Consider the following 57,671-nt stretch of genomic DNA (forward strand, 5'->3'; position numbering starts at 1 on the left):
CCGGCATCCGCCGTTCCGGTTTTTCATTCCCTTCGTTTCCGTTGGGAGTGCAAAGGTAGGAATCTTTTTTTAACTTCCAAATAAAATTTAATTTATTTTTTCGTCCGTTTCTTATTCCCAATCCCACTCTTCAATACCGCTGTTTGACCAGCATCGCTTCCTTCCGAAGCGGGTTGCAAAAGTAGAAAACTTTTTTCAATCACCAAATTTTATTTTAAATAATTTCCGGCGTTTTCAGCTTCTCATTTCTTAACCCCCTCTTCCTCCGAAGCGGGTTGCAAAAGTAGAAAAATTATCCGTGTGCACAAAGTAGGCAAAGCTTTTATTTGGTCATGCGTACATAAGTAGGTGTGCATCAGCAAGAAAAATTTTAGGCCCGGCAAAACATTTAGCCGCTTTGGTTTGTTTCGGGTGGTTTTTCTGACGTTTACAGGGGTTGTTTATTGTGCTGCACAAGCGTTTTTAAGGGTTTCCCGCAGATGCCCGCAGATAAAAAACGCAGATTGAAAAGGAAAGAGAATAACAAAAGAGCAAGGAACAAGGAGTAAAGAATAAAGATTAATGCACATAACCTAAAACGAACAACGGAAAATGAACAAGTAGTAAAGAATAAAGATTAATGCGCAATGCGAACAAAGAACAGCTAACCCGAATAAAATAAACCCCACCCTAATGGAAAACCCGCAAGTGCAGCAAAGCGAAACGAGGATTTGGAATGAAGGGCGGGACGAACGCTTAATAGTTAACAGGAACCTGCTTTTCAATAATCATTTTTAAGCATATAAGATATAGAAGGACATTTAAACTTGCGTATACGTATTTGGAAATTGATAATTGGGTATTGAATACTGCGATTTATCCTTCCACTAAATTATCTTCAAGCGTTCTTCTTCTAAATCGATTTGATATAATTGCTGCCGAATGATTTCTTCATCTATCTTCGGATCTTTATTCAGTTCGGTTAGGTAATTTCGCTGGCTTTCGAGCAACTCGACAAAGATAATTTTCGTTTTTTCGTTCATCCAGCTATCATCGCTGGCTTTAGCACGTTCTTCCCATTGCTTTAATATTCTTTCGATTCCGGCATGGCCTTGCAATTCATTTTCGTACTTATTCCTTAGCACTTCATACACATGCTGCTTTAATCCGTGCTTCATTTTTTGTCTGGTTAAAGCCTCGTTTTCTTCTATAATAATATTGTTGAAGAAAGAAATCCTTTTAATAATATAGGGTAGGGTAAGGCCTTGCACTAAAAGTGTAAGTAATATAACCACGAATGTGATGAATAATATGAGGTTACGGTAGGGGAATGGCTGGTTATTTTCCATTGTAACGGGAATAGCCAAAGCCGCAGCCAGTGAAACCACACCTCGCATACCTGTCCACCCGAGCAATAGCGGCATAGTAAAGCGTACCCGGTTTGATGATGCGCCTGGCGCAACTCCTGGCCTAAAAATTAAGGTGGCAATCATTGCCGCGTAAGAACTTATGATTCGGGCGGCAATCAAAATACCTGTAACCAGTAGGCCATAACCTATTGCTGTTTTTAGTGGAATCCCATTGCTACGCAAACCATCAACAATTTCGGGCAGCTCCAATCCAATAATCAGGAATACAATGCCGTTTAAAATGAATACAAAACTTTGCCAAACACTGTAACCCATAATGCGGCTGGCACTGTTGAGAAAAATTAAACGCCTGGCCGACAAAAATAATCCGCCACTTACAACCGCCATTACACCCGAGCTATGCAGTTGTTCGGCAATCCAATACATAATGTAAGGTTCTATTAATGTAAGGGCAATATCTGAAGGTGCATCTGTTGGTAAACGTTTGTGCGCTTCTACAAAAATCCAACCGAGCAGCAGGCCAATGCCTGCCCCACCAATAACCATCCATAAAAAACTGGTCGCCGCTTCCTGCCAGATAAACTGACCAGTACCCACGGCCACCAGGCCGAAACGAAAAATGATTAGGGAAGAGGCATCATTTAATAAACTTTCTCCTTCTAATATAGCTGATGTAGATTTTGGGATTTTTACAAACTTCATGATGGCTCCCGTACTTACGGCATCGGGAGGCGATACGATTCCGCCTAATAAAAATCCAAGCGCTATGGTAAAGCCCGGAATATAATAGTTGGTAACCAGGGCTACTGAAAGTGCGGTAAAGAATACCACCAGAAAGGCGAAACTACCAATAATGCGCCACCATTTTTTCATCTCTTTAAATGAAATGGCCCAGGCTGCTTCAAACAGGAGTGGTGGTAGAAATATAAAAAATATTAGGTTCGGGTCAATCTTAACCCTTGGCAAACCCGGGATAAAGCTGATAACCAAACCACCCACCACCAGTAAAATAGGGTAGGCAATTTTTAGTTTAGCGGCCCACATATTTAATAGCACAATAATGGCCACCATTGCGAGCAAAAAAGGTAAAATAGAATGCATTAAAAAAAATTATATCATGATTTGATTACATCAGTACATCGTTAACCGGTTGAATGGGCTTTGGGATTTCCGTTTCGCCCAGAATTTGCAGCATATCAATCTCAATGGTACGGCAAATGGAAAGCATCGGAACATCTGTTCCTAATCCTTCGAAGGGGTTTTCTGAATAATCGCCAATTAACTCCATCACTACATATATCCACCCAACGATGGTTGCGAAAGGAATCATTAACCACACTCCAGCCTCGCCTAGTTTGGCAAATTCGGCCACAATACCTAGTGGTAAAAGAAAAATAAATATGCAGTTGAAGATAAAACTCAGGTTTGCGTATTGACGTGGTAATGGAAATTTCTTGATGCGCTCCGCTCTTCCCTGGTGATCGTAAAAATCATTCAGGATGGTTTGCATATCCAGTTGCCTGCGCATGTGTAAAAATTCTTTTTCTTCCAGTTCTGCCAGATGTTGAGCTTGTAAGTTGATAATCTGCGTGGCATTGTTCGCCGCAAAATCCCAGTTATGCTTATCCCCAAAATAATGCTGCTTTTGCTGCTCATTTAAAAAATCTTTAAACTGGCCAATACCAAAACGTTCTCTACGTTGTGCAGCGAGCCGTCCGAAAAGATGCTTTAAACTAACATGTTCCCATTGGGTGGGTACAAGCAATTGCTCACGTAAAGTATAAAGCCATGCAATATGACGAAACACCAGCGTTTTTTTTATGCTTTTAATTTCTTCATTGGAAGCGTCTGGCATGCGGATATAGGCATTTAGCATCACTGCCCAGCTTCTGCTGCTGTTTACAATAGCACCCCAGATTTTTCTTGCTTCCCAAACCCTGTCGTAAGATTGGTTATTTTTGAATCCGACATAAAAAGCAACTGCAGTTCCGATTAATGAAACCGGAAGCCAGGGAATGGATATCCATTGCCAGCCCAATTTGTAAAGCAAAGCGATAATAAACATGTAAGTGATTAGCCACCAGAAATGGTGACCTGCAAATTCCAGTATCCCTTTTAGGGTAATGTTTTTTCTGACCAGCATCCTTTAGAGATAAAATTTTTTATAGCTTTTTCGCAATATTGACTTGCCTTTTGCCAAATCGGTACTTATGAAATACAATATATTAAACGTCATCGAGATAATAAATATAATGGTTGCTATCGGGATGACGAAAGGATAGCTGATTTTTTAATTAGGAATGCAAATATAATACAGGTTTTTGAATTTCTGTTTATGGGATTAGGGAGAAAATCGATAAGAGGTGCTGAAATGAATTTAGCACAACGAAAACTAAATCCTCCCCCTGCCCCCTCCAAAGGGGGATAGCGAGGCGTAAAGTATCATGAAAGGCCAAAAAAGGGGGGAGTTTTACCCTCAAAATATTGTATCCTACTTAGACGACAAGCCGAGTCAAATTATTAAAAAGAAGAAATCGATAAGAGATGCTGAAATAAATTCAGCATGACGGAAACTAAATCCTCCCCCTGCCCCCTTCAAAGGGGGATAGCGTGGCGTAAAGTATTATGAAAGGCCCAATAAGGAGGGGAGTTTTCCTCAAAAAATATACCCTACTTAAGCGGCAAGCCGAATCAAATTACTAAAAAGAAGAAATCGATAAAAGATGCTGAAATAAATTCAGCATGACGTAAACTAAATCCTCCCCCTGCCCCCTTCGAAGGGGGATAGATAGGCGTGAAAGTATCATGAAAGGCCCAATAAGGAGGGGTATTTTTCCCCTCGAAATAGTATAACCCCACTTAGATGGCGAGCGGAATCAAACTATTAAAAAGAAGAAATTGATAAGAGGTGCTGAAATAAATTCAGCATGACGGAAACTAAATCCTCCCCTGCCCCCTCCGAAGGGGGATAGCGTGGCGTAAAGTATCATGAAAGGCCCAATAAGGAGGGGCGTTTTCCCCCTCGAAATAGTATAACCCACTTAGACGGCGAGCCGAATCAAATTACTAAAAAGAAGAAATCGATAAAAGATGCTGAAATAAATTCAGCATGACGGAAACTAAATCCTCCCCCTGCCCCCTCCGAAGGGGGATAGCGAGGCGTGAAACCAAATAAATTCAGCATAACGAGGATGAATATGATGATTTAAAACCACAATAAACTAACACGGCCCATTCCTCTCATCAATCCGCTTTAATAAAAAGGAAAGAAGCTTTGCAAAAGCCACATAAGCAACAAACACAAAAAAGCCGGGTTGCAATGCAGAATTATTTTCGGTAACGGTTTTTAAAGTATCATTCTCAATATTTAAACCAGAAAGCTGACTTTTCAATATCCCATTCAAGCCAATATAGGTCATGGCAATACCCACAACCATTACGTCTGCCATATCCCATTTACCCAAATCGAATGCCATGAACCTAAGTACCTTCGGGTTTCTGAACAAATGACTGCAAGAAATGTGTATGCCCCTCGCTATTAAACGAAGTAACGGTAATATCACTACAAATAACATAAGCAGCACACCAACCAATACCGCATCGGGTTTAGGCTGCTCAATTAGTGTGCTTATGATTCCAATTATACTTTTGCTCTGGAAAAACAACACCTGATTGTTAAAGACCAGCTTATCGCCCAATAATGCAAACTCCAGCGACTGAAGACGGGCATCAACCTCTATTATAGGTGAAATTACGCCAACGGCCAACAAAACCACCGCAAACAGGAGCGACATAATAAATAAGGGCACGTGCAAATGTGTTTTTTTCCTTAAAATCAGCCAAAGCATTAGTGCAATGGCAACCGAAATAATCATTACAAAAGCAAACTGATGACTTAGAGCCTTAATCTGGCTAAGCTTTGCCTTCACAACCTTATCAAAATCAGCCGAATTGTTGACCTTATATTTATGGTAAATGTTTTGCTCAACGGTGGTAATGGTCGTATCTGTTCTATCGTAAGTTTGAGCTTCCAGTTCATCAACCTTGCTTTCGGCAATACCTTTTATCTTTTTTAAACTCGACGGACTTGTAATTTTCTGCACAATGGTTCGGGCAAAAGATGGCACCTGCGCATGCAGCTCGTCTACATCTACAAAAGCATCAAAAGCAAGTTTCTTAAGTTTAGACCCAAGTCCCTTTTTTGGTTTGGTGAAATCAGCCACTGCTTTATTCACCATGCCATGCAGTTCCTTCTCTACCTCCTCCTGCATTTCCGACTTTTGCTTTGTCGTAAGTTTGAAGCCTTTAACCCGCCTATCTACCACGGCAGAGATTTTTTCGCCCCACCTGTCGACCGAAAAAACGCCAAAAGTAATGTTGTTCGAAAGGCTATAATCTTCCTTAATTCGTTTTTGTTCAAAAGCAAGCTGATAAAAGCGATAGCCGGAAAAGGCTGTTGCAATTAAGAGTATAGATAAGCCAACGATGAGCATGGTAGCTGCCCATCTGCTTTTTTTTACCTGTATATCTGGAGATGAATTTGTATTTGTCGCCATAAAATTAATCAAAAAGCGTTAAGCAGCTGGTTAGTGCGCATCATGTGGTGTAATAAACTTTAAAATTGTAGAGAGAATTAAGCCATACAACACAAAGCTGATGAAAATGATGTAACCTGGTTGCAGTGCCGTATTATTGGTGGTTAGTATGGTTAGCGAATCATTTTTAATGTTCAGCGCCTGCAACTGACCTTCCAGCAAACCATTTAAACCAATGTATGCCATCAAAATCGCAATTACAATTACATCGGCCATGCTCCATTTGCCAGATTGAAAGGCAAAATATTTTACAACCCCATGCTCCGCCAGTTTTTTTCTGCCCAACAAGTGTATGCCTGTAGAACTCAGCTTCACCACCGGAAACAAAATACTAAAAGCAAGTATCAATACCCCAACCAGAATCGAATCTATACCCGGCTGCCCAATTAACACCTTTACCACATCCATAATGCTCTTGCTCTGGAAAAACAGCACCTGGTCTTTAAAAGTTACGTGTTCGCCCAGTAAAACAAAATCAAGCGAACGTATGCGGGCATCTACCTCAATCATCGAAGCCGTAAGCCCTACCGCCAGTAGAATAAAGGCAAACAGTAAGGACATTACAAAAAGCGTGATATGCAAATCGCGGCGACGGCGCAAAACCCACCACAAAATAAGCACCACGCTAATGCAAGCCAGCATAACAAAAGAATAAGTATAGGTTTTACTGCGAATATCGCCCAGAGTTGCGGTTAATTTTTCATTCAGCTCATCGGTAGATTTTACCTTGTAGCGGCCATACATGGCCTTTACCGCAGCAGTTTTGGCTACGAAGGCACTGTCTAAACTTTCCTCTTCTGCCAATTCATTAAATTCGCCAATGGCCATTTTACTTAACTGGCGTTTGTTTTTCGGGTTATCTACTTCTGCAATAATGGTTCTGGCGAAACCCGGAACCTGTGCCTTTATGCTATCCGAATTTACAAAGTTCTTAATGGCAAACTTCTGTATTTTACCACTGATGGTTTTCTTTGGTTTATTCACCAGCGCTTCGGCCTTGTCAATCAAGGCTAGCAGCACCTGCTCTACTTCACCCTGCAAAACCTTCTTCTGCCGCTTCGTCATTTTTAGGTTTCGCACCTGCTTATGCACAATGCCTGCCACATTATCTTTCCATTGCTGTACCGAAAACAGCCCATAAGTAATGTTGTTGATGTTGGAATAATCTTCCTTTATCTGCTCCTGCTGTTCAGAAAGCTCGTGCAGCTTAAACCCGAAATAACCTTCTACACCGAGCAAAAATGCCAGTGCCAAAATGAGCAGCAACTTAGGCAAATAGGATTTGCGTGCTGCCGAATCTTTAATCTGTGTTTCCAAGCGGTTCTTTTTTGGTTTTTATCCAACAACAGAAATCGTGCATAAAAGCGCACAGGTGGATGGCAATATCTGGTTGGTATTGGCAATTAAACCAATAAAAGAAAAAAAGGTTTGAATCGAAAAAAATATTATTGGTTTTTTAGATATACTCTAGGTTCATTCTAACGTATTATCACCTTATTTAAATACTAAATTCTTAGTATTGCGCTTACCATAATGGATAGTTAGCTTTAACCTTATCAAAAATTAATTTTAGTTAACAATACAAAACTTATCTACAAATGAAATTACTGCTCTCTATTTTTTTTATCACTATTTTCATTAATGTCCAAGAAACAAAATGCCAAAATATTCTGAAGGGCTATAAGATTTTAAACATTGCAAGAAAAGATTTGCCTCTTGGGGCACAATGGATAAATGGTGTGGGACCAGATGGCAATGGTGTTGGAAAAGACAACATTAGATTTACTGAATCCATAGACTATTTAAGTATTGATGATGAAATTAAAATGAGTATTATCTCCTCCATTACATCATACTTAGGCATTAGTGGTGACTATGCCAAAAAAATCAATATTCATTGTAAAAATTTATACGGTTAACGACCTCTCAAAGACAAACATTAGATCAGTACAAAATATACTATACGAATATATTTCTGCTGATAGCATTATGATAATTTATGACAAGTCAGTTAAAGCATCATTAGATTTTGAATTAAAAAAAAGGTTAATTGATTATAAAACAAATACTCAAACTGCCCAATCACAAAAGATTACTGTTTCAGGAAATAATTTGGCTTTTGGCTACCGAGTATTCGAATTGGGTAAAACCAAAATAATCGAAAAAAGAGGGAAGATAAAAGATACCAAGGGTGGAGGTGGATTGAAAGAATTAAAAGTCTTAAAGTACAATTTTGCGTTCAACGATTACGAATTGGCTCAATGTATCGGAAAAACTGTCCCAATAAATGACGAGAAATTGAAAGCATGTGGGTTATCAGCTCCAGTTGATTTAAGCATAAGGAACTTTAGCAACACAGATGCTACAGGCAAACCTTTGAGCAAAGAACTTAAAATAAGGCCGGATACCTTTCAAGAACTTCGATTTAGTTATAAGTCTGAAAATAAACTAATAAGTGACAATATTAAGATTTCATACAGTTACAACCCTAAATCTTTTTTCCTATATATGTCTGACAACAGCAAAGTAGAAATCAGAAGTACGCTAACACCCTTGAAAATATTAAATAGCCCTACAGCAGCAGGCTGGTAATGTCATAAATTTGATCGTATATAAACCTAAAAATTTAGATAGCGGAATGGCGGTATATTTCGAGCGCACAAAAATATTCAATCACCGTTAGCAAGCATGGCCTTGTTCCCTTTACATTGTTCGGAGCAGTATTTAACCTCCGCCCAGTTTTTCGCCCATTTCTTGCGCCAGCTAAAACTGCGTTTGCAAACCGGGCAGATTTTCTCGGGCAGGTGTTGCTTTTTAACCCCGTTCATGTTTCCATTGCTTTTTTAGCTTAGCATAATTTTCATTTGCCTCTGCCAGCTTCCATTTTTCGTAAAAGATGGAAGCGGAGATGGCTTTTTGAGCATCCCCCGTTCCGCGTTCCAGTTGTTGGTAACCTTCATCTGCATTGTACTTTTTTCCGCCCTTGTAATTGGCATAACGCCTTGCCCGGGTAAAACCCATTTGCAGGTACTTTCTCGACATATCTGCACCCACAAAATCTTTAGCTTTTAAATACTTCAGAAATAGCCGGTAGATTTTTTCACTACTCTTTTCTGCAATTTCAGGTGTTTTAAAACGCCAATGCTGTCCGATTTCACTTTTATAAGGTTCACAAATTAATACACCCTGCTCTCCCTTGCCAACCCGGTAAGCTTCAGGCTGTGCCCGATAATCGATGTCGGCTTTCCATGCATATTTAGAAATTTCAAAGTTGAGGTAGGAGGGCTTATCCATAATGATACGCTATCCCTGATGAATATGGCTGTTAATGTAGGTTTCTGCACCCAGCAAATCATTATCTACCTGTTCCTTTGCCGTAGCAGATTCGTAAAGCAGAGAATCTTCCGGGAACGCACTCAGCAGGGTAATGTTTATAGCACCTTCATTTTCTTCGGCTGCCTTACCGATTACCGTAAAAATCCCCTCAATGCCATCATGTACGAAGCTGTATTTTACCTCAAAATCCTGGTCATCTTCCGTTGGTATTTCGGCAATCTCTGTATAGGCTCTTTCCTCAACGGTTTCTAAGCCCTGTTTCAATAATTTTATAGCCTGTTGCTTTTTTTCTGCTGTCATCTCTTATTTATTTTGCTCTCTTTTTAACAGTTTGGCGACATTAAAGTTTTATTAAACCTGGCAACCATCATTACAGTCGATTTAAATTTCATGTTCAGAAACTTAAATCAGCAGCTTAAATACAAACATTTCATTAAATCCAATGTTGCAGATAATATCAATAGATAAATAGCTGCTATGGAAAAAAATACAGTATTAAACCTGAATGGTAAAACGGTCGTCATCACAGGTGCTTCCAGTGGGGTAGGTTTGGCTACCGCCGAAGCCTTCGCTAAAGCCGGTTGTACGGTTGTGCTGGCGTCCAGAGGTATTGATGCGCTGAACCAGGCTGTAGATTATTGCCAAAACCTTGGTGCCGAGGCCATTGGTTTGCAAACCGATGTTTCAGATATCACACAGGTAAGGGCATTGGCCGATGCAGCCATTCAGCTAAGCGGTAAAATCGACTACTGGATAAATAATGCAGGCGTAATGGCGAGCGGCAGGTTTGAAGAAATTCCTATTGAGGTAAGCCATCAGGTGGTCAAAACCAATTTGTTTGGCTATCTGAACAGTGCGCATACCATCATCCCAATATTTAAGCAGCAGGGTTATGGCGTTTTGGTTAATAATGTATCTATTGGTGGTTTTATGCCCGCCCCATATAGCGCCGTTTACTCGGCCACTAAATTTGGCATTAAGGGTATGATGGAATGTTTACAAGGCGAACTTTCGGGCGAAGCAAACATCCACATCTGTAATTTATACCCACAAATTCAGCGCTCTACCGGCAATATGCATTCTGCCAAGTACTCAGGCTTAGACTTTAAGGTGCCACCCTTTGCGGCCGACCCACGCGATACCGCAGCAGCATTGCTTAAACTTGCCCTTCATCCAAAAAAAGATAAATTCCCCGATTTTTCATCATGGGCATTGAAAACCATGCATGGCATTTTGCCAAAGGTATTGGTGAATACGGCATCATCAGGCATGCGCCTTTTAATGGAAATTAAGGATGGCGCACCAACAAGCGGAAATGTACTGAGCCCATCAGCACCGCCACATCAAATTTATGGGGAAACCATCGTTCCGGTGCCTTCCAAAAAAACCAAGCTTGCACTAGGTCTTGGACTTGCCTTAGGACTGGGATTGGTGTTGCTTTCTGGGAGAAAAAATTAAAGTTTGCGTAGCCAATACCCATAACAAAATTTTTTTCGCTTCTGTAATATTTAAATAAAACCTATATTTATACAGGTTATTCTACCATTCTCGGAGAAAAAAGATTTGAAGCCCGATACATCACGAAATGTACCGGGCTTTGCGGTTTTAAGAGAAAATCTTAGCGCATATATTCAAAACCATTATTACTGGCGATGGTAATTAATGGTGCTATGGTATTTTTGAATTTAGCCTTATAGGTTTCGGGTAATTCTGTTACTTGCTCTAAATCCGGAAAGATGCTTAAATAATCTTCCAGTATCTTTTCCTTTGGCGATTTGTATTTGATAATCTCTATGGCAGATTTCTGTAAAGTGTAGAACCTATCGAAATACTTATCTAATTGTGGCAGCCTATCTGATTTTGAACTGTTGAAGGAGGCATTGGCCGGAATTAAATTCCAAAATAAATCGTGCGATACAAATGCGTAGGGGATAAAATGCTCTACCGCAAATTGCTTTTTCTCTAATTTACTATCGGTATAAATGCAATCTAAACTGCCCAATTCATCTATTACCACATCCCAAACTTTTCGTTGCTTAATTAAGGAGTTCCTTTGTGCTGGCTTAATTAATTTATTTGGAATATCCGGAACATTTGGATTGTGCTTTTGTAGATACAGGCTCAGTTTCCAATAACAAAAGCTTTTTAAAATACCTGCATTATTTTTCAGGTAATCTATCCAGATTGGATTAATGGTAACATGCGTTTGGTCTAATGCATAGAGGCAATCATTCTCAAATTGTTGCGAAGCCTGATAAACTGCACTTTTATTTTCTGATATGGATGGAAGCTACGGACTTAAAAAGCGATGCGGAACCTGCTGATTAAAATGCTGCAATAATTTATTAGTAGCCAACGAATCACTTTCATTCAATCGCTTCTTTATTTGCTTGCGGTCTTCATCTATACTGATGCCTTCTAATAATGCAATTTCCGCTACCTTATCATGTAACTGATCTTGTTTGCCAAAACTAATTTTAAAATAGTTAACCGTGTACCAGCTTGCGGCAACCATACCCACAAATAGCTTTTGCTTAGGGATGTGGTATTGCTCTTGCTCAACTTCTTCTAAAATCGATAGAAACCAATAAAATTTATAAGCCACAGCTGTATTATTAAAGCAGGCGGCTAAGAGGTGAACAGGTAAATTTTGCTGAATAGGGATCATTCAGTCGCAAGATATTCAATAACAAATTAAGTTCAAATTTAATACTGAAGAACAACCTCATATCATAAAATTGAGATAAATCAATGGTGATTGAAGTTAGAAAGGTCAAGCACTTAAATTCTTAGCATTTACACCAGTGGTGAACTCGATCTATTAAATATTAAAGAAAATTAGTTTTATAAAAAAGCCTCAATCACTCTTGAGGCAAATATCTAATCTAATAATTTGGAGAATAGCATTAGGTTATGCGGTTAGTATAACATGCGATGCAGAATTCTGAGAATTTCTATCCTTTACATGATATTCTCTGCGCACACTTTCCATTTCATCGTTCATTTCTATAATTGCGCTGAAATGTTCTGGTTTATCCAGATAAGAAACCTTGCCATCTGTTTTAAGTTTTTCTTTAATTTGAGTGGTTTTACTCACTGTTTTAATCATACTAATAAGACGTTAGGTTGTTTTCAAAAATTTTAAAATCGTTCAAAGGTAAATCATTCTTTTCTAATTTTTTACTATCTGCCTCAAAATTAATCACTTTACTTTGGTAGGCTGCTATAATTAACGGCTTATTAAAGATAATGTTTGCTTCTGTTGCATCCAAAATTATTATACCATTTGCATTCTTATTCTTAATCAGTTCTTTATTACTAATCTCTGTTACCCATATAAACTTTGGCATGGCTAATTCCAAAATGAGATCTTTTAAATCAGAAGAGAAACTCGCATTTGTCGCCAAGACATCTTTAAATGACCTGCTAGATGCTAAATAGGTTCTCAATAAAACCTCAGTATCATTATTTAATGGCTCAGGTCCACCAATCAAAAACCTTGCAATAAAGTTCTTAGCCTCGTATGCTTCAAGATATATCTTTGTATACAAAGGCACTATAAAGTGTGTGATTTTACAATTATCCCACGATGCATGATAATGAGCTGCCAGCTTGGATAAAAGTGCTTTTTGATATACTGGTTGATTATCGTCTATATATATAAATTCTTTTTCAATACTATCATAATCATATAAGGTTATGTTTTTTGAATTGGCTCTATCCTTCAAAACTCCATCTTGAAATTGATGTGCTCCTAATGCATCTATATGAGTAGATTTAACGGTTTCATGTCCAATACATAATAATGCATGCCCTATGCCAGCAAAATCTTCCATTGCAATGATAACAGGAATTCCACTTTCAGCATAACAACTAATCAATCTATCAAATTCATGCGGATATTGAGAGCGACTATATATCCTTGTTCCAAATCCGTATTCCTTTAACGCAAAAGACATTTGTTGAATATTCAAACCTTTTGACGGCACTTGTCGCTCAGAAGTAACCTTATTCAAGGTTTGTATAATTTTAGAAGGAAGCAGCGGCTTATATTCTGCGTAGCGATTACTGAAATATTCCATCATAGCCCAAAGGGTCGTTTCGGCACAGCTAATCGTTTCTGTGTCTTGTGATGAATGTGGAAAGGCATCTACACTTAATTTAACTGTATTAACGGTGTTGTGATAGCTAGCCGTACAAACTTGAAAATCTGTAGTTTTTAACGCTTTCGGAGAAATAATACTCCTACCAACAATATGAGGTTCTATTGGCCTAAGCACGAAGAAACCTAAATAAGCATCTTGAAGCTTATGACGCTTTTCTTCTAACCGAAAATCACCAGCTTCTATCTCCACATCAAACAGGGATATTCTAATGCAATTTCGCTTGTATGCCGCTAATTTTGACGAGTAATAATGATAATAGCTGTCTCTATATACACGATCGATATAATTAGTTTCAGCAACTAAATAAATATCATCCTTTAATTTTTCAATATGATGCTGAATTTTCTTTTGAAAAAGTATTTTAGCAAATTTATCAGTTACCTCAAACTCCTGTATTAATAATGTCTCAATTAATTCGGCAGAATTTTTTATGGGTTCTATATACAAAGAAATATTCATGAGTGCTATCCGGCATAGCAGATTTTGGAAGCAATAAGCAGTAAAATCTGTGTATGTATTTAGTTTTTGCACAACCAAGGAAATTTGCAGCTACGTTGGCCAATAGTGGAGGATAGCCTCAAATTACCGCCATGTAGATTTTGCCAGCTTAATGCGACAAAATCTGCACCTGTCCCGAGTATCGGGAAGCCTTGGTGTTATGTCTGATTGGTTTAATTTTTAAAGGTAGCCATGCTTTCGCTACGCTCAAGTTGTTTCTTTTGGGCCCAGCCAAAAGAAAGAGCCTCTCGGCGGCGGCGAGTCGAGAAATAGATTTGGCGGGAATGGTTTAAAGATCGCTTCGGTCGAGATGACGACGGTGCAATTAAGGTATAAAAGAGATTGCTTAGGCTCGCTCAAGCCTAGGCCTCGCTACCTGTCCCGACCATTCGGGAATGACGGTCCTTCGACTACGCTCAGGAGGACAATCAACTTGATAACAGCTTGGCGCTTCGCTATCCGGCATAGCAGATTTTGGAAGCAAGAAGCAGTAAAATCTGTGTACGTATTTAGTTTTTTGCACAACCAAGGAAATTTGCAGCTGCGTTGGCCAATAGTGGAGGATAGCCTCAAATTACCGCTATGTAGATTTTGCCAGCTTAATGCGACAAAAGATGCACCTGTCCCGAGTATCGGGAAGCCTTGGTGTTATGTCTGATTGGTTTATTTTTAAAGGTAGCCATGCTTTCGCTACGCTCAGGTTGTTTCTTTTGGGCCCAGCCAAAAGAAAGAGCCTCTCGGCGGCGGCGAGTCGAGAAATAGATTTGGCGGGAATGGTTCAAAGATCGCTCCGCTTCGGTCGAGATGACGACGGTGCAATTAAGGTATAAAAGAGATTGCTTCGGCTCACTCAAACCTAGGCCTCGCTACCTGTCCCGACCATTCGGGAATGACGTCATTAGGAAAGCCAGTGAAATATGCAGGCGGTGGCTATCCGGCATAGGAAATGATGGAAGGAGAAAACGTTAAAGCTTTTGCAAAAACTTTCACCTTGCAACGAACCAAGGCAACGCATCCTGCCCGATTTTTCATCGGGTACTTGTGTTGCCGAAAGTGAAGCTTTAACGAATTTATCCGACATCAGATCCAAGCCTTGAACTTTTGTTTCTTTTCTTTCAAGAGAAAAGAAAGAGCCACCTCGGCGGCGGCAAGCCGAGGCAAGACTTGAGGGGGGACAAATAAATAAGAGATCTTGAAATGAACCTCATGACGGAGAAGTGAGCAGGAATGGTTCAAAGATCGCTCCGCTTCGGTCGATATGACGAGAATGTAATTAAGTAATAAATGAAAGAGATTGATTTGCCAATATGAAATCGGCATAAACTGGCACACTCAAAACCGGGGGCAAACTTATATTCAAAGCCTGTTAACAGAAGAGCCATAATCGCTATCTATCAGGAACTTAAAAGATTATTTTTATGCTAAAGTTTTAAATAGAATTAGAATAAATTCCTTAAATTCAATTTAAAATTCATCCCATGAAATCATTATTAACTTTCATTATTTTATGTGCCGCATGCTTGTATAGCCATGCGCAAATGGACACAACAAGCTACGCAAAAGAACGTGCTGAAATCCGCACCTTACTAAGGAGTCAAAAACCCGGAACACAGATTGATTGCAATGATTTTATTGCCGTAGGTCCGAAAGGCGATATTTCATTTACGCGTGAGCAATGGGTGGAAGCACAGAAAAAAGAAAAACTGACATTTAAATCCGTTCGTCCAATCCCCGGAAATGAATTCATCAGAATTTATGATGGAACAATGGCAATAGTAAATGTTCTGATTGAGGTAAAACTTGTTATCGATAGCAAAGATGTAGATATTAAGGTTCGGCGCCTGGAAGTTTATCATAAGAATGCAGGAAAGTGGTGCCGGGTAGCCGGACAAGGAACACAGGTTGATGAAATGCTATTTCCTGTAAAATAAATTGCCTTTTGAAATAATTTATTATGTTCCTGAACGAGAAAGCAAACACCGCAGCAATTGTTTTCTGAGATAAACTAATTCAGAAGGAACTGTAAATTTGCACTGAATACTAAAACAATTATAACCTTTATTTAACGTTTTCAGCCGCATTAGCCACCATAAAGAAGAACACACCATCAAAACACTCTGTGAACGGCACTTTAAAAAAATCTCCTTTCGGATCTTTACGATAAGTGCTGCCAATGATTCTTGAATATTTATAATCCTTTACTAAGGAAGTGAGCTTATCATTCTTAACGACATCACGAGTTGAAATAAAAAAATTTGGTGTTCTGCTTTTCTTGAAGATATATTCGATAGCGTTTTGATTTTGTGAAGTAGCATAGTGAAAGCTTTTATATTTATAAGTGTTTGCAAAGTCAAAAATCCTTACCGAGCCTTCATCAAATATTCCGCCAAGAGCAAAGTATTTATCACCAAGCTGATCTTTCAAGTATGCACCCATTTTTTTTACACCATTTAACAATGCATGAGCGATATGACCGTTGTGCCCCCATATAACCATTTGCTCATTTTTTATTTTTACTTCACCATTATAAATTATCATGGCATTTTCTGCCATAAATTTATCTCTTCTTTCCTCAAATCCATTGAAATAGTTAGTAAAAGTACCAAAGGTGCCTCGTAATTCAATTGTCTGGCTGAGCATCCTGGTTAAGGTAATTAATTCTTTATAATTTTCTATTTTATCATTGGTTACAAGAGCTTTGATTTTGATTGCCATATCCCGATACTTGGCTTTTTCGGCATTATCCATTTTGAAAGAATTAGTGTTGCCGAAGGATTCCTTGAATGCCATTAACTGATTATAGAGCGAAATGTCCATTGCCTTCAATTCATGAAATTGCTCCAAAATTTGTTGGGAAATTATAATGGGGTCTTGCATATCGACTCCAATTACCTGAACCCTTTCCATTTTAGGCTTTGACATATTGTAATTCTTAATCCAAGCCAACATCTGAAATACTTCTTCAGTTTGATAAATACCATATAATCCAGTATTGGACCTAATTTTACTAAGGCTATCGTTTGTATTACTCAATAGAAAAGTATTTAGAGGCTTTGCATAGCAGTAGTCGGTTTCCATCGCAATAATCTTAAGTTTTCCATTTGAAATTAATTCTTTTATTATGGATGCCTTAAACTGATAAAATTCTTTAGTACCATGCGTTGATTCGCCAAGACCAATGATAGACTTATCTCGTAGAATTGAAGAAGGAACTCCTGTTTTAATAATTTGCCCTTTTGCATCGATTTCAATTGGCTTTATAATTGAGTTAAGCTCGCTGACATAAGAATCTACCTTGACCTGCCCTCTCGTTGTCAAACTAGAACTGAATAATGTAAAACTTAAAATAAAAATTTGAAATGTTCTGCTCATTAATTTCATATTAATCTCTTTTGTAGCGCAATAAATATATTGAAATAATATGATCGAGTCGATTCTACAATCCCTTTTAACAAACCTTTAACGATTGTAATAAAAAGCTTTAAATACAGCGTGGTGTGTTTGTATATTTTGATAAGGAAATATTTTAAGATAAATGTAAGCCTCTTAAAAGGAAAAAAGCCCATCTTTCGATGAGCTTTAAAAGTAGCCCCGAGCAGAATCGAACTGCTATCTAAAGTTTAGGAAACTTCTATTCTATCCGTTGAACTACGGGGCCAACTATATTTACGATTGCAAAATAGTAGTTCTATCTTCGCTTCTATCGTATTACAATCTTCGATTTTAGCATTACGATTTTAGATTTAATTAGCTAAAATCATAATTCTTAAATACTTTTAGCGTACCACGCTACCTTCTTCAAATTGTTCTGAAGGCGCCACAAAAGTAAGTTTTCCTGCTGAATTTTCAGCCATCAAAATCATGCCTTGCGATAAAATTCCTTTAATTTCTCTTGGTGCTAAGTTTACAATCATGCTTACCTGTTTACCCACAATATCTTCTGGTTTATAATATTCGGCAATGCCTGATACTACAGTACGCTCATCTATACCCGTATTAACGGTAAGCTTTAATAGCTTTTTGGTTTTCTCTACCTTTTCAGCAGCAACAATTGTGGCCACACGAATGTCCATTTTAGAAAAATCATCAAACTGGATGTTTTCTTTCGCAGGTATGGCTTGTGCAGGTGCAGCATTTGCTGTTTTACTCTGGTTTAGCTTTTCTATCTGAAAGTCGATGGCCGCATCTTCAATCTTTTCGAACAAGAGCACTGCCTCGTTAATGGCATGCCCACGTTTAATTAGGTGTGTAGAGCCAGCCTCAGTCCATTCCTGTCTGCCATTATTAAGCATTTTCATTAACTTTTCGGCAGTAAATGGCATAAATGGCTCAATTAGGATTTGCAGGTTTGCACAAATTTGTAAGGATATGTTTAATATGGTGCGTACCCTGTCTTCATCCGTTTTAATCAGTTTCCATGGCTCTGTTTCGGCTAAATATTTATTACCTAAACGGGCAACATTCATCACCTCTGATAAAGCCTCTCTAAAACGATAGTTTTCTATAGATGAAGAAATCTTTGCCGGGAAGGTAGCCAGCTCGTCGATAACAGCCTGATCTTGTGCTGTAACCTGCATTAAGGTTGGCACAAGACCATTAAAATATTTATGCGTAAGTACCGTAACGCGATTTACAAAATTGCCTAATACTGCAACCAATTCGTTATTATTTCTGGCTTGAAAATCCTTCCAGGTAAAATCGTTATCCTTTGTTTCTGGTGCGGTGGCTGTTAATACGTAACGCAGTACATCTTGCTTACCTTCAAATTCTCTCAAATATTCGTTTAACCAAACTGCCCAGTTTTTTGAAGTTGAGATTTTCTGCCCTTCGAGGTTTAAAAACTCATTTGCCGGTACGTTATCAGCCAGGGTATAATCGCCATGTGCCATTAACATTGCAGGGAAAATGATGCAGTGGAAAACAATATTATCCTTACCGATAAAATGAACCAATTTAGTTTCATCACTTTTCCAGTATTCTTCCCATCCACATTTATCGCTTTCGTAATTGTTGATGTAGTACTCCTCTGCTTTCGGGTTCCAAACATCAAGCTTGGCATAATTGCAAAGTTCCTTTGTGGCAGATATGTAGCCGATTGGGGCATCAAACCAAACATATAAAACCTTACCTTCTGCACCACGAACCGGAACACGGATGCCCCAGTCTAAATCGCGGGTCATTGCACGAGGATGTAAACCGGCGTTTAACCAGCTTTGACATTGTCCGTAAACATTTGGTCGCCATTCTTTATGGCTTTCGATATATTCCCTTAATCTGCCTTCATATTTATCGAGCGGTAAAAACCAGTTTTTAGTTTCCTTCAATACAGGTTTATCACCCGAAAGGGTTGATTTTGGATTTATTAAATCGGTAGCATTAAGGGTAGTTCCGCAGTTTTCGCATTGGTCGCCATAAGCATTTTCGTTACCGCAATTAGGGCAAGTACCGGTAATGTATCTATCAGCTAAAAATTGCTTAGCTGTTTCATCATAATATTGCTCGGTAACTTCTTCTGTAAAAACACCTTTATTGTAAAGGTTTTCGAAAAAATCCGAAGCGGTTTGGTGGTGCGTTAAAGAAGAGGTACGGTGGTAAATGTCAAATGAAACGCCAAACTCTTTAAAAGAATCGCCAATGATTTTATGGTACTTATCAACAACCTCTTGCGGCGTAATACCCTCTCTTTTAGCCTTCAACGTTATCGGAACACCATTTTCATCAGAACCACAAACAAACTTTACATCTTTTTTATTAGAGCGAAGATATCTTGCGTATATATCAGCGGGAATGTAAACACCTGCCAGGTGACCAATATGAACGGGCCCATTGGTGTAAGGCAGTGCTGCGGTAACCGTATATCTTTTTATTTTATTATTATCCAAAACAATTCATTTAATTTGACAAAGATATTGTTTAACCATGATTATACAGCCTACATATTTAAAAAAAGGTGATAAGATTGCCATTGTTTGTCCGGCAAAGAAATTACCCAAATCTATAGATTACGCCATCTCTGTTTTAAAAAGCTGGGGATTGGATGTAATTATTGGCAAAAGTGTTTATGCCGAAGAAAATCAATTTGCTGGTTCTGATGATTTGAGGGCATCGGACATTCAAACCTATCTGGATGATCCTTTGGTAAAAGCCATTATAGCGGGCAGAGGTGGCTATGGCGTTATCCGGATTATTGATAAGCTTGATTTCAGTAACTTTATCAAGAACCCCAAATGGTTTGTAGGTTTTAGTGATATTACGGTATTATTAGCGCACATTTTTGCTGTTACGAATACACAAAGTATGCATGCGCAAATGCCTTATACTTTTGACGACTCTACGCCTGAAGCGTTATTATCTTTAAGAAAAGCTTTGTTTGGCGAAAGTCAGATTTATGAATATAAAAGTGAATTTGATAATCGTGCGGGAAATTGTACTGGTGTATTGGTTGGCGGAAACCTGACTTTATTGTGCATGCTCCAAGGGTCGGTTTCGGAGATGGATTTTGATGGAAAGATTTTATTTATAGAGGATGTAGGCGAACACGAATACTCGATAGACAGAATGCTAAGGATGCTTAAAAGAGCCGGAAAGCTGGCAAAATTAAAGGGGTTGATTATTGGTGCATTTAACGAAATATCAGAAGAAAAAATACCTTTTGGGCAAACTGCTGATGAAGTGATTTGGGAGATTGTGAAGGATTACGACTATCCGGTTTGCTTTAATTTCCCGAGTGGCCACATTGATGATAACCTGACGATGATAGTAGGCGCAACAGTAGAATTAAAAGTTGAAACAAATAACGTAAAATTTAGATATATATAACATGGCGATTTTAGATAATTTAGGAAAGTACCGCAATACCGGTTTATTAATACTTAGGATAGGTATTGGTATAATGTTTATTATTCATGGCTTTCCAAAGCTGGCCGGCGGACCGCAAGGCTGGGAAGGATTAGGCGGAAGTATGAAAGTTATTGGTGTTGATTTCTTACCCGTGTTTTGGGGTTTTATGGCGGCAGTAACAGAAACCTTTGGCGGTTTTCTGTTGTTGGTTGGTTTATTTTACCGTCCGGCTTGTATCCTTTTAGTTTTTACGATGATTATTGCAGCATTGGTTCATTTTGGTAAAGGGGAAGGTTTACAAGGCGCAAGCCATGCAATAGAAATGGGCATTGTATTTTTCAGCTTGATTTTTATTGGGCCTGGTAAGTACAGTGTGGATAAGAAATAGTTAAGTTTAAACTAAAAAAGGGTCGGCAGTGTAAAATACTGCCGACCCTTCTTTGTTAATTGATTATTCTAAATTAATTTTGAACAATCAGTTTATTGTTTTGAACTTCCAATGAAGCTATTGGCCAAATATAACCAGCCGTGTTAAATGGTATTGCAGGAGCAGTACCTTGCGAACCGCTTTTGGCAACAAAACCCAAACCTAAACGCATTACATCAGGAGAACGTAAGCCTTCACCTAATAATTCTATTCTTCTTTCGGTAAGAATGGTATTTTTAAGGTTCGCAGGCAACAAGTCAGTAGCAGAGAATACAAATGTTGGATTAGATCTTTGCCTAACCGCGGTTAATAATGCAATTGCTCTGGCTGGATCAGTTACAACACTTGCTTCTGCTAAATTCAATAAAACTTCCGCATAACGAATAACAGGAACGTAATCCGTGTAAGGTGATGGTCTTTTAAATTTGGTTAAGTAGGTATTAGTGCCAGAGATTAGCGTTAAGCCCTTTCTTGCATCTGTAGAACCTGTTGCAAAAGCAGCATTTCCGAATATCCCGGTAGGGTTTAAGAAATATTCCTGATTACCACCCGCACTATTAATTTCTACATTGTAGTAGTAAGCCAGCTGGTTTTGTGTTCCAGGAGCATCTAAATCGGCCATTGGTAAGGTTAATAAAACCTCATCGCCAGTATAATTGCCGCCAAAAACTGTAGCAATATTAGCTTCCAACTTGTTCGCTCTGCCTGTAGTAGCCGTAAATGGTAGCGTTGTGCTTACAATTTTATTTGCTTCAGTAACCACAGAAGTTAAATTACCCATTGATAAATATACACGGGTTTTTAGAGCAATTGCTGTGTTTCTGGTCGCCTTTGTGGCAACTCCGTTAAGTGCCAAATCTGGCTCAGCTTCATTCAAATCCTTTAGAATCTGAGTATAAACTTCAGCAACCGTACTACGTTTTAAATCATTGCCTGTTAAATCTTTCTCAGCCTTTAATCTCAGCGGCACGCCTAAGCTTGCACCGTTATCTGTTATATATGGCTTGGCGTAAAGCTGTAACAAACTGTAATAGGATAATGCTCTTAAAAACTTTGCTTCTGCAATATACTGCCTTGATAAGGCAGGCGTTAACAATGAAGCATTACTAGTTACGCCCTCAATAACAAGATTCGCACGGTTAACGGCAGCGTAAACAGCTCCCCAAAGATTATTAACTTCGTTTGTTTGCGAGGTCAAGTTAAATCTCCAGGTATCTAAACCCGTTACACCGTTTGGTTTATTTACAATGAAGTCTTCCCCTCTTATATCATTATAAATAAGGTATCGGCCACCGTAAAAATTACCAGCCTTTACGCCTGCATAAATACCATTAACTTGCGATAATATACGTGCGGGATTAGAAAATGCATCTTCAATTGGCAATGCTGTATCTGGCGCAGTATTTAAAAAATCCTTTTTGCAAGATGTGGCAAATAAGATAGGTGCCGCAATAAAAAGGTATTTTATATTATTATTTAATTTAATTTTCATAGTCTCTAATTTTAAAATCCAACATTAAGTCCGAAAGTGAATGTTCTACCTGATGGCACTGAGTTTCTATCAACACCAGGAGCAAGGTTACCACTATTACCTGTTGCGGTTGAGTTACCGTTAACAGAAACTTCCGGATCAGGACCTGGATAGTTTGAAATTATCCAAAGGTTGCTCGATTGTGCATATACTCTAACGCTTGAAATACCATATTTAGATAAGAAGTTTTGAGGTAATGTGTAGCCTAAAGCAAGGTTACGTACTTTTAAGAAATTACCAGAAAACACATTCTGAGACTGAGCAAAAGCCGAACCATTTGAAGTATTATCACCATAAACTAAACGTGGGATATCTGTAACCTGGCCAGGAGTAGTCCATCTGTTTAATACATCTTTTTCATTGTTCCAGAAACGTTGATCGCGAAGACCAGCTAATGAACCGTAATAGATTTTATTACCTCCAGAAAAAGTTAATCCTAATGTCAAATCAAAATCTTTATATCTAAAATTGTTATCCAAACCACCAAACCATTTTGGAATAGATGGGCCGATAATTTGAGCATCCAATGCAGCATCAATTGCTGGAGCATTTTGTCCGGCATTTGGCCCGTCCATGTACTGGTAACGTGCAGCCGTTGCTCTTTGGAAACTAAATCTTAACCTCTCACCATTTCTATTGATGAAAATACGTTCACCCGTTGCTGGGTCAACTCCGCCTGTTTTCACTGTGTAAATAGAGCCAATAGGATAGCCCACTCTTGTGATGTTAGCGGTTTCCAATTGTGTTGCACCAAACAAATCGGCATTGTTATTACCCAAAGCAGTAACTTCGTTTTTCAATGTACTGAATGTAAGTGTTGTATTCCAGCTAAAATTATCAGTATTGATATTTTTAGAGTTGAAAGTAAATTCAAAACCTTTATTATACATCGCACCAACATTCGTTGTAATTGCATTACCCGGTACACCTTTTGAAGGAGCTTGTGGTGCAAATTGAACTAAGTTATTGATATCATTATGATAGTAATCAACGTCTAGTGAGAAACGACCACTTAAAAATTCCAAGCTCAAACCCACATCAGTTTTCTTACTGGTTTCCCATTGTAAATTTGGATTTCCAGCCTGAGAGAATGATAATGCTGGGTCAGCACCATACAAACCAGGACTATATAAAAATAATGCAGGGTAATTACCGATGTTTATGTTACCAACCTCACCATAGCTACCACGTAATTTAATGCGGCTTACTACTTTACTAAATCCTGAATCTTTATAGAAGTTTTCTTCAGAAATTGCCCATCCAGCTGATGCACCGCCAAAGTTACCGTATTTATTACCAGCAGATAAGCCAGAATAACCATCACGACGGAATGAACCGGTTAAGAAATATCTCTTTTTATAATCGTAGTTAACATTTGCAAAATACGAACGGAAAGTGTTATCTCCCTGCACTAAACCTGCAGGTGTAATGATACCGAATGCACCTTGATAAACTTTGATGAATGGATCGATAACATTTTGTCTTGTAGCACCATAACCATCTGAAGAAGTAGATTGATCTTCAGCACCCAATAATAAACCTAAGCTGTGATCTCCAAATGTATTGTTATAGTTTAAAGTATTTGCCCAATTCCATCTGTTATTTTTGACAAAGTTACTGGTTGCACCACCATTATAAGCAACACCATCTCCTTGTAAACGGTTAACAAATGAGTTATTATCTATTTTAAGGTTATCCAAACCATAACTAGTTTTGAAAGTTAATCCTTTCAATAGTTGAATAGATGCATAAACATTTCCTATGATACGATCACTTTCAGAAGTATTTCTATCTTCATTAATTAATACAGCTGAATTTGGAAAGTTTGAGGCAATTGTATTGGCACCAAGGCCTACTGCAGAACCATTCATATTATAGGACCCATCTTCATTATAAGGGGAAACGTTAGGTGGCAATACAATTGCCAAACGTCCTAAACCTACAGTAGAGAAGGTTTGACCTGGTAACGAACCTGTATTGGGTGCTCTGTTCATTGTGTTACTATAAGAGAAATTTGTTCCAATAGTTACACCCTTGAACAATTTATGATCTAGATTAACACGACCACTTTTCCTTTCGAACGAGTTTGCCTGAATAAAACCTTCTTGGTTGCTGTAACCCAGAGATACATAGTAAGATGTTTTCTCAGTAGCACCAGAAAAATTCAAAGCGTGGTTTTGCGAAGTAGCTGTTCTATATGCATAATCGTACCAATCCGTATCTACCTGAGTACCATCTGATTTTGTTTGAAGGAAAAATGCAGGAGCTAAGCCAATATTTGTTCTTGCTTCATTTTTAATTTGTACATATTCAGCTGCATTTAACAAAGGTGTTAAATTTTGTGCTTTGGTAGAACCTACCCATGCTTCATAATTAACACGTGTGCTACCTTGCTTACCTTTTTTAGTAGTAATTACTACAACGCCATTCGCTGCTCTTGATCCATAGATTGCAGAAGAGGCCGCATCTTTTAAAATGTCGATGCTTTCGATATCTGCCGGGTTAATATCGCCTAAAGCGTTACCTGAAGCACTATTACTAGATTGGTCTCCAGTAAATACAGGAATACCATCAACAATAACTAATGGATAAGAACTTAATGAAATTGAGTTAAAACCGCGAACCCTGAAAACAGGTGGGTTATTTAGTACACCATTTGGTTGAATAATATTAACACCTGCGGCCTTTCCCGCCAAAGCTTGTTCAAAACTCTGTATTGGCTGGTTCTTTAACTTTTCTGCACCCACACTCGCAATTGAACCTGTTACATCTCTTTTAGATTGAGTAGTGTAACCGGTTACTACAACGTCGGTTAAGGTTTTAGAATCAGTTGCTAAGGAAACACTAATAGAAGTTGAGGCCAAGCTTCTGCTTTGTGTTAGATAACCAATTGAAGAGAATTCAATAGTACCTGTTGTGAGGGAAGTTCTTAAGCTGTACTTTCCATCTGCGCCCGTAGTAGTTCCTACATTTGAGCCTTTAATTTTTACACTTACTCCAGGAATCGGTTGTCCGTCATCCTTTCCTGTAACTGTACCTGTGATTGTTCTTTCCTGCCCAAAAGCGGTAGCCGCAATAAAGAGCATTATGAACAAACTTTGTAATAGTTTTTTCATAAAGTTTAAGTCTAGTTTGATTAATTAAAACCTAATATAAAATAAATTACAATGTAATGCAATTATTACTAAAATAAAGTATAGCGTTTAAGTAGACTAAAAATTGATATAAAACGATTTAGGAAAAGGATTGATAAACAACGTGATGATTTTTTTTGATAAATATTTTTACAAAAAAAGGGAGGCAAATTTTGCCTCCCTTTGTAAATGTGTTGTATTCTGATTATGGATTTTGTCCTGCAGGACCAATTGCCGGGTTAGCATCTATTTCTGCTTGAGGAATAGCCCATTGCCATTCAACTCCACCAGCAGGTACTGTTAGAACACCAGATAATGCTACTGTAGCATTTCCGCCAGTTCTATCAACAGGTGCATCCATTCTCTTCAAATCAAAGAATCTAAAACCTTCACCCCATAATTCTATTCTTCGCTGAATTAAGATTTCGTTCAAAAATGCCACACCGGTATTTGTTGATAATACATAATTAGCATCTCTGTTTTTAGCTAAAGTAAACAAAACATTTTTGGCTGTAACTTCTTCTGCTGCAGCACCTGCAATAGCCAATCTTTGTCTAGCTTCTGCTTCAATTAAGAACATTTCAGCAACACGCATATTTACAACATCACCCACGCTGGTTGTTCCTGCTACAGCAAATTTTCTTTGTCTGAAACTAGCTGCAGAACTTGTAACAACACCTACTGGTAAAGAGAAAGCTGCATTGGTTCCTGTTGGATCCCATAAGCCTTTACGAACATCAGTTGAGGTAATCTGGTTATAAAGCACAGAATTAATACGCTTAGGGTTAGTTCTGTTAGCTGAGGAATTAAAAGTACCTAAATAAGCAAAGAATGAATAAAAGTAAGTGGTTTGGTCTTCTTGTTGTTTACTTCCCCACATCCACTCCTGGTTAGTGTAACTGTTAAATCCAGATAAATACTCAGCATTTGTCATCAATGTTAAACCAGTTCTAGCTTCCAAAGCATTTTGGGCTGCAATTGCCCATTTACCTTGAGTTAAGGCTACTCTAGCTTTTATTCCTTTAGCAACATTAATATTCAAGTGAGATTTATTTGGTCTTGTTGAAGCGCCAGCAAAGCTTGCAATAGCTGCATCTAAATCTGCATTAATTTGAGTGTATACAGCTTCAACACTTGCTCTTGGTTTACCAGGTTTATCATCTACTTTCGAAGTATTTGAAATTGGTATACCGGCTTGAGTATTATTTCCAGCTGCATCATAACGTTTACCAAACACTTGTACTAGTTGAAAATGTGCCCAGGCTCTGTAAGTTAATGCTTCACCCTTAATTGCTTTTTTATCTGCATCACTACCTTCTGCACCATCTATATTATCAATAATAAGATTTGCATTGGTGATAATTCTATAATAGAAAGTGTAAATAAAAGCATTATTACCGTTAGAAGCACTTCTGTGTGTAACCCATTTGTGAACGCCAAATGCAGTAGTACTTACTGTATTTACAATATCCTCACCCATGTAGTCGATATTTAAGTTTACGGCACCTTGACCGCCTTCTTCTTGCCTTGAATACTGGATATATAGTGAACGGTGAATACCGTTCAATGCTGCCATAGCATTTGTAGTTGTTGTAAAAACGGCATCACTAGATACTGCATCAGTAGGTGCAGTTAGTAAATAATCTTTTTTACATGCGCCCATAGTCAGTGTTAAAACTGCCAATGGGAAAAGTATTTTATATAAATTTTTCATGAGTTCCTGTTTTAAAATGAAGCATTAATACCGAAGCTGAAAATACGTGTTGGTGTATAAGCGTTACTATTAACACCTGTAAAACTTTCTGAAGGGTCTAAACCTTTACGTTTTGACAATAAGAATAAGTTCTCACCTGATGCGTAAACATTTGCTCTACTTAAACCAATTTTAGCAATAAAATCTTTTGGTAAATTATAACCTAATACAGCAGATCTCATATTTAAATACGAGGCATCAATTAAGAATCTAGTTGATGTTGCATTGTTGAAAGTAGAACGACCAACATCTAATCTTGGAATACTAGAACCATCACCAGCCTGTTTCCACGAATTCAGAGCGTCTACGTGTAATGAACCTCCATAACCAGCGTAAGACATTAATCCTTGATATGTAGAATCGTAAAATTTACCACCAACCTGGTAGTTCATTATTACTGCTAAAGAGAATGCTTTGTAGGTAAAAGTATTTGTAAAGCTACCGAAGTATTTAGCAAAAGCATTACCTGAATACGCATAAAGCGCATTATTAGAATTAATTGTGTAATTCTGACCATTAACTGTTCTCGTATCTGCAGCCACACCCGGACTAAGTGGATTAATTAGGTAAAGTGAAGCTCCATCAGAAGGATCTACACCTGCCCATTGACGTAGCCAGAATTCATATCTAGAATAACCAACAGAAAGCTGTTTAGTTCCATCAATAACCGTTGGCGTTTCATCAGGCATTTTTGTTATTCTGTTTCTAACAAGTGACCAGTTAACATCAAGGGCCCACTTAAAAGCACCTGTCTTAATCACATCACCACCTAAATTAATTTCAATACCTCTGTTCCACATTTTACCAATGTTTTTCTGGAAAGTACCAGTACCACTTCCAATACCTAAACCAGACGATAGTGGTAGAGGAACGTTGAATAGTAAATCGCTTGATTGTTTGCTAAACACCTCGAAAGTACCGTGTAATCTGTTCTTAAATAAACCGAATTCTACAGCAGCATCAATTTGTGTTTGAGTTTCCCATGTAATATTAGGGTTTGCAAGGCTCTGTAAAAGAATTCCTGGTTCAGCAGAGTTATTATAATCTAAAGAATAAAGCGACCTTTCAAGATTTAAACCTGGTAAGCCATCATTACCTAAAGAACCGTACGATGTTCTTAATTTCAAATAATTAACCCAGTTTACTGATTTCATGAAGTTTTCTTCACTGATAATCCAGCCAGCACTTCCTGAGTAGAAGTTACCCCATCTTAATCCAGGACCCCATTTAGACGAACCATCACGACGGAATGAACCTGAAATGAAATACTTTGAATCGTAATCATAATTTACTCTTGTAAATATAGCCTCTTTACGGTAATCATTTAAGTATGAGTTTAAGTCACTTGTTGTTGCAAAATTAATTAACTCACTATTACCATCTAAAATCTGAGTATTACGAGCACCGGTTAAATACTTATATGCGTAATCATAGTTATTATGCGCTAATAACACATCAAATGTACTTTTACCAACCTTTTTATTATAGGTTAATAATTGCTCAATAGTATAAGTTGTTGTTGTAGTTGAAGTGTTTCTTGCTCTACCATTTGGAGCACCGTCACCAACAATCTTGTTTTGATAATCAGCAAAGCTATAGTTTGTGATATCAACACCTAAGTTAGCTCTTAATTTGAAATCCTTTAAGAAAGAAACTTCACCATAAGTTCTTGCGCCCAAAACGTTTCTTTTAATTTGAGTTGAGTTTAAAAGTGTTTCTTGTAAAATATGTCTACCAGCATAAGCACCAGATGGACGATTTGGAACACCTAATACGGTTAATAAGTTACCTGTATCATATACTCTCCCTCCTTTTGAATCTAGCAAGTACTCACCAGTGGTTGGATTATGTGCATACACAGGATAGATTGGGCCTATAGAACGAGAAAAATTAAATGGGTTGACAATACTACCACTACCATCTGCATCTGCCTGGTTTGATTTTGTTATGTTCGCTGTTAAATTTAATCCCGTTTTAAACCAGCTTAATGGTCTGGAATTAATCGTAACACGACCGTTTATTCTATTAAAATCTGACCTTATGATGTACCCTTTTTCATTAAGATAACCTAATGAAGCATAAAAATCAGATTTCTCTGTTGCACCACTGTAAGATAGTGAATAATCACCTCTTGTGCCTGTTCTCATTAGGGGAGATCTCCAATCTAAATCATCAGCATAAAGAAGTGAAGCGTTTGGGTTCATTAAACCGTCTGTACCAACTATTGCATTGTCAGCAACGTTAAAAGGATTATTAAACAATAGTCCCTTAATATCATTTGTTGCCCTTGTATTTGCAGTAGCTAATGGCAGACCAGCACCTGTTACCGGATATACTAAGCTATTTCTATAGGCTTGCCATGCTAATGGATAATATTCATAAGCACCAACAGTTTCATACTCAGGAATACCACGAGAGGTAACACCTTGAATTACCCTGAAATCTAACTGCTCTTTGCCTTTTCTACCCTTTTTTGTTGTAATTAAGATTACACCGTTACCAGCACTTGAGCCGTATAGCGCAGAAGAAGCTGCATCTTTCAATACAGAAATACTCTCTACATCATCAGCACTAATATTACTGATGTTACCAGAATATTGAATACCATCAACGATATATAAAGGATCATTAGAAGCAGAGATAGAACCAAAACCCCTTACTCTAATTGTAGGCCCAGAACCAGGCTGGCCACTGCCCGCGTTTAATTGAACGCCGGGTGCCGCACCAGCTAAAGCACTATTAATGTTTGTAATAGGTCTTTCTGCAATTTTTTCGCCACCTACTGTAGAAACAGAACCTGTGTTTTTACCTTTAGTTGTGGTTCCGTAAGCTACGTTAATTACAACATCCTGAAGATTTGTTGCATCGCCATCTAACTTCACGTTAACAATGTTTGATGAGGTTAAGGCTACTGTTTTAGTAACATAACCAATAAACGTAAATTGAAGGTTTTTTGTAGAAGAGGTTACTCGGAGTGAGTACTTTCCATCATTTCCAGTTACCGCTACGCCTTGTGCGCCAACTGCTTTTACACTAACGCCTGGAATTGGTTCTCCATCTTCTGTAGACGTTACTGTACCAGTAATCGTTCGGTCTTGAGCCATTGCACTAAATGCAACAAACAAAAGCACGAACAAACTTTGTAGAAGTTTTTTCATGAAATTTAAATTAGTTGTTTGATTTGGGGAGACAAGATAAGAACATTGCTATTGCATTTCAAATTTTACAAGCAAAAAAGTGATTTTAACATAATTTTAATGTTGAGTTGGTTATTGTTATTAAGAAAATCAAAGTAACTTAATCATCAAGCTCTTATAATCAAAAACCCCAAGCTACATTCGTAACTTGGGGTTAATAATTGTTCAGAATTTAAATTTATGGATTCTGATCTGCAGGGGTTAAAGCTTTATTTGTGTTTAACTCATCCTGAGGAATTCTCATTAAGAATTTTGGAGACTCAGCTGGTAAAACTAACTCAACAGGAGCAAAGTTAGTTCCTCCGTGGTTACCAGTTCCAGTTGGTCTGTTTAAACCAGCTTTTAAACGTTTAATATCGTTTAAAGAAAAGCCTTCGCCATAAAGTTCAATTCTTCTTTGTAAAAGAATTTCATTTAATAATGCTGCTCCGGTACCGGTGAAGTTATAAGCTGGATACCTGGTTTTTACTAAAGTATTTAAAAGTGTTACTGCATTAGCTTCATCGCCAGCAATTCTAGCAGAAGCTTCAGCTTCTATTAAGAACATCTCGCCAGCACGCATCAACAGATAATCACCATTCCAAGTAGCGGCTGTAGGCTTTCTGAATTTTAAAATACTATAAATTGGAACTGCTGGTAATGCTGTAGAAGTAGGGGCCTTGAAAGCATCCTTTCTTGCATCGCCAACTGGTATTAAATCATATAGTTCTTTAGTGATTTTTTTAAATGAACCTAAACCGCCGTATCCGCCAGCTGTATTATCCATGTGCGAAAAATAAGAAGCAAAAATTGTTGATTGTTCAACATTAACTTCCAATCCCCAAATCCACTCTGTATTAGACAGAATACTAAATCCTGCGTTATAAGTAGCAGCAGTCATTGGCGCAGTTGTACCTCTAGCCTTTTTAGCATAATCTCTGGCAGTAGGCCAATCTTCCATTTGTAACGCTACACGAGCTAAGATACCTTGAGCTGTATTCACATTAATATGAGATTTGTGAATACGGGTTTTACCTGTTAGCAATGTTTCAGCTTGTTTTAAATCTGCTACAATTTGAGTATAAACTTGCTGTACAGTTCCTCTTGGTTTACCTTCGCTAGTTGGCTCTAAATAAACCGGAACGCCTGGCTTGTTTTCGTTGCCTTTGTATGTTTGCTGAAAGAAATTAACCAAATAGAAATACGAATATGCTCTAAGTGCTAATGCTTGACCTTTGATATATTCTTTTTCTTCTGTTGTACCCGTAGCAGCATCAATATTTTGAATAATGATATTTGCATTATTAATGGTTCTGTAGTAGTAAAACCATGTTCTTTCTGATCTGCTAGAGGCAGTTGCAGTCGCGATTGCAGTATACTGGTATTCTGCATTGAACCAACCATATCCCTGAGCATGAATAACCATATCATTACCCATTAAATCAGAAACAATTTCTGCTGATTTTTGACCAAAGTTACCATGGTTAGTTAAACTGGTATACATTGAACGATATGTACCATTTAATGCAACTAACGCACCTCCTGTTGTAGTAAAAACAGTCTCCTGAGCGATAGACTCTGTTGGAGTTGTTTCTAAATATTCTTTTTTACAACTACTAAATGTTGTAATGCCTATTAGAACCAGGCTGATATTTCTTAAAATATTTTTCATTTTATAACAAATTTTAAGGTTATAAATTAACGTTTAAACCTAAAGAGAAGGTACGGAAGGTTGGATAAACATAATCCGTATTTCCACTGAATGAACCTTGCGGATTCATACCTTTAGGACCTTTATGCCATAAGTATCCGTTATCAAGATTTGCAAAAATCTTTGCAGATTTTAAACCGATTTTACCGCTGAAACTTTGAGGAATTGTATAACCTAAAGTTACGTTTTTAAGGTTTAAATAATCTGCATCAAATAAAAATCTTGTAGATGCACCAGATTGATTTGCAACTGCATTCTGAACCCTTGGTACATCAGTAATTTGACCAGGTGTAGTCCATCTGTTTAGGATATCTGTATGCCAAGCTGTTCCATAAGAACCTACATGCATTAAGCCTGCGTAATTGCCATCATAAAACTTACCACCCAATTGGAAGGTAAATAAGAACGATAAGTCAAAATTACCATAACGGAATGAGTTGGTAATACCTCCTGTTAAATCAGGAAGAGCTGTACCAGAAATATATTGGGTACCATTCGTAAAGTTTGTTGTAGTAGTTGTTTGACCTGTTGGCAAACCATTTGTACCTAAAACATCTTGTTTCCACATCCCTAAACCTGTAGCAGGATCCACACCAGCAAATTCTCTGATGAAGAAATCATATATACCACCACCAACAACATATTTCTTGTTACCAGAAATAATTTCTGGTTGAGAAAGTTCTTTAAATTTATTTTTAAAGTGTGTTAAGTTTAAATCGATTCTCCAATCAAAATCAGTTTTTTTAACCGCTGTATAACCCAAAGTTACGTCAATACCTTTATTAGATAGTGCGCCAATATTTCTTGTCACAGTAGTAATACCAGTTGAAGTTGGTAAGGGCACATCAAATAACAAGTTATCTGATACTTTGTCATAAAGTTCTACGCTACCTTGTAAGCGGTTGTTAAAGAATGAAAAATCAACACCAATATTTGTTGTCTGGTTTTTTTCCCAAGTTAATTCTGGTGTAGCAAGTGTACCTACGATTGCACCAGGGAAGCCAACATTATTCCAACCTAAACCATATAAAGCCTGGTATGCATAATAGCTATCTAAGTTTTCATTTCCTAGTTCACCGTAACTAACGCGTAATTTTAAATCGTTAATCCAGCTCACGCTTTTTAAGAAACTTTCTTCAGAAGCTCTCCATGCACCACTTACCGAGTAGAAAGTACCCCATCTTGTTTGTGGTGAGAATCTTGATGAACCATCACTTCTTAAGCTTCCAGAGATGTAATATCTTGATTTGTAATCATAATCTACTCTTGAAAAATAACTCTCAATTGCGTGGTCTCTTTGATAAGAAGTAGAACCTTCCGCAACAGCAGCTGAAGTTAACTCACTTGTACCAGGAAAAGGAAAACCAGTTCTGGTAGCACTCATAAAGTTCTGTCTGAATTTAAAATTCTCATGACCTACTAATGCTGAAACATTATGGTCGCCAAAGTTTTTAGCGTAAGACAATACCTGATTGAATGTAAATGTTAACTGACGGTTGTCAGATTTTGTTGAACGACCTGCTACGTTTTGTGCATCACCAAAAAGTGAATTTTGGAAAGTTGTAGCACTTGCATCATAATACGTTGTTGCAATACTTGTTCTGAATTTAAAGTCTTTTAAGAAACTTGCTTCTAGATAAGTATTGTTGTTGATGTTAACTGGTCTGTTACTTCTATCATCCAAATCTAATGAACCCAATAAGTTAGAATTTGGCGCATATGGTCTAGCACCCATCTGATTTGGATTACCCCAATCTAATTTATTTCCACCTGTTGTTGGGTCAATTACGAAAGCACCGGTTGCCGTACGCTCATATACTGGATAGATAGGACCCATCATGGTAGAATAGTAGAACGGGTTAGTAGTTGCCGTACCAGAAGCAACGTTATTTCTTTGATAAGAAATAGCTGCATCTAAACTTGTACCACCTTTTAACCAAGATTTAATTTTAGTATTAATGTTTAACCTTGTTGTAAACCTGTCATACTCAGTAAATTTTGTGATACCTTCTTCATTTACATAACCGCCAGAGAAGTAGTAATCCGTTTTATCACTGGCACCACTAATACTTACGTTATAATCTTGTCTTAATGCATCCGTATTAAAAAGCGCAGTATTCCAGTTATCATCCCATAAAAGAGAAGCATTTGGATTAAGTTTTCCTGTAACAGGGTCAACTAATTGAGCACCTGGAACATTGTACGCATTGTAAACTAAAACGTTAGCACCTGTTAAAGTTGCAGATGCATTTTGTCCAGCCAACGCTGGTGTCTGGCCTGAAGCATATTGTAATCTGTTCCTCGTTGCTTCCCACATTAACTCGTAATAGTCTTTTGCACCAACTTGGTCGTACTGAGGAATTGCACGGTTCATAAAACCAGTTCTTAGGTTTGCTCTAACAATTGCATCGCCTTTTTTACCAGTTTTGGTTTGAATCATAATAACACCGTTTGCAGCTCTTGAACCATACAATGCAGTTGCCGCAGCATCCTTTAATACAGTTACACTCTCAATATCATCAGTAGCGATTGATACAATTGAACCGTTGTAAACCGCACCGTCCAAAACATAAAGTGGTGAGCTACTTGCGTTAACAGAACCAATACCACGAACACGAACCTCAGCATTAGTACCTGGCTGGCCACCACCGTTGGTAGCAACAATACCAGAAACACGTCCTTCTAGTGCTCTTGTAACTGAAGTCATTTGAGTTTTAGCTAATTCTGCTGCACCAACTGTAGATTCAGCACCAGTAAATGCACTCTTTTTTACAGTACCATATGGAACCTGAATTACAACCTCATCTAGTGATTTAGAGTCTGATGATAATACCGGACTGATCGTTGTTTTGTTACCTACAGCTACTTCAACAGTTTCGTAACTGATAGAAGAGAAAACTAATGTAGCATTTGAAGCTGCGTTGATTGTGTACTTACCATTTGAATCGGTAATTGTACCTCTTGTTGTGTTTTTGATTTTTACAGAAACGCCCGGGATAGGTAATCTATCATCCGACGACACAACTGTACCAGTAATTGTTCGTTCTTGAGCTAACGCAGTAACCGCGAAAAGCATCATCACGAACAAACTTTGTAGAAGTTTTTTCATGAAATTTAAGTTAGTTAAATGTTAATTAGTTCTTTATTCAGCTCTAAATATAGAGTTCAAAAGATTTTTTTAACAAAATTTAACTAAAATCTAATATTTTATGATGATTAAATGACAAACAACAAAAGAAGTTCATTGTTTCTTCACTTTCAGTAAAATAACTATGTATTTTTTATTCCATAGTATCGTAAAACAAAAAAGGCTTGAAGAATAAAAATCTTCAAGCCTTTTTTGTTCATTTTTCTAATAACTATTTCTTATCCCAGAAGACTTTTGTGTCAAAGGCACTTATCGTTCCTTGTTTTGTTACTTCATCTCCGTTAGTACCCAACTCAGAGTTTGGATAAAGCAATCTTGCCGGATGCTTAGTTCCGATTGCTGCTAATGATAAAGGATTATCAGCAGGGAACTTTGTTCTTCTGAAATCATTCCAAGATTCCCAACCACTGATGCTATTTAAAGCCAACCATTTTTGGAATATAATCGCCTGGATTTTATCAGTAGAAGTAGCAAAGTTTACATTCTGTAACGGCTGAGCATAATAAGTTGCAGCTGCTGTAGCGGCATTAGGTACGCCTAAGTAAACAAATGATTCACTAATTCCAGCATTGTAGAATGTTTCTGCGGAACCTGTAATAAGCCCTCTTTGTGCTGCCTCAGCCTGTAAAAACAAACTTTCAGACGATAACATAATTACCGATTTTTGAGTTGCAGATTTTAATAAACCACCTGCAGGTAAGAATGGAGAAAGTACGTTTGATTTATACAAAGTTGCCTGAGCATCACCAGTGTTTCTACCCAATTCTACACCTTTATAAACACCACCAATTGGAGAATATAATCTTGCAATACGAGGATCTGTATTGTTAACATATTTGTTAATTACATATACAGTTGGACGAGTTGCTCTGTAATTAGCTGTGATGGCACCAGCTGCATCATTATAATAACGTTCCCAGAAAGGGTTTAATTTACCAGATGAACTTACGTAACCAGGACTTGAAAGCACAGATTCACCTGCACCAATAAAGCCAGAACCTTCTGCTACAATTTTAGCAATTTCAGTTTGAATATAAGCTGTTCTTCCTGGAATTTCAGATTGTCTCAACAACATTCTTAATTTAATGGTATTCGCAAACTTAATCCAAAGCGTCATATTTCCTGCGAAGAAAATATCATCTGAACCTGGCTTAACACCAGTTGCACCAGCTGATTTAATTGCTGCAATACCAGCATCAATTAAGGCTAAACTTCCTTCGTAAACAGATTGACCGTTATCGTATTTAGGTCTTAAAGACGCAGTATTTTTTAATGCATCAGTAAATGGCACATTATTATAAGCATCAACTAAAATTTGAAAGTTATATGCTTTCATAATTTTAGCAATACCTACATAATTAGGTAAGCTACCAGCGGTTGCACTTGTTTCAACAGCTTGATAATCGTTTAAATTATCATAAGTAGTTTCCCAAACTGCACCACGAAATGATGAAGTAATATTATACTGTTTTTCATCAATATAATATAAATAATCTGTTGGAGGTGCCCAGTAACCAGACCAAATAGAACCTAACTCGTTTAATGAAACGGCAACATTTGATGTTGTTCTGTTTAAGGCAGCAGACAAAACCAATGGAGGCGTTGCAGTAACAGGATCATTTGGATTGGAGTTAATATCCAAAAAGTTCTTTTCACATCCTGTTAATACAGTTGCACTTATTAGTGCAACAGATAAATATTTTGATAACTTCTTCATAAGACTAGAATGTTACATTTAAGTTAAAACCATAAATTCTTGTTGGAGGAGCAATGTAATCTGAGATACCAGTAGAGTTACCATCAGTAAAGTTGAATTCAGGATCGGTAAAGATATTTTCTTTAGGTAACCAAGTTAATAAGTTCCGACCTACCAAACCTATGCTGGCTCTTTTAACAACTTTTTGCTTACTTAGCCAAGATGCAGGAAGATTATAAGTTAAAGATAACTCTCTTAATTTAACAAAGGTTGCATCGGTAACATAGTTTTCTTGAATGTTTCTGTATTGACCATACCAGTAATCAAAACCACCATCGGCAGTTTTAACAGCGGTATTTGCGACAAAATTACCAGAACCAACAGGCGATTCAATAGATGAATTTGGCACTACAAATGGTAACCTGTCATATTGAGCACTCGTATAAGATAAACCAGTAAAATCATTCAAGTTACCTAAAATGTTGTAGAAAACGTTACCCGTTCTATAATCGATTTGACCCGCCAAAGTAAAGTTTTTGTAACGTACACTTGTATTAAAGCCTAGGTTAGTTGGTGCATTTGTTTGACCTTGATTCAATAAGGATCCTGCTCTTTTTGGATAACCTGTTGTTCCATCTACCACAATTCTTCCTTGAGGATCTCTTAGATAAGCGGTAGTTTTGATAACCGGATAAGCTTCACCTTTAACAGCATATACATAGGCTGAGTTTGCATATCCGCCAAGAGGAATTTCATTAACACCTTGATACAAATCAACAACTTTGTTATTGAAATGCGAATAGTTAATACCCACATTCCACGTCCAGTCTGTACTTCTAACTGCAATTGCTCTCAAACTTAACTCAATTGTTTTGTTTGTAACGCGACCAGCATTAACATAGGCGTTACTGTAACCAGTAGCAAAAGAGGTTGAGATAGGAATAATCTGACCTTTTGAATCGCTGTAAGCATAAGTACCCTCAAAGTTAATTCTATCGTTAAAGAAACCTAACTGGATACCACCCTCATAAGATTTTACGAACTCAGGTTGTAAATCTGGATTGGCAAAAGTATTACCAACTGAGAAACCTGGAAGGTTTCCGTAAGGAAATCCTGAACTGATGTTAAAAGCCGTTTCTAAGTTATACGCACCTAAGTTTACATTTGCTGTTTTGTTAGCAGATACATAAGCCTTACCAAATGAAATTGGACTATTTTCTTTAATAGAAGGGAAAGCATTTGAAAATACAAATGATAATGCCGCAGCAGGATAGAAGTATGATCTGTTATTTGCATTTAATACTGAAATCCATTCATTTCTTCCCGTAACTGCTAAGTGTAAATAATCTTTATAATCTACATTAAACTCACCAAAAACAGCTACCTGTCTTCTTTGTGTATATCTAGACTCAACCGTTGCTTCACCAACACGGTTTGAGACATTATATAAACCTGGAACAACTAAAGCATTAGCTGTTTCTGATGTGAACTTAGTATAGTCGTTTCTTACGTTGTTACCTGCAAGTAAACTGAATTTGAAGTCGCCAACGCTGTGATTAGCTTGTAAAATGATATCAGAGTTTAATCTTCTGAAATTATCTGCTCTATCCGTTACACTACCACTATTATTAGTTGGCCTATCATAAGCAGTCGTGTAGGCAACTTTTTGATAGTATTGTTTGTAATTACTGTTGGTATTAAAAACGCCTAATCTGTAAGTAGCCGTTAACCATTTAGCAAACTCGTACTTTAATTCACCTGTACCATTAAAAGTTTCGGTGCGAGTATTTCTACGGTTGTTATCAATTTCCCAGTAAGGATTTACATAATAACCAGAAAAGTATCCATTAGGAGTAGCGAACTGATTATTTTCCCAATCTTTTAACTGAGTAATCGGAACATTCTGCGGGATATTTAATAAGTTGTTGTAAACGTTTGATGAAGTCACTTTTGGATTGGCTACAGCATAGTTTGCAGTAAATGATGCCGTTAATTTACCGAAAGTACGGCTAGCGTTCATTCTAGCACTAGTTCTTCTGTTTTCATCTTTAGGGATAATACCTTTGATAGCAACATCTTGTACAGAGAAGAAATAAGTTGATTTTTCATCACCACCAGAAAAAGATAGGTCGTTCTGGAAAGTTCTACCAGTATCCCAGAAATTCATTTTCTCATTTTCGATGGCCGAATAAGGCAATTTCCATTCTGCGCCATTTGCCAAGGTTGGACCAACAGTTACAATGCTTCCATCGTATTTTGGACCCCAAGATGTATTCTCGAAAGGAACATAAGTATTTAGATCGTAACCGTTACCAAAAGATTCCTGCATTTTAGGCATGTAAGCAACCGTTTCTAATGAAGTTGTGCTGCTAAAGTTTACTTGGTTGTTACCGCTTTTACCCTTTTTAGTTGTTACAATTAAAACACCATTTACACCTTCAGAACCGTAAAGAGAAGCTGCGTTAGCACCTTTAAGTACAGTTACATCTTCTACATCATTTGGATTTAAGGCAGCTAAAACGTCTTTTGGAACAGGAACACCATCTACAACAATTAATGCCTCGTTGTTACCAGTTAATGAACGGTTACCACGTAAAATAACACGGGTAGTTGGATTTACACCGTTGTTATTTAAGTTGATTTGCAAACCTGCTACCTTAGAAGCTAAACCTGTAACTAAATTTGTTACTTTACCCTCTGTTAAAGATTTGTTATCAAGCGTTTGACTGCTATAACCAGTAGTTGCAGCAGATCTTCTGATACCTAGAGATGTTGTAATTACAACTTCGTTTAATGATTGAGCGTCAGAAACCAAAACAACATTAATTGTGTTCGATGTACCAACTGCTTTTGATTGTTTTGCGTACCCGATTGAAGTAAATTCAAGGACGGTACCAGCCCCAACATTAAGAGTAAATTTACCAGTTGCATCGGTAGATGTTCCAGTGTTAGCTCCCTTAATTCTCACGCTTACACCCGGAATCGGCAATTTGTCGTCCTCTGAAGTAACCGTTCCAGTGATTGTTCTATCTTGCGCCATTGCAGAAAATGCAACGCACAAAAGTATGAACAAACTTTGTAGAAGTTTTTTCATAATTTGAAAATAGGTTAGTTAATGATAGTTAATAAAGTACTAAAGTATAGTTACTTGGCAATAACACCAAATTTATCTTTAACATTTTTTAACATTTAACACTTCAAATTATGTTATGCCCACACCCTCAACATTAAAGTTACATTAAAATCAAAAGTGATTAACAAATTAAAGCCGAATTATAATCGCATTAAATCGCTATTATAATTCGGCTAAAATCTTGAAATTCATTAAATTTAGATTAGAATTTGCTAGTAGCTACAAAAGATAATATTTCCGAATAGTGTTTTTCCACCTTCCCAAAAATTTCTAAAAAGTGGATCATTTGCAAGGTAAACAATGCTTCCTCTTCCAGAATGCTGAACACCAATTAATAATCCAGTTTTTAATTCTTCGCGGACTTTTTTACCAACAACACCTGCCATTAAACTTTTATCAGTTAGCTGCCCAACATTCCAGCCTTTGGTTAAGGGTTCATAAATTTTGCTATCGGTTTTAAGTGAGTAATAGTTTTTACCTAAACCGTAAGCAAACGGATGCGAAGCATCCATGTTAATTTTATAAATCGCTCCTGGAATGCTGTTTTCATAATCGTCTCTATCCTTATCTTTAAAAAGAAGTTTGCTCGGTTCTGGCTTTGCATCTTTTTTAACAACTGCCTCTTTCTTTTTAATGTCGAAGCCTTTTTTATCCAGCACACTTTCTATAGCATCTTCCATTAAAATTAACTTACCACCTCTATTAATCCAACCTTTTAATCCTTCATCAATAAAGTTGGTGTAACTCCCATCAGGAAGAATTACCGTATTTACCTTATTAATATCCAAATTATTTAAATCTCTGGCATTGATTATAACTGGTGATAAACCCAAATCATGTTCTACATGAAACCAAACCTCACCGAAGGCTAAAGAGGAAACTTCATTACCTGAAACGATGGCAACTTTTGGTTGTTTCAAAATCGGGTAAACTGATGAGCCAAAATCCTTTCCTTTATCTACGAAACCACTTGTAATTGCTTGAACAGGCTTGCCTACTGCTTTGGCAATTTTAACAACCTTATCTCTTAAAGTTTTAATAGTTTTCTCATTTTCAACTCTTAGAACAATTAATGTTCCTGCCGGATAATCCTTTCCAGCAACAGTAAAAGCCTGATCTGCTTGTCTGACTTTAATATTTTCCTTTTGCAGAGCGCTTAATATTTGTGCATCTTCACTGGTTCCCCATCCAAACAACCAAGCTAAAGGTTTATCTAAATCATTAGAAACAAGTTCTGCCTCTTGCATTGAACTGTATTTTCCTTTGATGCTTTCTTTACTTGCATAGGCTTTTAATCCATAAACATAAGGCAAAGCCCAAGCCGTAATATCGTAAGTATTTGAATCGGTTACAAAAGTTTGAGGTTCTAAAAGCACATTTGCTAAAACCGCACGAGATTGTTGAAGATTTACTACTAAATCATTACGACCAATAGTAAAATTTTCCTCTTTTTGCGTATCATAATCGTAACCTCTGCCGCCTTTATCGCTGCCAAAGGCAAACTCAATTTTATTTTTTGTTAAAAGTTCTGCTAGTTTTTTTAAGCGTGATAAATTGGTTGGTTTAATAATATAACTTTTATAAATGCCTGGAGCAGTAGTTAACTCTTGTTGAAAGTATTTCTTATACTCATCTAATAGTTTAGTGTGATTTAGAGATGTAACTTCAAGTGTCGACATTCCTGTTGTGTAGTGATGTGCGATTCTATCTTTAAGTGTTAAAGTATCACCATCGTTTGTTACCACTGATAAACCTGCCCTGATTCCGCCTTGCTCGTAAGTCATACCAATTGCGCCATTGTACAAAGGATAAGTATCTCCATAAGATGGATAAAGTAAATCGAATCGCTCTTTTGTAAAATATTGCCAACCTTCCGCATCGAAATATTTTGCATTATTTTTTCCTACAACAACTTGAAAACTCTTTTGCCAAGGCGTAACAGTTTGATGCACAGGTTCTGCCGCAGGCGCAAAATAATAGGGGTCATTGTAGCTTTGTTCATGAAAATCTACATGTACCTGAGGCATCCACTGGTTGTATAAATTTAATCTTTGCTTACTTTCTAACTGTGTTTGCCAAGCCCAGTCTCGGTTTAAATCAAAATAATAATGGTTTGGTCTGCCACCTGGCCAAGGCTCGATATGTTCTCTTGATGTTGGATCTGAACTTGGCTTACTGCCAACAACGCTGTTAAAGTAATTTACGTAACGGTCTCTACCATCAGGATTTAAACATGGGTCGATTACTACAACGGTATTTCTTAGCCATTCATTTGCTTGTTGATTTGTTCCTGAAGCAAGATTGTAAAGCATTTTCATCGAAGTTTCTGTAGAATTTGCTTCGTTACCATGCACATTATAGCTTAACCACAAAATACCAGGTTGATTTGCTAAATCGACACCGCTTGATTTACCCGTAGCAAGTGAAAGGTTATTATTCCTGATTTGCTCAACTTTAGAAATATTTTCTGGTGATGAAATTACTGCAACTATCAAAGGCCTTCCTTCATTGGTTTTACCATATTCAATTAACTTTACATTTTTTGAAGAAGCCAAAGCGGTTTGTCTGAAATAATCGGCCACTTTATAATGGGGCGTGAAATGTGTTCCGAGTTCATAGCCTAAAAATTCATCAGGCGTTTTTACCTGAGCTGAAACAAAAAATACAGAGACAAGAGTAAGCAGACAAAGCGTTAGAATTTTCTTCATTTTAAAATAAAATTTACCTAATGTACAAATTTTGTTTTTTGTTGATGCTAAAGCTTAATTTTACAGCATATTTTTTACGATAAGTATGTTGACAACCGAAAAGCTTTACGAATTTTATCTGGCAAACCCCTTAATATCAACTGATACCAGAAGCATTACGAATGGAAGTATCTTCTTTGCTTTAAAGGGTGATAATTTTAATGCGAATGAATTTGCGCAACAAGCTGTTGAAAAAGGTGCATCGTATGCCATTGTTGATGAGGCAAAATATGCGAATGACCATTGTCTCTTGGTTGATGATGTTTTATCTGCTTTGCAGGATTTGGCTCGTCATCATCGTAAACAATTAAAAATTCCGGTAATCGGTTTAACCGGAAGTAATGGCAAAACAACCAGTAAAGAATTGGTAAATGCTGTTTTAGCAGAGCGATATAAAACTTTTGCCACTTTCGGCAACTTGAATAACCATATTGGTGTTCCGCTTTCTATTCTTTCTGTTAAAAGTGATGTGGAAATTGCCATTATTGAAATGGGGGCTAATCATCAAAAAGAAATAGAATTACTTTGCATAATTGCACAGCCAACACATGGAATTATTACCAACGTTGGCATGGCGCATTTAGATGGTTTTGGAGGTTTTGAAGGTGTAAAGAAGGGCAAAGCCGAACTTTATGCATATCTAAAGCAAACAAATGGCTATACGTTCATCAACAGAGATAATAATTTTTTACTGGAGATGAGCGCAACCGCCGGCTTAAATAAACTAATTTACTATGGCACAGAAAATGGGAACACCATTAAAGGTAGTTTAAAAAGCAGCGATCCTTATATCGAGGTTGACTGGACCAATCATGAAGTTTTTTCAACAGTAAAAACAAACCTAACAGGCAGCTATAATTTTGAAAATATTTTAGCCGCAATTTGTATAGGTGATTTTTTTGATATGGATGCCGAGGAGATTAACAAAGGTTTGTCAAACTATCAGCCAAAAAATAACCGATCTCAATTAACAAAAACAGAAAACAATACCGTGATTTGCGATTTCTACAATGCAAATCCAAGCAGCATGAGCGCCGCATTAAATAACATTTCTACGCTATCGGCTTCGAGCAAAACCGTAATATTCGGCGATATGTTTGAGCTTGGACCAGAATCTGCAGAACAACATGAAATTATCGCAGAACAGGTAGCTAACAGCGGATTAAACGAAATCATCCTGATAGGAAAATACTTTTTCGTGTTGAAAGATAAAGTTAAAGCCACCTTTTTTGAAACACCAGCTGAAGCCGCAATCTACCTGCAAGAAAATCCGGTTAAAAATAATTTGATTTTGCTAAAAGGTTCAAGAGGAATGAAATTGGAAAGTTTGTTACAATATTTGTAATTATTCTACTTCTTCAACTAAAATGCCAGCATCGGCAACCTCTAAGAGTGGATTATCACGCATGTTTTGTTCAATTTCTATTGAAAACTTACCGTTTCTAGGAAAATGATGTTTGGTAAGTAGTGGCAAATTATAGTTAAAAATATTACCAGAACCACTACCAAGCCATTCACCATCATTTTTAGCTAATTTATACTGATATCTTTTGGTTATTTTATTTTTCCCATCGATAAAATGCACCAATATAAAGATGTTAGAATATTTATAATCTGCAGTATGCCTCAACTTAAAATATATGTTGTAGCTTTTGCTATTGTCTTTAATATCAAAAGAAGTAATTATCCGGTTTCTGTAAGTCCATTTGCGATCGGTAATTTCATTATTACCATCTACAATAACGGGCTTACATCCTAAAAAAAATATAGCAATTAATAAAATGCAAAATAAGTGTGCAAATCTCTTATTCTGCAGCTGGTTTATTATCTGAGCCATTTTCTTTGCGGCGATTATTGTTTTTTCTTCTGTTATTTCTATTCCTGTTTCGATTTTGTTCCACTTTATTTTCATCAACCCCCGCACTTCCGTCAGCACTAACAACAAGCGGCTTTTGCTCGCTTTGAGGCTTTTGGTTTTTATGTTGAGGCTTTGGTCCGTTTACATGTGCAGGCTTAGGTACTGGCTGAGACTGATTTCTTTGATTTTGTTGTGGTCTCTGCCCTTGTTGTTGTGGCTTTCCATTACCTTGTTTTTGCTCCTGATTTTGAGGACGTTGATTTGGGTTTGTATTTGGACCTCTCTCGCCTCTGTTCTGATTATTTTTGCTCTTTTTATTTTTGTTGTTTTTATTTCTAGAACGTTCATCCAACCTGGTTAAGCTATCCTGACCAACAACATTTTCATAATCAAAAGATTTTTCGATAATAACAGGTGCGGAGATTTGTACGGCTTCTTGTTTTAAGTTTGGCGCTTTTTTACCAGCCTTATTCATGGCCATAATTTCTTTTACACGAGCTGCAGCAACCGGAATCCAGTTTTCATCGCCTTGATAGCTAAACCACATTACCTTTTTAAAGATGTCGGTTTTTTGATGTCGGGCATAACCAGCTTCTGTATCAAGGTTTTCAATTCTGTCCGGAATATCTTTTAAGGCATCTAAATAAGTATCAAGTTCGTAATTTAAGCAGCACTTTAACTTTCCGCACTGGCCGGCAAGTTTTAATGTGTTTAGAGATAAATTTTGGTAACGTGCTGCAGCCGTAGAAACGGTTTTAAAGTTTGTTAACCAGGTTGAGCAGCATAATTCTCGGCCACAAGAACCAATACCGCCTAAACGGCCGGCTTCCTGGCGCATTCCAATCTGGCGCATTTCTATACGAATACGGAAACTTTCGGCCATTTTTTTTATCAGTTCCCTGAAATCAACACGTCCATCCGCGGTATAAAAAAAAGTTGCTTTTGTTTTGTCTGCCTGATAATCAACATCGCTAATTTTCATTGATAAACGCAAATCCAACGCCAGTTTGCGTGCCTTATGCATGGTTTCCCATTCCATCCCTTTGGCGGCATTCCATTTTTCAACATCGGCCTCAGTTGCTTTACGGTATATTTTTTTTGTAACCTGATCGATGCTGGTTTTTCTGCGTTTCATTTGAACACGAACCAATTCTCCTGTTAGCGAAACGTGGCCAACATCAAAACCTCCGGTTGGGCCTTCAACCGCAACTAATTCACCTATTTCGAGGTAAATGTTATCTGTGTTAACAAAAAACTCCTTACGAGAACCTTTAAATTTTATTTCGGTAACCTGAAAAGGTTTATAATTTGAGGGCATATCCAAGTTGGATAGCCAATCGTGAACTTCCATTGTTTGGCACCCACCGGTACCGCAAGAGCCATTACTTTTGCATCCATTAGGGGTGCAACCACCACCTGTAGAACAACTTCCACATCCCATAGCTAATTGTATATATATTGAGTCCCCGCAGGGAGCGTTTTAAACTTGATAATTTTTACCAATTGTAAAGATACATCTAAAAACAGAATTTTTGGGTTCCCATTTCTTTCAATGTGGTAATGCGCCGTTTCTAATTCGGCAATAATGGCTTCGGCCATTGGCAAAGTAAGCACATGCGTACTTAACTTTTTAGCAGTTTCTAGCGTTAATGGAGGTAGTTTTACCAACGCCTCAGCACCGCTGAGTAGCAAACAACACTCTCGTAAATAATTTATGCCGTACTTTAAAAAATTCTTTTGATTTTCTCTTCCCCATTTTGCAGCCTCATCAGTAAAATCGATTAAATCGGGGACTTTATTGCTGTAACCATTTCTTAACCAAGATGCAAAAATTCCGGAACTGTCATTCTGAGTATCAGCCGCTAAAGCCTTTGCTTCAATTATGTTTCCATCCGCTAAAAAAGCATAATCAATTGCTTGGTTATGGCTAACACTACTTTTTGACAGTAGATAATCAGACACTTCTTGATCGCTTAGCTTCGGAATTTTAACAATTTGTGTTCGGGAAAGTATAGTGGTTAAAATTTGCTCCTGATTTTGAGCAATCAAAATGAATAATGTATTTGCAGGTGGCTCTTCAATTAATTTTAGCAAAGCATTACCAGATTTATCTAAATATTCTGGCAACCACATAATTAATACTTTCGTATCAGCTTCGAAGGCTTTATAACTTAATTTTTTAATAATATCGTGGCATTCAGAAATTGGAATATTAGGTTGCTTATTTCCAGCATCTAATTTAGAACGCCAAATATCCATACCGAAATAAGTATCTACTAAGACCATATTTCGCCATTCATCCAAAACGTCTACAGCTGTTTTAATACTTGTAGAGGCAAAAAATGGATAAGAAAAGTGTAAATCTGGGTGAATTAGTCGTTCATATTTTCTACAACTTGCGCATACACCGCAGCTATCATCTGTACCTTTATCCAGGCAGTTTATATACTGTGCATAGGCAATTGCAAGTGGTACAGCACCAGCACCTTGAGGCGATAAAAACAACTGTGCATGGCTTATCCGGTTTTCATTAACCGTTTGCACCAACTGTTGCTTAATTCGTTCTTGTCCTATTATTTCTTTAAACTGCATTTGGTGCAAAATAAGAATTTGAATTGAAATAAGTTAAATTACCCTTACATTTTGACCATGACTAAACCCATTTAAATGTATATAATTACAGTTCAAGCGGTTTCAAAAATCAAAACAAGAACAAAATTTTATGTGTAACATGAGTGTGACTGTTTTTTTTATATATTTGGCATCAACCGAAACGCTCAACTAACTATTGTTTATCCGAATGAACCTCTTAAAGTCTGTATCATGGCTATTTCTGTTGCTGTATGCAATACCAGGCTTCACTCAGAATAAATCAAAACTTATAAAAGTTATTGTCTTCAATGAGAAAAATGTTCCATTCGAAAATGTAACCGTCCAACTTTTATCCTCAAAAAACGTTGTTGTAAAATCTGGTAAAACCGATAAAAAAGGTTCAGTATTTTTTAGCGAGCCTATTAAAGGCAACTATTATTTTTATGCGAAAGCAGTTGGTTACGAAAGTCGGAAATCAACCATGATTAAGTCGCCATTTGTATTAAGTACCATTAATTTAAAAATTTTACCAAGCAGCCAGCTACTCAAAGAAGTTGTAGTTGAAGGCAACAAATCTCCAATACAACATATAAAGGGGAAAATTATTTTAAATGTTGATGCAGGAATTACCAATGCTGGTACAACTGTTTTGGAATTGCTGGAAAAATCGCCTGGTGTAATGGTTGATAAAGACGGAAACATAAGCTTGCAAGGCAAACCGAATGTTTTAATAATGATTGATGAAAAACCAACGTATTTATTGGGTGGAGACTTAACCAACCTTTTATCAAGTATGAGTTCGGCACAGGTTAATCAAATCGAATTAATGACTAACCCATCTGCAAAATACGATGCCAGTGGAAATAGTGGTATTATAAATATTAAAACCAAGAAAATTACTCAAGATGGATTTAATGGCTCAGTAAACATAATTGGCGGCTGGAGCAGAGATTATAAAAACAATAATAGCTTATTGCTGAATTATAAAAAAGGAAAAATAAATGCTTTCGCAGCTTTAAATTACAATACCAACAATAGTTTCACTGATATTTATGCTTACAGAAGTTATTTTGAACAGAATAATAACATTACCGGAATTCTAGATCAGAATATAGCAATAGCCAATCTTTTACATTATAAATTTCTTAAAACCGGTGTTGATTTCTATGCTTCGAAAAATACAACAATTGGCTTTTACGCAAGCGGAACATTAATTCAAAGAGATGGAAATAGTGACGCAATTGCAACTTGGAAAAAAACCAACGGCGCAGTTGATTCTGCTATATCTACAGTAAGTAATAGTTTATACAAATTTAAAAATGGAGCGTTAAACTTTAATTTAAAACAAGTTCTTGGAAAAACGCAGGATTTATCTGTAGATTTTGATTTGTTAAGATACAGCATGGATAACAATCAACAGTTTACAAACAGATTGATATCAACAAATAGTTATAATCAGGGTACTGACATTCAAATACCTTCAACACTTAAAATATTTTCAGCTAAAGCAGATTATACCGTTCGTATTAATAAAAACAATACATTCGAATCTGGTTTTAAATCCTCTGCGATAAGTACGGATAATAATGCCAATTATATAAGCATTAATGAGCTTATTAGAACACGAGATTTAAATAGAAGTAATCATTTCAAATACAAAGAAAACATTCATGCTTTATACGCCAGTTTAGAGCATAAGGCAGGAAACATAAATGCTCAATTTGGTTTACGTTTCGAAGATACAGATTATGATGCGCATCAGTTAGGGAACAGCGCTAAGCCTGATTCATCCTTTTCAAGAAGTTATACAAATTTATTTCCTTCTGGATATTTAAGCTACCAAACCGATTCTTTAAATACTTTCACGATTACTGCAAGCCGGAGAATAGATAGGCCACCTTATCAAAAACTTAATCCTTTTACCTTTATTGTAAATAAGTATACCATTCAAAGAGGCAACCCTTATATCGTACCTCAATATAGTTGGAATGTAGAATTTAGTCACCGTTACAATCAGTTATTAACTACAACTATATCATACAGTATAACTGAAGATTATTTTTCGCAGCTCTTCTTATCAGAAGGAACAAATATTTTAATTTACACGGATGGAAATGTTGGCGAGATGAAAAATCTTGGTTTATCTGCATCGTTACAATTATCACCTACTAAATGGTGGTTATCTAACGGACAGGCAAATTTCAATCATAAAAGCTTTAATGGTTATCAAAATGTAAGCTACAAATCATCGGTAAATCAATTTCAGTTTAACATCAGTAATCAATTTAATATTCTAAAAACACTAAGTGCCGAGCTTTCTGGTTTTTATATTACAAAGGCACGTAATGATTTGCAAGAATTACTTTATCCAACAGGACAGGTTTCTGCAGGATTATCTAAAACCATACTTAAAGGCAAAGGGACATTAAAGTTTAGTGCCAGAGATATTTTCTTTAACCAGGCTATGGAAGGTTTAACCGATTTTGCGCAGGCAAAAGAATATTTCAAATTAACACGTGATAGCCGTTTATTCTTCCTAAGTTTTAGTTTCCGTTTCGGGAAACCTTTAAAATTACCTAAGCGTTCAAACGGAGGTGTTAGCGATGAAATGAAGAGGGCTGGTTCTTAAATTATTTTTAGCAGAATCTGGCAAAGAAATCAATTTATTAAAAAACCTTACCTTTGAGGCTTTAAACAAACCTGATTTATTTCATATTAGGTTTTACATTTCGATATGCCCAGAATCCTTGCCTTCGATTATGGAACCAAACGCATCGGCATTGCCGTTACAGATCCATTACAAATTATAGCCACAGGTTTAGATACCGTTCATCCAAAAGATGCTATTGAATACATTAAAAAATATCTGTCTACCGAACAAGTAGAGGCATTTGTAATCGGAGACCCAAAACAAATGGATGGATCTGATTCTGATTCAAAACAACATGTAAAAGGGTTTTCAACTTCATTAAAAAAAGCGTTTCCAGCAATCCCACAACATTGGGTAGATGAACGTTTCACATCAAAAATGGCACATCAAACCATTATGCAAAGTGGCTTAAAAAAATCAGATAGAAGAGATAAGGAACGGGTTGATACCATTGCGGCAACCATCATTTTACAATATTTTATGGAGATTAACCGTTTATAACCAAACAAAATGAGCCTGATAAACGACGATTTACAAGATTTACTTATTAACTATTGCGAACTAGAAAGCGAACTACTGCAGCAAATTGATAGAGAAACCAATCTAAAAGTTTTAATGCCAAGAATGCTATCTGGCCATTATCAAGGCAGGGTTTTGAGTATGTTAAGCAAAATGGTTTCACCTACCAGGATATTAGAAATAGGAACATTTACTGGTTATGCAACACTGTGCTTAGCTGAAGGTTTAACCGATAATGGAATTATTTATACGCTCGATATCAATATTGAGCTAGAGGAAATGGTTAGGAATAATTTTGCAAAGTCGCCCTACAACAATAAAATCAAATATATTTTAGGAGATGCAGCCCAAACAGTAAAGAAATTAGAAGAGGTATTCGATATTGTTTTTATTGATGCGGATAAGAAAAACAATGGCACCTACTACGATTTAATATTCGATTCTGTTCGTCCGGGTGGAATTATTATTGTTGATAATGTACTGTGGAGTGGAAAAGTACTTCAAGAGAAACAAGATAAAGACACGAAGAATATTACTAGCTTTAATGATAAAATAGCTGAAGATAAGCGAGTTGAAAAATTAATTTTACCTGTTAGAGATGGGCTTTTCGTAATCAGGAAACTAGGTTAATTGTCGGAACTGTTATATCGGTTAAATGATTTTTTATCGATTAAACCAATTTTACGATTAACCAATTAACCAAACAATAATGAAAATTTTTACTTTTTGCCTCTTAATTTTAAGTGTATTAATTACAAAAGCACAAGAAACAGAAGAATATATAGCGGAGCATGTAGAAGTTGCACAAACATTAATGCGTGACCATAAAATACCGGCAAGCTTAATATTAGCTGTCGCTATCCATGAGTCTGCGGCAGGGAACAGCAGAATTGCGCAACACCTAAACAATCATTTCGGCGTTAAGGGGCCAAACAACAATACCGAAATCCGTTCTGCTTATCGAGATTACGAAAGTGACGATGAATCTTACAGCCATTTTATAGAAATTATGGAAACCCGTTCTCCATTTAATAATCTTTTTGAGAAATACGATCAATACGATTACCAAGGCTGGGCAAGAGGTATACAGCGTTCTGGATACGCACATAGCAGAACTTGGGCCAGCCAAGTAATTGCAATGGTTAGGAAATACGAATTATACAAATACGATGAACGCCCGGAAGATTACATTGAACCTGTGTATAAACCTAAATACAGAAGAAAGAATAGCAAAACCAGAATTTCCAAAACTTACACCGTAAAATCTGGTGATAATTTAAGCGTAATTGCAAAAAAGAAAGGTACAACAGTTAAAGCCTTAATGAATAAAAACGGTCTGAAGAAAGTAAATCTTAAGCCAGGCCAGAAAATCAAATTATAAACTGCTATAATCCAAATACATCAACCTAATTATGAATATCAAACTCATTTGCTTTGCCCTTCTCATTATATTTTTTAGCTCATGCTCATCAAGAAAGTTTAGTAAAAACAACAAACAGATAGAAAAGGCGGCAAATAAAGCAAACAACAACACTTATAAAAGTTATAATACGCTAAGTTATATAGACGAATTTAAAGCCGTAGCAATTGAGGAAATGAATGCGTATGGTATTCCGGCAAGCATTACATTGGCTCAAGGTATTTTGGAATCGGGTAGTGGAAACAGTGATTTAGCAAAATATGCAAATAATCACTTCGGAATAAAATGTACATCTGATTGGAAGGGAAAAAACTATTTTAGAGATGATGATCAAAAAAACGATTGTTTTAGGGTTTATAAAGATGCTCGGGAATCTTTTAAAGATCACTCAGAGTTTCTAAAACGTAAACGTTATAGTGCACTTTTTCAACTAGATAAAAATGATTATAAAAGCTGGGCATTGGGCTTAAAACAAGCTGGTTATGCTACCAATCCAAAATATCCAGATTTATTAATCAACATGATTGAAAAATATCAGCTTTATCAGTATGATCAATCTGAAACAGAGAAACAAAAAATTGCCAGAGAAGATCGGGTTTTCTCTGAAATAAATGAAAACATCCCATTGGAAAAGAAAAAATTTACACCAGTTGAAACACCTCCTCCAGGCGCAAAACCAATTTTAGCCGACGGAACTTATACTGTAATTAAGGGTGATACGCTTTACAATATTGCCAAAAGATTTAACATCAGCGTGGAAGATTTAAAAATTTTAAACAATTTAACTGCAGATGGTATTAAACTTGGACAGGTACTTAAGGTTAAATAATGTTAATCGGCATAAGTACTGCCCCATTAATTGTAGTTTTGTTATTCAATGAGATTTTTAATAGCGTTTGTTTTTTTTATTGGTCTTTCGGCGATGCTTTTTGCACAAACTAAACCTGTGCAGGGTGTGGTTATTGATAAGGAATCGAAACAAAGGCTTGCCAAAGTATATATTTACAATACCAGAAGTGGCGATGGACTCTACAATACTACAAAAGGAGAATTTAGCACCTTTGCTGTGCCTGGCGATACTTTGGTAGCCGCATTGGCCGGATATGGTGTAGATACTGTAATTTTTAAAGGTCAATCTGCAGCATATTTTCAATTAAAGCCGCTTGGCATTCGTTTAAGAGATGTATTAATACAACAAAAAAGATTAACGCCGCAGCAACAGTACGAAAAATCGATTAAAGAATTTCGTTATGCAACCCAAAGAGGCAGCAGCAAAGATTTACTAAATTTTGGAAATGGAGGTGTTGGCCTGGGTATTGATGCCATTTATAACTTGCTAAGCAGGCAAGGCAAAAACGCCAGACACTTGCAGAAAATTTTAGAAAAAGATTATAGGGAGGATTTGATCGATTATCGCTACAACCCTAACCTAGTGCAGCAAATTTTGGGCTTAAAAGAGCCTGAATTGAAAGATTTTATGGAGCAATACCGTCCAACTTATCAATTTGTTTTGGAGGCATCAGATTATTCCTTTAATATGTTTGTTAGAAATGCTTATAAAAGTTATCGGGCAAACCCAGCCGCTTTAAGACTACCACAATTGCCACAATTAAGCATAGATAAACTGTGAAAGCACCCGTTGTAATTATTAAGCAATTACCAGCCAATGGCATGGCCATATTTCCATTTATTTTGGTTAAACGCAAAGCAGATAAAAATAACGCCGCTCTTATAAATCACGAAAAAATACATTTAAGGCAGCAATTAGAATTACTTATTTTACCATTTTACGCCCTCTATTTATTTAACTATTTAATTAATCTTCTGGTTTACAAAAAGCACCATTTGGCTTACATGAAAATTGTTTTCGAACAGGAAGCTTATGATAACGAAGACGATCTAGGTTATCTTAAAAGCAACAAATGGTTCGGTTGGATTAAAAATGTTAAAGCACTAAAACTACCTTAAAACATTAAAAACATTCATTGGTTTTTAGCTATCTTTTATCATATTGATATTAAAACCTTTTAATCTCTAATAAATTTTCTTTTTCTTTGTACCTAATGAAGAAGTATTTAGCCGTAATAATCATCTTTTTAAGCCTCAGTTCCACTAAGTTATATGCTCAGGAAGTCGATACAATTCCAATCGATACTAAAGATTTGAACATAAAGCTAAAGCGCAGTCCATTACCAAGCAGAATATTACCGTTGTCTTTCGAGCCTGTTAAATTACGTCCGGCAGTGGTTAATGCAAAAGTTAATTATTGGAAAACAAGAACATCGATTGGGATAAATATAAACCAGGCACAATTTAGTGATAACTGGAAAGGTGGCGGTGTTAACTCTATCGCCGTGGGTGGTTTAGTAAACTGGAAAGCAGAATATAGTAAAAACAGCTACAGCTATGTTAGTGAGGTAATTTTGCAATATGGGAAAATTAAAAATAAAGATCAATTGCAAAAGAAAACCAACGATAGGATTTTCTGGGATAACAAGGCTTCTTTTCAATTATCTAAAAATTGGTATTTCTTTGGTTCAATTAACTTTGAATCTCAGTTTGATAATGGTTTTTCTTATTCTGTTGTAAACGGTGTTGAAACGGCTAAGTTAATTTCAAAATTTATGGGCCCTGGTTATTTAACAGAATCGGTAGGTTTTGAGTATAAGCCAAATAAATATTTTTCTACCCGTTTTGGTACTGGTACTGCCCGCCAAACATTTGTACTCGACCAAGAACTTTACAATGAGCCAGATCCGGTTAAAAGACTTACTCAAAAAGTTTATGGTGTAGAATATGGCAAAAAAATAAAGAACGATCTTGCATTCCAAATTGTATCTGCTTTTGATAAAGATATTTTTACCAATACGAACCTGAAAGCCAGATACGCCATGTTAATTCCTTATGAGAATTTTAGATACTCAAGAATTGATCATCGTTTAGATGTTGCCCTAACAGCGAAGATTAACCGTTTCATGAATACGAGTTTAACAGGCATTGCATTATTTGATACCGATATGCAAACCAATAAAATACAAGCCAGCCAGACTTTAGCTTTGGGCTTTGCATTTGTTTTTCCTAGATAGGTTTTTTGCTCCGGCTTCAACACCCCCAAAAATTTGTAAGGTCGGTTAAAAGCAGAACGAAGATTTTCTACCAAAGCTTAGTTAAGCGACAATTAACAAATTAAATCATTTTCTTCAAATTAAGATCTATACAAAACACAGAATCTTGCTCAGCTAATCATCATAATTACTCACTCGTCATTCCGACCGCAGCGAAGTAAACAAAGAGACTAACGGGTTTCATAATCATTAACCTAAATCTTTTTGTGCTTCTTCTTTAAATCAAGATAATCTATAAAATACAGAACCTTAACCGATAAACTATTATTTTGCGGGGCAGATAAAATTCCACTTAGGTTTCGGTTGTATTTTTCCATGTAGTAGGTTTGATAAGTTTCGGCAGCATCTTTATACGATAGAGTTAGCGTGCTTCCGGGCGCAAATTGCCAGGTATAAATTAAATCGATATTGAAAACATTGTAATTTCTATCTGTACCTGTTGGCGTTGCACCCTGATAATCCGTTAGATTTCCATCTCGTGTAAGCAAATAAAATTCTTTGTTTCTTCTATCGCTCCAATAATGGCGAAGCACAACAGCAACACCCATCAAATTTGTAAATGTATATTTAGCATCGAAAGAGTTTTCCACCGTACGGCGGTCGTATCTGGAAAAAATAGATTGAGCGCCTTGCATAGTTGCCCAGTTTACATAATTGTAACTTGGGTTAAAGTATAAATCTAAACCAAAAGCAACTTTATCATTTAACCTAAAATTTTGAAACAGGTAATAGTGATAAGATTTTCCTTTAAATAACTGTTGCTCTCTGAAACGAATATTTCCTCCAAAATTATATGCCTTAGCCCGATTGGGATTTATAAACAATCCAACTTGGTATGTTTCTGGAGCTTTGTAAACCTGTCCGTTTCTGGCTTCGTAAAAGTCGTTGCCTTTTGCGCCATAATTTGCATTAAATTCTGCCGACCATAAATTTTTAAACCTAACGTAAGTGCCTGTTTCAACTTCATAGTTTTGGTAATCGCCAGGGTTTACCCTTCTAGAATAAGACATATTGAACCAACTTTGCCATTCATTGTACCATTTGCTTGGTTTAAAAATGTTGTACCCAAAACCCAAACGCTGGTCCAAAAAGTTATTATTTGTAAAAAATCCCATATCCGATGGGTCGAATTTATCATCAGCGTAAACCTGATTATAGCTCCAGGTAAAGTTTCCACTTTGCTTACCAAACCTTAAAGTATAACTGTAGCCAGTGCTTGTTTTTTCTCCACGCAAATAGCTCATTTTACCGCCGCCGTTTACAAAATATTTATTGTCTTTATTGTTAAGGTTAAAAAGTAAAGCCGATACATTGGCGTCGTAAGCACTGCCTTGCCTTAAAACGTTAGTGTTTATAAATGTTGCAGAGCTGTTATTTTTTAATGATTGGTCGAAAACGAGAATATTATAATTGGTAAGCGGCTGGGTTTCTAGCTCTCGAATATTTCCATTTGCATCCTCAACCTCGGTTTGCATGCTATTAGTTATCGCATTAAAAATACCAACACCTAAACCTTTAGCCGTTCTGCCCGAAATTTTTGTTGCATTTAGCACTTTCGCCTCGGTTTGGTCTTTTATAATTTTATCACCTGCACCAATTTCACTGTAGTTTGAGTAGGATGGAATTGAGCCAATTCGTTTTGAATAAAACAAATCGCCTTTATTAAACAACTCGGTTCCTTCAGTAAAAAACTGCCTGTTCTCGTTAAATTTTACTTCAAACGGAGTAAGGTTTAAAATCCGGTTATCAGATTGCACCTGCCCAAAATCTGGCACCAGCGTCATATCTAAAGTGAAACTATTATTTATACCATACTTAACATCCATACCACCATTAAAACGGGCTGTAGTATTTTTAACGCCAGGCAAATTTGCCGGAAAATGGTTTACATAAGCCGAAAGATATGGCGAAAACGATAGCCTTACAGGTGCTTTAATATTAGCCAATCCAGTCCACAAACCTTCCTGATTAATAAAACCATTAACTTTAGGGTCTACAAAATTCCAGAAAGTTTGTGTGTTGCTTCTTTGAATTCTCCTGCTAAAATTTAAACCCCAGTTTTGGATATCTTTACTTGAAAACCGCAAGGCTGAATAAGGAATTTTCATTTCGCAAGTCCAGCCTTTATCTTCAATTTTAACGGCACTTTCCCATACGGCATTCCAATTTGGGTCTTCATCGCCAACCTGCGAATATTTTGCATCGAATTGAACGCCGGCAGCGGTTACAAAAAAGCCATTACCGTTCATTTTATCGTAAAACGGATC

At 36.9% G+C, this 57,671-nt stretch carries 41 protein-coding genes and 1 tRNA gene (1 of these 42 running past the window's edge); 15 read left to right on the forward strand and 27 right to left on the reverse strand.

The features are described from left to right. Positions 1 to 866: 866 nt before the first annotated feature. From QWY86_RS09810 to QWY86_RS09825, 4 genes are all read right to left on the reverse strand, one after another. Complete coding sequence (locus QWY86_RS09810; protein ID WP_290241418.1) at positions 867 to 2,450, reverse strand: Na+/H+ antiporter; 1,584 nt, start codon at positions 2,448 to 2,450, stop codon at positions 867 to 869. 25 nt (positions 2,451 to 2,475) lie between these two features. After that, the gene (locus tag QWY86_RS09815) at positions 2,476 to 3,492 is read right to left on the reverse strand and encodes a bestrophin family protein (protein WP_290241420.1); all 1,017 of its coding nucleotides are present in this window, start codon (positions 3,490 to 3,492) and stop codon (positions 2,476 to 2,478) included. A gap of 1,078 nt (positions 3,493 to 4,570) precedes the next feature. Further along, positions 4,571 to 5,905 (reverse strand): paraquat-inducible protein A, encoded by a 1,335-nt coding sequence (locus tag QWY86_RS09820; protein ID WP_290241422.1) that lies wholly within the window; start codon positions 5,903 to 5,905, stop codon positions 4,571 to 4,573. A 30-nt stretch (positions 5,906 to 5,935) separates the two neighbouring features. Continuing rightward, entirely contained in the window at positions 5,936 to 7,261 is a 1,326-nt protein-coding gene (locus tag QWY86_RS09825; RefSeq protein ID WP_290241424.1) for a paraquat-inducible protein A, read from the reverse strand. Between the two features lie 281 nt (positions 7,262 to 7,542). Here QWY86_RS09825 and QWY86_RS09830 point away from each other — a divergent pair, with 281 nt between their 5' ends. Further along, positions 7,543 to 7,863, forward strand: a complete 321-nt coding sequence (locus QWY86_RS09830; RefSeq protein ID WP_290241426.1) for a hypothetical protein — start codon at positions 7,543 to 7,545, stop codon at positions 7,861 to 7,863. Continuing rightward, positions 7,820 to 8,536 (forward strand): hypothetical protein, encoded by a 717-nt coding sequence (locus QWY86_RS09835; protein WP_290241427.1) that lies wholly within the window; start codon positions 7,820 to 7,822, stop codon positions 8,534 to 8,536. Before QWY86_RS09830 ends, QWY86_RS09835 begins: the two co-directional genes overlap by 44 nt. A 77-nt stretch (positions 8,537 to 8,613) precedes the next feature. Here the strand turns inward: QWY86_RS09835 and QWY86_RS09840 are convergent, their stop codons facing one another. From QWY86_RS09840 to QWY86_RS09850, 3 genes are read right to left on the reverse strand one after another with little or no spacing between them, the layout of a single operon-like run. Beyond that, a complete protein-coding gene (locus tag QWY86_RS09840; RefSeq protein WP_290241429.1) occupies positions 8,614 to 8,772 on the reverse strand; it encodes a DUF2256 domain-containing protein in 159 nt (52 codons plus the stop codon). After that, entirely contained in the window at positions 8,759 to 9,238 is a 480-nt protein-coding gene (locus QWY86_RS09845; RefSeq protein ID WP_290241431.1) for a DUF4385 domain-containing protein, read from the reverse strand. The genes QWY86_RS09840 and QWY86_RS09845 overlap by 14 nt, the downstream gene beginning before the upstream one ends. Before the next feature lie 9 nt (positions 9,239 to 9,247). Beyond that, entirely contained in the window at positions 9,248 to 9,580 is a 333-nt protein-coding gene (locus QWY86_RS09850) for a hypothetical protein (RefSeq protein ID WP_290241433.1), read from the reverse strand. A gap of 177 nt (positions 9,581 to 9,757) precedes the next feature. Here QWY86_RS09850 and QWY86_RS09855 point away from each other — a divergent pair, with 177 nt between their 5' ends. Next, a complete protein-coding gene (locus QWY86_RS09855; protein WP_290241435.1) occupies positions 9,758 to 10,738 on the forward strand; it encodes an SDR family NAD(P)-dependent oxidoreductase in 981 nt (326 codons plus the stop codon). A gap of 160 nt (positions 10,739 to 10,898) precedes the next feature. On the opposite strand, the gene QWY86_RS09860 is transcribed toward QWY86_RS09855, so the two are convergent. The 4 genes from QWY86_RS09860 to QWY86_RS09875 form a co-directional block, all read right to left on the reverse strand. Then, on the reverse strand, positions 10,899 to 11,297 hold the full coding sequence (locus QWY86_RS09860; protein WP_290241437.1) for an HNH endonuclease domain-containing protein: 399 nt from the start codon (positions 11,295 to 11,297) through the stop codon (positions 10,899 to 10,901). 273 nt (positions 11,298 to 11,570) lie between these two features. Then, on the reverse strand, positions 11,571 to 11,885 hold the full coding sequence (locus QWY86_RS09865; RefSeq protein ID WP_290241439.1) for a hypothetical protein: 315 nt from the start codon (positions 11,883 to 11,885) through the stop codon (positions 11,571 to 11,573). Between the two features lie 306 nt (positions 11,886 to 12,191). Beyond that, entirely contained in the window at positions 12,192 to 12,389 is a 198-nt protein-coding gene (locus QWY86_RS09870) for a hypothetical protein (protein WP_290241441.1), read from the reverse strand. A gap of 1 nt (position 12,390) precedes the next feature. Further along, positions 12,391 to 13,977 carry a hypothetical protein gene (locus QWY86_RS09875; protein ID WP_290241443.1) on the reverse strand — a complete coding sequence of 529 codons (1,587 nt, stop codon included), beginning with the start codon at positions 13,975 to 13,977 and terminating at the stop codon, positions 12,391 to 12,393. A gap of 1,445 nt (positions 13,978 to 15,422) precedes the next feature. Here QWY86_RS09875 and QWY86_RS09880 point away from each other — a divergent pair. After that, positions 15,423 to 15,875: a nuclear transport factor 2 family protein gene (locus tag QWY86_RS09880; protein WP_290241445.1), complete on the forward strand. Its 453-nt coding sequence runs from the start codon at positions 15,423 to 15,425 to the stop codon at positions 15,873 to 15,875. A 127-nt stretch (positions 15,876 to 16,002) separates the two neighbouring features. Here QWY86_RS09880 and QWY86_RS09885 read toward each other — a convergent pair whose 3' ends face one another. From QWY86_RS09885 to metG, 3 genes are all read right to left on the reverse strand, one after another. Beyond that, positions 16,003 to 17,316: an erythromycin esterase family protein gene (locus tag QWY86_RS09885; RefSeq protein WP_290241447.1), complete on the reverse strand. Its 1,314-nt coding sequence runs from the start codon at positions 17,314 to 17,316 to the stop codon at positions 16,003 to 16,005. 214 nt (positions 17,317 to 17,530) lie between these two features. Next, a tRNA-Arg gene (locus QWY86_RS09890) sits at positions 17,531 to 17,602 on the reverse strand. Positions 17,603 to 17,720: 118 nt separating this feature from the next. Further along, positions 17,721 to 19,826, reverse strand: coding sequence for a methionine--tRNA ligase (metG, locus tag QWY86_RS09895; RefSeq protein ID WP_290241448.1), 2,106 nt, complete (start codon positions 19,824 to 19,826; stop codon positions 17,721 to 17,723). Between the two features lie 37 nt (positions 19,827 to 19,863). On the opposite strand from metG, the gene QWY86_RS09900 reads away from it, so the two are divergent. Further along, the gene (locus QWY86_RS09900; RefSeq protein ID WP_290241450.1) at positions 19,864 to 20,763 is read left to right on the forward strand and encodes a S66 peptidase family protein; all 900 of its coding nucleotides are present in this window, start codon (positions 19,864 to 19,866) and stop codon (positions 20,761 to 20,763) included. A 1-nt stretch (position 20,764) separates the two neighbouring features. Beyond that, positions 20,765 to 21,172: a DoxX family protein gene (locus QWY86_RS09905; RefSeq protein WP_290241452.1), complete on the forward strand. Its 408-nt coding sequence runs from the start codon at positions 20,765 to 20,767 to the stop codon at positions 21,170 to 21,172. 73 nt (positions 21,173 to 21,245) lie between these two features. Here QWY86_RS09905 and QWY86_RS09910 read toward each other — a convergent pair whose 3' ends face one another. The 9 genes from QWY86_RS09910 to QWY86_RS09950 form a co-directional block, all read right to left on the reverse strand. Continuing rightward, complete coding sequence (locus QWY86_RS09910) at positions 21,246 to 22,703, reverse strand: RagB/SusD family nutrient uptake outer membrane protein (protein ID WP_290241455.1); 1,458 nt, start codon at positions 22,701 to 22,703, stop codon at positions 21,246 to 21,248. Positions 22,704 to 22,714: 11 nt separating this feature from the next. Further along, positions 22,715 to 25,858 carry a SusC/RagA family TonB-linked outer membrane protein gene (locus QWY86_RS09915; RefSeq protein WP_290241457.1) on the reverse strand — a complete coding sequence of 1,048 codons (3,144 nt, stop codon included), beginning with the start codon at positions 25,856 to 25,858 and terminating at the stop codon, positions 22,715 to 22,717. 223 nt (positions 25,859 to 26,081) lie between these two features. Then, on the reverse strand, positions 26,082 to 27,590 hold the full coding sequence (locus tag QWY86_RS09920) for a RagB/SusD family nutrient uptake outer membrane protein (RefSeq protein ID WP_290241459.1): 1,509 nt from the start codon (positions 27,588 to 27,590) through the stop codon (positions 26,082 to 26,084). 11 nt (positions 27,591 to 27,601) lie between these two features. Next, complete coding sequence (locus tag QWY86_RS09925) at positions 27,602 to 30,787, reverse strand: SusC/RagA family TonB-linked outer membrane protein (RefSeq protein ID WP_290241461.1); 3,186 nt, start codon at positions 30,785 to 30,787, stop codon at positions 27,602 to 27,604. Between the two features lie 217 nt (positions 30,788 to 31,004). Further along, positions 31,005 to 32,477 (reverse strand): RagB/SusD family nutrient uptake outer membrane protein, encoded by a 1,473-nt coding sequence (locus QWY86_RS09930; protein ID WP_290241464.1) that lies wholly within the window; start codon positions 32,475 to 32,477, stop codon positions 31,005 to 31,007. 19 nt (positions 32,478 to 32,496) lie between these two features. Then, entirely contained in the window at positions 32,497 to 35,625 is a 3,129-nt protein-coding gene (locus tag QWY86_RS09935; RefSeq protein WP_290241466.1) for a SusC/RagA family TonB-linked outer membrane protein, read from the reverse strand. 250 nt (positions 35,626 to 35,875) lie between these two features. Then, positions 35,876 to 37,381 (reverse strand): SusD/RagB family nutrient-binding outer membrane lipoprotein, encoded by a 1,506-nt coding sequence (locus QWY86_RS09940; RefSeq protein ID WP_290241468.1) that lies wholly within the window; start codon positions 37,379 to 37,381, stop codon positions 35,876 to 35,878. A gap of 4 nt (positions 37,382 to 37,385) precedes the next feature. Next, the gene (locus QWY86_RS09945; RefSeq protein WP_290241469.1) at positions 37,386 to 40,454 is read right to left on the reverse strand and encodes a SusC/RagA family TonB-linked outer membrane protein; all 3,069 of its coding nucleotides are present in this window, start codon (positions 40,452 to 40,454) and stop codon (positions 37,386 to 37,388) included. 251 nt (positions 40,455 to 40,705) lie between these two features. Next, on the reverse strand, positions 40,706 to 43,201 hold the full coding sequence (locus QWY86_RS09950; protein ID WP_290241471.1) for a M14 metallopeptidase family protein: 2,496 nt from the start codon (positions 43,199 to 43,201) through the stop codon (positions 40,706 to 40,708). Positions 43,202 to 43,286: 85 nt separating this feature from the next. Here QWY86_RS09950 and QWY86_RS09955 point away from each other — a divergent pair, with 85 nt between their 5' ends. Continuing rightward, complete coding sequence (locus tag QWY86_RS09955; protein WP_290241473.1) at positions 43,287 to 44,585, forward strand: UDP-N-acetylmuramoyl-tripeptide--D-alanyl-D-alanine ligase; 1,299 nt, start codon at positions 43,287 to 43,289, stop codon at positions 44,583 to 44,585. Here QWY86_RS09955 and QWY86_RS09960 read toward each other — a convergent pair whose 3' ends face one another. The 3 genes from QWY86_RS09960 to QWY86_RS09970 are packed head-to-tail and all read right to left on the reverse strand — an operon-like array spanning position 44,586 to position 47,690. Beyond that, positions 44,586 to 45,077, reverse strand: a complete 492-nt coding sequence (locus QWY86_RS09960) for a gliding motility lipoprotein GldH (protein WP_290241475.1) — start codon at positions 45,075 to 45,077, stop codon at positions 44,586 to 44,588. It abuts the gene before it with no gap. Then, positions 45,046 to 46,539, reverse strand: a complete 1,494-nt coding sequence (locus tag QWY86_RS09965; RefSeq protein WP_290241477.1) for a PSP1 domain-containing protein — start codon at positions 46,537 to 46,539, stop codon at positions 45,046 to 45,048. The genes QWY86_RS09960 and QWY86_RS09965 overlap by 32 nt, the downstream gene beginning before the upstream one ends. A 2-nt stretch (positions 46,540 to 46,541) precedes the next feature. Then, on the reverse strand, positions 46,542 to 47,690 hold the full coding sequence (locus QWY86_RS09970) for a DNA polymerase III subunit (RefSeq protein ID WP_290241479.1): 1,149 nt from the start codon (positions 47,688 to 47,690) through the stop codon (positions 46,542 to 46,544). A gap of 208 nt (positions 47,691 to 47,898) precedes the next feature. Here QWY86_RS09970 and QWY86_RS09975 point away from each other — a divergent pair, with 208 nt between their 5' ends. From QWY86_RS09975 to QWY86_RS10010, 8 genes are all read left to right on the forward strand, one after another. Further along, positions 47,899 to 50,319 (forward strand): outer membrane beta-barrel protein, encoded by a 2,421-nt coding sequence (locus tag QWY86_RS09975; RefSeq protein ID WP_290241482.1) that lies wholly within the window; start codon positions 47,899 to 47,901, stop codon positions 50,317 to 50,319. Between the two features lie 105 nt (positions 50,320 to 50,424). Beyond that, positions 50,425 to 50,841, forward strand: coding sequence for a Holliday junction resolvase RuvX (ruvX, locus tag QWY86_RS09980; protein WP_290241483.1), 417 nt, complete (start codon positions 50,425 to 50,427; stop codon positions 50,839 to 50,841). 9 nt (positions 50,842 to 50,850) lie between these two features. Continuing rightward, positions 50,851 to 51,489, forward strand: a complete 639-nt coding sequence (locus QWY86_RS09985) for an O-methyltransferase (protein WP_290241486.1) — start codon at positions 50,851 to 50,853, stop codon at positions 51,487 to 51,489. Between the two features lie 79 nt (positions 51,490 to 51,568). Then, positions 51,569 to 52,240, forward strand: a complete 672-nt coding sequence (locus QWY86_RS09990) for a glucosaminidase domain-containing protein (protein ID WP_290241489.1) — start codon at positions 51,569 to 51,571, stop codon at positions 52,238 to 52,240. Between the two features lie 31 nt (positions 52,241 to 52,271). After that, complete coding sequence (locus QWY86_RS09995) at positions 52,272 to 53,108, forward strand: glucosaminidase domain-containing protein (RefSeq protein WP_290241490.1); 837 nt, start codon at positions 52,272 to 52,274, stop codon at positions 53,106 to 53,108. 48 nt (positions 53,109 to 53,156) lie between these two features. Further along, positions 53,157 to 53,909, forward strand: a complete 753-nt coding sequence (locus tag QWY86_RS10000; RefSeq protein ID WP_290241492.1) for a hypothetical protein — start codon at positions 53,157 to 53,159, stop codon at positions 53,907 to 53,909. Beyond that, on the forward strand, positions 53,906 to 54,247 hold the full coding sequence (locus QWY86_RS10005) for a hypothetical protein (protein WP_290241494.1): 342 nt from the start codon (positions 53,906 to 53,908) through the stop codon (positions 54,245 to 54,247). The genes QWY86_RS10000 and QWY86_RS10005 overlap by 4 nt, the downstream gene beginning before the upstream one ends. A gap of 95 nt (positions 54,248 to 54,342) precedes the next feature. After that, positions 54,343 to 55,365, forward strand: coding sequence for a DUF3078 domain-containing protein (locus QWY86_RS10010; RefSeq protein WP_290241496.1), 1,023 nt, complete (start codon positions 54,343 to 54,345; stop codon positions 55,363 to 55,365). A 233-nt stretch (positions 55,366 to 55,598) separates the two neighbouring features. Here QWY86_RS10010 and QWY86_RS10015 read toward each other — a convergent pair whose 3' ends face one another. Continuing rightward, positions 55,599 to 57,671 carry the 3' portion of a DUF5916 domain-containing protein gene (locus QWY86_RS10015; protein ID WP_290241498.1) on the reverse strand. 351 nt of this gene lie beyond the right edge of the window, so the window shows 2,073 of its 2,424 coding nt (coding positions 352-2,424); its start codon lies off the right edge, out of view; the stop codon is at positions 55,599 to 55,601.

The sequence above is a fragment of the Pedobacter aquatilis genome (genome assembly GCF_030409415.1).
Classification (GTDB): Bacteria; Bacteroidota; Bacteroidia; order Sphingobacteriales; family Sphingobacteriaceae; genus Pedobacter; species Pedobacter aquatilis.

Coding starts and splice junctions, on each gene's coding strand:
- QWY86_RS09935 (WP_290241466.1), bottom strand. CDS start 35,625: ATGAAAAAACTTCTACAAAGTTTGTTCGTGATGATGCTTTTCGCGGTT.
- QWY86_RS09940 (WP_290241468.1), bottom strand. CDS start 37,381: ATGAAGAAGTTATCAAAATATTTATCTGTTGCACTAATAAGTGCAACT.
- QWY86_RS09820 (WP_290241422.1), bottom strand. CDS start 5,905: ATGGCGACAAATACAAATTCATCTCCAGATATACAGGTAAAAAAAAGC.
- QWY86_RS09840 (WP_290241429.1), bottom strand. CDS start 8,772: ATGAACGGGGTTAAAAAGCAACACCTGCCCGAGAAAATCTGCCCGGTT.
- QWY86_RS09910 (WP_290241455.1), bottom strand. CDS start 22,703: ATGAAAATTAAATTAAATAATAATATAAAATACCTTTTTATTGCGGCA.
- QWY86_RS09975 (WP_290241482.1), top strand. CDS start 47,899: ATGAACCTCTTAAAGTCTGTATCATGGCTATTTCTGTTGCTGTATGCA.
- QWY86_RS09965 (WP_290241477.1), bottom strand. CDS start 46,539: ATGGGATGTGGAAGTTGTTCTACAGGTGGTGGTTGCACCCCTAATGGA.
- QWY86_RS10010 (WP_290241496.1), top strand. CDS start 54,343: ATGAAGAAGTATTTAGCCGTAATAATCATCTTTTTAAGCCTCAGTTCC.
- QWY86_RS09915 (WP_290241457.1), bottom strand. CDS start 25,858: ATGAAAAAACTATTACAAAGTTTGTTCATAATGCTCTTTATTGCGGCT.
- QWY86_RS09945 (WP_290241469.1), bottom strand. CDS start 40,454: ATGAAAAAACTTCTACAAAGTTTGTTCATACTTTTGTGCGTTGCATTT.
- QWY86_RS09880 (WP_290241445.1), top strand. CDS start 15,423: ATGAAATCATTATTAACTTTCATTATTTTATGTGCCGCATGCTTGTAT.
- QWY86_RS09835 (WP_290241427.1), top strand. CDS start 7,820: ATGCCAAAAAAATCAATATTCATTGTAAAAATTTATACGGTTAACGAC.
- QWY86_RS09850 (WP_290241433.1), bottom strand. CDS start 9,580: ATGACAGCAGAAAAAAAGCAACAGGCTATAAAATTATTGAAACAGGGC.
- QWY86_RS09925 (WP_290241461.1), bottom strand. CDS start 30,787: ATGAAAAAACTTCTACAAAGTTTGTTCGTGCTTTTGTTTGTTGCATTT.
- QWY86_RS09960 (WP_290241475.1), bottom strand. CDS start 45,077: ATGGCTCAGATAATAAACCAGCTGCAGAATAAGAGATTTGCACACTTA.
- QWY86_RS09905 (WP_290241452.1), top strand. CDS start 20,765: ATGGCGATTTTAGATAATTTAGGAAAGTACCGCAATACCGGTTTATTA.
- QWY86_RS09920 (WP_290241459.1), bottom strand. CDS start 27,590: ATGAAAAATTTATATAAAATACTTTTCCCATTGGCAGTTTTAACACTG.
- QWY86_RS09855 (WP_290241435.1), top strand. CDS start 9,758: ATGGAAAAAAATACAGTATTAAACCTGAATGGTAAAACGGTCGTCATC.
- QWY86_RS09870 (WP_290241441.1), bottom strand. CDS start 12,389: ATGATTAAAACAGTGAGTAAAACCACTCAAATTAAAGAAAAACTTAAA.
- QWY86_RS09955 (WP_290241473.1), top strand. CDS start 43,287: ATGTTGACAACCGAAAAGCTTTACGAATTTTATCTGGCAAACCCCTTA.
- QWY86_RS09845 (WP_290241431.1), bottom strand. CDS start 9,238: ATGGATAAGCCCTCCTACCTCAACTTTGAAATTTCTAAATATGCATGG.
- QWY86_RS09900 (WP_290241450.1), top strand. CDS start 19,864: ATGATTATACAGCCTACATATTTAAAAAAAGGTGATAAGATTGCCATT.
- QWY86_RS09990 (WP_290241489.1), top strand. CDS start 51,569: ATGAAAATTTTTACTTTTTGCCTCTTAATTTTAAGTGTATTAATTACA.
- QWY86_RS09995 (WP_290241490.1), top strand. CDS start 52,272: ATGAATATCAAACTCATTTGCTTTGCCCTTCTCATTATATTTTTTAGC.
- QWY86_RS10000 (WP_290241492.1), top strand. CDS start 53,157: ATGAGATTTTTAATAGCGTTTGTTTTTTTTATTGGTCTTTCGGCGATG.
- QWY86_RS09970 (WP_290241479.1), bottom strand. CDS start 47,690: ATGCAGTTTAAAGAAATAATAGGACAAGAACGAATTAAGCAACAGTTG.
- QWY86_RS09885 (WP_290241447.1), bottom strand. CDS start 17,316: ATGAGCAGAACATTTCAAATTTTTATTTTAAGTTTTACATTATTCAGT.
- QWY86_RS09985 (WP_290241486.1), top strand. CDS start 50,851: ATGAGCCTGATAAACGACGATTTACAAGATTTACTTATTAACTATTGC.
- QWY86_RS09810 (WP_290241418.1), bottom strand. CDS start 2,450: ATGCATTCTATTTTACCTTTTTTGCTCGCAATGGTGGCCATTATTGTG.
- QWY86_RS09815 (WP_290241420.1), bottom strand. CDS start 3,492: ATGCTGGTCAGAAAAAACATTACCCTAAAAGGGATACTGGAATTTGCA.
- ruvX (WP_290241483.1), top strand. CDS start 50,425: ATGCCCAGAATCCTTGCCTTCGATTATGGAACCAAACGCATCGGCATT.
- QWY86_RS09930 (WP_290241464.1), bottom strand. CDS start 32,477: ATGAAAAATATTTTAAGAAATATCAGCCTGGTTCTAATAGGCATTACA.
- QWY86_RS09950 (WP_290241471.1), bottom strand. CDS start 43,201: ATGAAGAAAATTCTAACGCTTTGTCTGCTTACTCTTGTCTCTGTATTT.
- QWY86_RS09830 (WP_290241426.1), top strand. CDS start 7,543: ATGAAATTACTGCTCTCTATTTTTTTTATCACTATTTTCATTAATGTC.